General features: G+C 63.8%; 58 protein-coding genes and 4 tRNA genes (2 of these 62 only partly in view). 14 read left to right on the top strand and 48 right to left on the bottom strand.

Annotation, left to right across the window (positions count from 1 at the left end; genetic code table 11):
* Positions 1-244, bottom strand: partial view of a fumarylacetoacetate hydrolase family protein gene (locus LMJ30_RS13455; protein WP_229433018.1) — the 5' end (the start) only. Its footprint begins 449 nt before the window's first position; 244 of the gene's 693 nt are visible here — the first part of the coding sequence; the start codon lies at positions 242-244; its stop codon lies off the left edge, out of view.
* 118 nt (positions 245-362) lie between these two features.
* Here LMJ30_RS13455 and LMJ30_RS13450 point away from each other — a divergent pair, with 118 nt between their 5' ends.
* The 5 genes from LMJ30_RS13450 to LMJ30_RS13430 all read left to right on the top strand — a co-directional run bounded on the left by LMJ30_RS13450 (position 363) and on the right by LMJ30_RS13430 (position 4672).
* A complete protein-coding gene (locus LMJ30_RS13450; RefSeq protein WP_229432831.1) occupies positions 363-947 on the top strand; it encodes a TetR/AcrR family transcriptional regulator in 585 nt (194 codons plus the stop codon).
* A gap of 161 nt (positions 948-1108) precedes the next feature.
* Positions 1109-2536 carry an MFS transporter gene (locus tag LMJ30_RS13445; RefSeq protein WP_229432830.1) on the top strand — a complete coding sequence of 476 codons (1428 nt, stop codon included), beginning with the start codon at positions 1109-1111 and terminating at the stop codon, positions 2534-2536.
* A gap of 35 nt (positions 2537-2571) precedes the next feature.
* Positions 2572-3012, top strand: a complete 441-nt coding sequence (locus LMJ30_RS13440; protein WP_229432829.1) for a carboxymuconolactone decarboxylase family protein — start codon at positions 2572-2574, stop codon at positions 3010-3012.
* Positions 3013-3083: 71 nt separating this feature from the next.
* Positions 3084-4211, top strand: a complete 1128-nt coding sequence (locus LMJ30_RS13435) for an MGDG synthase family glycosyltransferase (RefSeq protein WP_229432828.1) — start codon at positions 3084-3086, stop codon at positions 4209-4211.
* A complete protein-coding gene (locus LMJ30_RS13430) occupies positions 4205-4672 on the top strand; it encodes a hypothetical protein (RefSeq protein ID WP_229432827.1) in 468 nt (155 codons plus the stop codon). The genes LMJ30_RS13435 and LMJ30_RS13430 overlap by 7 nt, the downstream gene beginning before the upstream one ends.
* Here the strand turns inward: LMJ30_RS13430 and LMJ30_RS13425 are convergent.
* Both LMJ30_RS13425 and LMJ30_RS13420 read right to left on the bottom strand, forming a co-directional pair.
* The gene (locus tag LMJ30_RS13425) at positions 4583-5407 is read right to left on the bottom strand and encodes an HAD family hydrolase (RefSeq protein WP_229432826.1); all 825 of its coding nucleotides are present in this window, start codon (positions 5405-5407) and stop codon (positions 4583-4585) included. The two genes, LMJ30_RS13430 and LMJ30_RS13425, sit on opposite strands and share 90 nt — an antisense overlap.
* Before the next feature lie 172 nt (positions 5408-5579).
* Complete coding sequence (locus LMJ30_RS13420) at positions 5580-6548, bottom strand: Bug family tripartite tricarboxylate transporter substrate binding protein (RefSeq protein ID WP_229432825.1); 969 nt, start codon at positions 6546-6548, stop codon at positions 5580-5582.
* A 302-nt stretch (positions 6549-6850) separates the two neighbouring features.
* On the opposite strand from LMJ30_RS13420, the gene LMJ30_RS13415 reads away from it, so the two are divergent.
* Entirely contained in the window at positions 6851-9376 is a 2526-nt protein-coding gene (locus LMJ30_RS13415) for a cation-translocating P-type ATPase (protein WP_229432824.1), read from the top strand.
* Here LMJ30_RS13415 and LMJ30_RS13410 read toward each other — a convergent pair.
* Positions 9373-10932 (bottom strand): hypothetical protein, encoded by a 1560-nt coding sequence (locus tag LMJ30_RS13410; RefSeq protein ID WP_229432823.1) that lies wholly within the window; start codon positions 10930-10932, stop codon positions 9373-9375. The two genes, LMJ30_RS13415 and LMJ30_RS13410, sit on opposite strands and share 4 nt — an antisense overlap.
* 279 nt (positions 10933-11211) lie before the next feature.
* Here LMJ30_RS13410 and LMJ30_RS13405 point away from each other — a divergent pair, with 279 nt between their 5' ends.
* Positions 11212-12366 carry an HAF repeat-containing protein gene (locus LMJ30_RS13405; protein ID WP_229432822.1) on the top strand — a complete coding sequence of 385 codons (1155 nt, stop codon included), beginning with the start codon at positions 11212-11214 and terminating at the stop codon, positions 12364-12366.
* Here LMJ30_RS13405 and LMJ30_RS13400 read toward each other — a convergent pair.
* The gene (locus LMJ30_RS13400; protein WP_229433017.1) at positions 12363-13361 is read right to left on the bottom strand and encodes a zinc-dependent alcohol dehydrogenase family protein; all 999 of its coding nucleotides are present in this window, start codon (positions 13359-13361) and stop codon (positions 12363-12365) included. The two genes, LMJ30_RS13405 and LMJ30_RS13400, sit on opposite strands and share 4 nt — an antisense overlap.
* A gap of 308 nt (positions 13362-13669) precedes the next feature.
* On the opposite strand from LMJ30_RS13400, the gene LMJ30_RS13395 reads away from it, so the two are divergent.
* From LMJ30_RS13395 to LMJ30_RS13385, 3 genes are all read left to right on the top strand, one after another.
* Complete coding sequence (locus LMJ30_RS13395; protein ID WP_229432821.1) at positions 13670-14611, top strand: GGDEF domain-containing protein; 942 nt, start codon at positions 13670-13672, stop codon at positions 14609-14611.
* A gap of 61 nt (positions 14612-14672) precedes the next feature.
* A complete protein-coding gene (locus LMJ30_RS13390) occupies positions 14673-17015 on the top strand; it encodes a heavy metal translocating P-type ATPase (protein ID WP_267869629.1) in 2343 nt (780 codons plus the stop codon).
* Between the two features lie 73 nt (positions 17016-17088).
* On the top strand, positions 17089-17472 hold the full coding sequence (locus LMJ30_RS13385; RefSeq protein ID WP_229432820.1) for a hypothetical protein: 384 nt from the start codon (positions 17089-17091) through the stop codon (positions 17470-17472).
* A gap of 77 nt (positions 17473-17549) precedes the next feature.
* Here the strand turns inward: LMJ30_RS13385 and LMJ30_RS13380 are convergent, their stop codons facing one another.
* From LMJ30_RS13380 to LMJ30_RS13200, 38 genes are all read right to left on the bottom strand, one after another.
* Positions 17550-17828, bottom strand: a complete 279-nt coding sequence (locus tag LMJ30_RS13380; protein WP_229432819.1) for a monovalent cation/H(+) antiporter subunit G — start codon at positions 17826-17828, stop codon at positions 17550-17552.
* Entirely contained in the window at positions 17825-18091 is a 267-nt protein-coding gene (locus LMJ30_RS13375) for an MrpF/PhaF family protein (protein WP_229432818.1), read from the bottom strand. Before LMJ30_RS13375 ends, LMJ30_RS13380 begins: the two co-directional genes overlap by 4 nt.
* Positions 18088-18429 (bottom strand): Na+/H+ antiporter subunit E, encoded by a 342-nt coding sequence (locus tag LMJ30_RS13370; RefSeq protein WP_229432817.1) that lies wholly within the window; start codon positions 18427-18429, stop codon positions 18088-18090. The genes LMJ30_RS13375 and LMJ30_RS13370 overlap by 4 nt, the downstream gene beginning before the upstream one ends.
* Positions 18426-19892 carry a complex I subunit 5 family protein gene (locus tag LMJ30_RS13365; protein WP_229432816.1) on the bottom strand — a complete coding sequence of 489 codons (1467 nt, stop codon included), beginning with the start codon at positions 19890-19892 and terminating at the stop codon, positions 18426-18428. The genes LMJ30_RS13370 and LMJ30_RS13365 overlap by 4 nt, the downstream gene beginning before the upstream one ends.
* The gene (locus LMJ30_RS13360; RefSeq protein ID WP_229432815.1) at positions 19889-20275 is read right to left on the bottom strand and encodes a sodium:proton antiporter; all 387 of its coding nucleotides are present in this window, start codon (positions 20273-20275) and stop codon (positions 19889-19891) included. Before LMJ30_RS13360 ends, LMJ30_RS13365 begins: the two co-directional genes overlap by 4 nt.
* Positions 20272-20697, bottom strand: coding sequence for an MnhB domain-containing protein (locus LMJ30_RS13355; protein WP_229432814.1), 426 nt, complete (start codon positions 20695-20697; stop codon positions 20272-20274). The genes LMJ30_RS13360 and LMJ30_RS13355 overlap by 4 nt, the downstream gene beginning before the upstream one ends.
* A complete protein-coding gene (mbhE, locus tag LMJ30_RS13350) occupies positions 20694-22940 on the bottom strand; it encodes a hydrogen gas-evolving membrane-bound hydrogenase subunit E (RefSeq protein ID WP_229432813.1) in 2247 nt (748 codons plus the stop codon). Before mbhE ends, LMJ30_RS13355 begins: the two co-directional genes overlap by 4 nt.
* 31 nt (positions 22941-22971) lie before the next feature.
* Positions 22972-24054, bottom strand: coding sequence for a calcium/sodium antiporter (locus LMJ30_RS13345; RefSeq protein ID WP_229432812.1), 1083 nt, complete (start codon positions 24052-24054; stop codon positions 22972-22974).
* Between the two features lie 221 nt (positions 24055-24275).
* Positions 24276-24473, bottom strand: coding sequence for a GH32 C-terminal domain-containing protein (locus tag LMJ30_RS21875; protein ID WP_371873018.1), 198 nt, complete (start codon positions 24471-24473; stop codon positions 24276-24278).
* Positions 24470-24847, bottom strand: a complete 378-nt coding sequence (locus LMJ30_RS13340) for a glycoside hydrolase family protein (RefSeq protein WP_371873017.1) — start codon at positions 24845-24847, stop codon at positions 24470-24472. Before LMJ30_RS13340 ends, LMJ30_RS21875 begins: the two co-directional genes overlap by 4 nt.
* 55 nt (positions 24848-24902) lie before the next feature.
* Positions 24903-25742, bottom strand: a complete 840-nt coding sequence (locus LMJ30_RS13335; protein ID WP_229432811.1) for a metallophosphoesterase — start codon at positions 25740-25742, stop codon at positions 24903-24905.
* Positions 25743-25875: 133 nt separating this feature from the next.
* Positions 25876-25949 (bottom strand) — tRNA-Cys (locus LMJ30_RS13330).
* Positions 25950-26020: 71 nt separating this feature from the next.
* Positions 26021-26096: transfer RNA gene (locus tag LMJ30_RS13325), tRNA-Gly, on the bottom strand.
* 49 nt (positions 26097-26145) lie between these two features.
* Positions 26146-26221, bottom strand: a tRNA-Gly gene (locus LMJ30_RS13320).
* Positions 26222-26307: 86 nt separating this feature from the next.
* A tRNA-Gly gene (locus LMJ30_RS13315) sits at positions 26308-26383 on the bottom strand.
* 89 nt (positions 26384-26472) lie between these two features.
* Positions 26473-27051 (bottom strand): CDP-diacylglycerol--glycerol-3-phosphate 3-phosphatidyltransferase, encoded by a 579-nt coding sequence (gene pgsA / locus LMJ30_RS13310; RefSeq protein WP_229432810.1) that lies wholly within the window; start codon positions 27049-27051, stop codon positions 26473-26475.
* A 126-nt stretch (positions 27052-27177) separates the two neighbouring features.
* Positions 27178-29067 carry an excinuclease ABC subunit UvrC gene (gene uvrC, locus LMJ30_RS13305; RefSeq protein WP_229432809.1) on the bottom strand — a complete coding sequence of 630 codons (1890 nt, stop codon included), beginning with the start codon at positions 29065-29067 and terminating at the stop codon, positions 27178-27180.
* A gap of 4 nt (positions 29068-29071) precedes the next feature.
* Positions 29072-29488, bottom strand: a complete 417-nt coding sequence (gene acpS / locus LMJ30_RS13300) for a holo-ACP synthase (RefSeq protein WP_229432808.1) — start codon at positions 29486-29488, stop codon at positions 29072-29074.
* The gene (gene pdxJ / locus LMJ30_RS13295) at positions 29485-30258 is read right to left on the bottom strand and encodes a pyridoxine 5'-phosphate synthase (RefSeq protein ID WP_229432807.1); all 774 of its coding nucleotides are present in this window, start codon (positions 30256-30258) and stop codon (positions 29485-29487) included. The genes acpS and pdxJ overlap by 4 nt, the downstream gene beginning before the upstream one ends.
* 19 nt (positions 30259-30277) lie before the next feature.
* Positions 30278-31063, bottom strand: a complete 786-nt coding sequence (gene recO / locus LMJ30_RS13290) for a DNA repair protein RecO (protein WP_229432806.1) — start codon at positions 31061-31063, stop codon at positions 30278-30280.
* Between the two features lie 23 nt (positions 31064-31086).
* Complete coding sequence (gene era / locus LMJ30_RS13285) at positions 31087-31989, bottom strand: GTPase Era (protein ID WP_229432805.1); 903 nt, start codon at positions 31987-31989, stop codon at positions 31087-31089.
* A complete protein-coding gene (rnc, locus tag LMJ30_RS13280; RefSeq protein ID WP_229432804.1) occupies positions 31986-32825 on the bottom strand; it encodes a ribonuclease III in 840 nt (279 codons plus the stop codon). Before rnc ends, era begins: the two co-directional genes overlap by 4 nt.
* Positions 32826-32850: 25 nt before the next feature.
* The gene (locus tag LMJ30_RS13275) at positions 32851-33279 is read right to left on the bottom strand and encodes a DUF4845 domain-containing protein (protein ID WP_229432803.1); all 429 of its coding nucleotides are present in this window, start codon (positions 33277-33279) and stop codon (positions 32851-32853) included.
* Positions 33263-34177 carry a signal peptidase I gene (lepB, locus tag LMJ30_RS13270; RefSeq protein WP_229432802.1) on the bottom strand — a complete coding sequence of 305 codons (915 nt, stop codon included), beginning with the start codon at positions 34175-34177 and terminating at the stop codon, positions 33263-33265. Before lepB ends, LMJ30_RS13275 begins: the two co-directional genes overlap by 17 nt.
* Entirely contained in the window at positions 34174-35967 is a 1794-nt protein-coding gene (lepA, locus tag LMJ30_RS13265) for a translation elongation factor 4 (protein ID WP_229432801.1), read from the bottom strand. Before lepA ends, lepB begins: the two co-directional genes overlap by 4 nt.
* Before the next feature lie 274 nt (positions 35968-36241).
* The gene (locus LMJ30_RS13260) at positions 36242-36547 is read right to left on the bottom strand and encodes a glutaredoxin family protein (RefSeq protein WP_229432800.1); all 306 of its coding nucleotides are present in this window, start codon (positions 36545-36547) and stop codon (positions 36242-36244) included.
* Positions 36548-36623: 76 nt separating this feature from the next.
* A complete protein-coding gene (locus LMJ30_RS13255) occupies positions 36624-38063 on the bottom strand; it encodes a Do family serine endopeptidase (RefSeq protein WP_229432799.1) in 1440 nt (479 codons plus the stop codon).
* A gap of 96 nt (positions 38064-38159) precedes the next feature.
* Positions 38160-38495, bottom strand: coding sequence for a sigma-E factor negative regulatory protein (locus LMJ30_RS13250; RefSeq protein ID WP_229432798.1), 336 nt, complete (start codon positions 38493-38495; stop codon positions 38160-38162).
* Between the two features lie 66 nt (positions 38496-38561).
* Positions 38562-39164: an RNA polymerase sigma factor RpoE gene (rpoE, locus tag LMJ30_RS13245; protein ID WP_169463482.1), complete on the bottom strand. Its 603-nt coding sequence runs from the start codon at positions 39162-39164 to the stop codon at positions 38562-38564.
* A gap of 68 nt (positions 39165-39232) precedes the next feature.
* The gene (locus tag LMJ30_RS13240; RefSeq protein ID WP_229432797.1) at positions 39233-39724 is read right to left on the bottom strand and encodes a protein YgfX; all 492 of its coding nucleotides are present in this window, start codon (positions 39722-39724) and stop codon (positions 39233-39235) included.
* 130 nt (positions 39725-39854) lie between these two features.
* The gene (gene fabF, locus LMJ30_RS13235) at positions 39855-41102 is read right to left on the bottom strand and encodes a beta-ketoacyl-ACP synthase II (protein WP_229432796.1); all 1248 of its coding nucleotides are present in this window, start codon (positions 41100-41102) and stop codon (positions 39855-39857) included.
* Positions 41103-41127: 25 nt separating this feature from the next.
* Positions 41128-41367: an acyl carrier protein gene (gene acpP / locus LMJ30_RS13230; RefSeq protein WP_020653257.1), complete on the bottom strand. Its 240-nt coding sequence runs from the start codon at positions 41365-41367 to the stop codon at positions 41128-41130.
* Positions 41368-41544: 177 nt separating this feature from the next.
* Positions 41545-42282, bottom strand: coding sequence for a 3-oxoacyl-ACP reductase FabG (gene fabG / locus LMJ30_RS13225; RefSeq protein ID WP_229432795.1), 738 nt, complete (start codon positions 42280-42282; stop codon positions 41545-41547).
* 34 nt (positions 42283-42316) lie between these two features.
* Entirely contained in the window at positions 42317-43261 is a 945-nt protein-coding gene (gene fabD / locus LMJ30_RS13220) for an ACP S-malonyltransferase (protein WP_229432794.1), read from the bottom strand.
* A 25-nt stretch (positions 43262-43286) separates the two neighbouring features.
* Positions 43287-44273: a beta-ketoacyl-ACP synthase III gene (locus LMJ30_RS13215; protein ID WP_307729298.1), complete on the bottom strand. Its 987-nt coding sequence runs from the start codon at positions 44271-44273 to the stop codon at positions 43287-43289.
* Positions 44274-44283: 10 nt separating this feature from the next.
* Positions 44284-45345 (bottom strand): phosphate acyltransferase PlsX, encoded by a 1062-nt coding sequence (gene plsX, locus LMJ30_RS13210; protein WP_229432793.1) that lies wholly within the window; start codon positions 45343-45345, stop codon positions 44284-44286.
* Between the two features lie 194 nt (positions 45346-45539).
* Positions 45540-45722: a 50S ribosomal protein L32 gene (gene rpmF / locus LMJ30_RS13205; protein ID WP_008449924.1), complete on the bottom strand. Its 183-nt coding sequence runs from the start codon at positions 45720-45722 to the stop codon at positions 45540-45542.
* A 177-nt stretch (positions 45723-45899) separates the two neighbouring features.
* A complete protein-coding gene (locus LMJ30_RS13200) occupies positions 45900-46397 on the bottom strand; it encodes a YceD family protein (protein WP_229432792.1) in 498 nt (165 codons plus the stop codon).
* Between the two features lie 158 nt (positions 46398-46555).
* Here LMJ30_RS13200 and LMJ30_RS13195 point away from each other — a divergent pair, with 158 nt between their 5' ends.
* Together LMJ30_RS13195 and LMJ30_RS13190 are read left to right on the top strand one after the other, a co-directional pair.
* Positions 46556-47170, top strand: coding sequence for a Maf family nucleotide pyrophosphatase (locus LMJ30_RS13195; protein WP_229432791.1), 615 nt, complete (start codon positions 46556-46558; stop codon positions 47168-47170).
* Between the two features lie 6 nt (positions 47171-47176).
* Positions 47177-47926, top strand: a complete 750-nt coding sequence (locus tag LMJ30_RS13190) for an SAM-dependent methyltransferase (protein WP_229432790.1) — start codon at positions 47177-47179, stop codon at positions 47924-47926.
* A gap of 35 nt (positions 47927-47961) precedes the next feature.
* Here LMJ30_RS13190 and LMJ30_RS13185 read toward each other — a convergent pair whose 3' ends face one another.
* The 5 genes from LMJ30_RS13185 to LMJ30_RS13165 form a co-directional block, all read right to left on the bottom strand.
* A complete protein-coding gene (locus LMJ30_RS13185; protein ID WP_229432789.1) occupies positions 47962-49236 on the bottom strand; it encodes an EAL and HDOD domain-containing protein in 1275 nt (424 codons plus the stop codon).
* Between the two features lie 138 nt (positions 49237-49374).
* On the bottom strand, positions 49375-50538 hold the full coding sequence (locus LMJ30_RS13180) for a 23S rRNA (adenine(2030)-N(6))-methyltransferase RlmJ (RefSeq protein WP_229432788.1): 1164 nt from the start codon (positions 50536-50538) through the stop codon (positions 49375-49377).
* A gap of 137 nt (positions 50539-50675) precedes the next feature.
* Positions 50676-51974, bottom strand: a complete 1299-nt coding sequence (gene aceA / locus LMJ30_RS13175) for an isocitrate lyase (protein WP_229432787.1) — start codon at positions 51972-51974, stop codon at positions 50676-50678.
* 335 nt (positions 51975-52309) lie between these two features.
* Positions 52310-52807 (bottom strand): ribonuclease E activity regulator RraA, encoded by a 498-nt coding sequence (rraA, locus tag LMJ30_RS13170; RefSeq protein ID WP_229432786.1) that lies wholly within the window; start codon positions 52805-52807, stop codon positions 52310-52312.
* Positions 52808-52841: 34 nt separating this feature from the next.
* The gene (locus tag LMJ30_RS13165; protein WP_229432785.1) at positions 52842-54050 is read right to left on the bottom strand and encodes an MFS transporter; all 1209 of its coding nucleotides are present in this window, start codon (positions 54048-54050) and stop codon (positions 52842-52844) included.
* A 134-nt stretch (positions 54051-54184) separates the two neighbouring features.
* Here LMJ30_RS13165 and LMJ30_RS13160 point away from each other — a divergent pair, with 134 nt between their 5' ends.
* Positions 54185-55000, top strand: coding sequence for an alpha/beta fold hydrolase (locus tag LMJ30_RS13160; RefSeq protein WP_229432784.1), 816 nt, complete (start codon positions 54185-54187; stop codon positions 54998-55000).
* 35 nt (positions 55001-55035) lie between these two features.
* On the top strand, positions 55036-55344 hold the 5' portion of the coding sequence (locus LMJ30_RS13155) for a hypothetical protein (protein ID WP_229432783.1). 60 nt of this gene lie beyond the right edge of the window; the window shows 309 of its 369 coding nt (coding positions 1-309); it begins with the start codon at positions 55036-55038; the stop codon falls past the right edge of the window.

The following is a 55344-nucleotide window of genomic DNA, read 5'->3' as shown; positions in this document are numbered from 1 at the left end:
CGACTTCGTGATGCAAGTCGTTGGTTGCGGGTGGGAACGGAATAACGCCTTGTGCATCGACCACCGCATCGGCGGGCTTCATGAAGAAAAACGGCGGTTCGCGCGTGGGGTCCGCGCCCATCTCGCGGGCGTGGGCGGCGTAGTTGCGGCCGACGCAAAATACGCGCCGCACCGGAAAGCGCGCGCTGGCGCCGGCGACGGCCACCGACGGTGTCGGCGGCGCAGTGATGACGAATTCAGGCATATCGATCCCGTAAAGTTGAGTCAGCATTGTAGCCCGGCCGAATTGGTCTGAGAAATCGCTTGACTCGAAAATATGACGGGCATAATATGACCTCCATCATACGAAACCGGGTGCAGCAATGACCACCGATCCGAAGTCCAGCCGCAGGCAACTGTCGCACGAGCGCATCCTCGATGCCGCGGCGCGCGCGGTGCGCAAGCACGGCTACACCGGGGTAGGCGTGGCCGATGTGATGAAGGAAGCCGGCCTGACCCACGGCGGCTTTTATGCCCATTTCAAGTCGCGCGACGCCCTGCTTGCGGCCGCCGTTGAACATGCGGGTAACGAAAGCGCGAAGTGCCTGGCCAGGCGCATGGCCGCCCTGGCCGAACGCGGCGCCAGTCCGGTACGCGCCCTGGTTGAAGCCTACCTGGGAGATACCCACGTCCAGGCCACGGAACTCGGCTGCCCGGTCGCCGCGCTGGGCACGGAGATGCCGCGCCAGGCCGACGACGTCCGCGAGGTCTCGCGCGAACGTATCACGGCGCTGATCGGCATGGCCCGCGATGCCCTGCCGCCCGGAAGTCCGGAACATCATCCGTTCGCGCTGGCCAGCAGCCTTGTCGGCGCGGTCCAGCTGGCGCGTGCACTCGGCGAGGAAGGCAAGGCAATGCTCCGTGCCACCAGCCAGACCCTGATCGAACAGTACGACCGAAAGGTTTAGCCATGTCTTGGCCGCTGGTTCGCCGCGGCCATTTTTTTCCCCGCAAATATGATGACCGTCATATTTAATGCTTATCCGAAAGGAATCACCATGAAAATCAAGGACAGTGTGGTCTTCATCACCGGGGCCAATAGCGCCTCGCAGGTAGCGGCGGCGGCAGCATGACAACCCCCTCGCTCGCCCCGGTCCCCGCGGCTCCGCTGCACTCGGTCCAGGCATCGCCATGGCCGACGTTCTGGATTGCCTGTATCGCGGTCTTCCTCGTCTCGATCGACAGCACCGTGCTGTTCGCCGCATTCGGCGCCCTGCGGCTGGCCTTCCCCGCCGCCACCCCGGCCGACCTGTCATGGGTACTCAATGCCTACACGGTGGTGTACGCGACGATGCTGATCCCCGCAGGCGGGCTGGCCGATGCGCACGGGCGCAAGCGCGTTTTCCTGGCCGGCGTGACACTGTTCCTGGCCGCTTCCGCAGCGTGCGGGATGGCGGGCAGCGTCGGCGTGCTGATTGCCGCGCGGGTGGTGCAGGCCGTGGGCGCTGCTTTGTTGACGCCTGCGTCGCTGTCGATCATCCTCGATGCCTTCCCGAAGGAGAAGCGCACCGTTGCCGTCAGCTTGTGGGGCGCGGTCGGCGGCCTGGCCGCGGCGATCGGGCCCAGCCTCGGTAGCAGCATCGTCGACTACCTCGGCTGGCCGTGGGCTTTCTACATCAACCTCCCGCTGGGTGCGGTGTCGCTCTGGTTTGGCGCGACACGGCTGCGCGAAGCAAAGACCGGCGCCCGCAAGCACGGCGTCGACATCGCCGGCATGCTGCTGCTGATCGTGGCCGTCGGTGCGGCGGCAATGGCGATCACCCAAGCCGATTCGCCGCACTGGAGCATGGTCGAACTGGCTACGCTCGGCGGCGCCAGCGCCATCGCCTTCGCCGGGTTTATCGCCTGGGCGCGCACCACCGCGGCGCCGCTGGTTGACCTTGCCCTGTTCTCCAACCGCAGCTACAGCGCGGTCAACCTGGCCACGCTGGCATTCGGGGCCGCGTTCGCCATGATGTTCTTTGCATTGTTCGCCTACCTGACCGGCGTGTGGCATTACACCCTGCCGGCGGCTGGCCTGGCTGTCACGCCGGGTCCGTTGATGGTGGTGCCTACCGCCCTCGTCGCGGGACGGATCGCCGCGCGGAGCGGCTACCGGCCAGTGCTCGTGACGGGATCGCTGGTGTTTGCCGCCGCCGGGCTATGGATGCTGCTCATACCGGGCAGCGAGCCGGCATACGCGACGCAATGGTTGCCGGGGCTGATTCTGAGCGGGCTTGGCGTGGGCATGGTGCTGCCCTCGCTTTCAGGGGCCGCGGTAGCCGGCCTGCCGCCGGCGCAGTATGCGGTCGGCAGCGCAGTCAACCAGGCCACGCGCCAGCTCGGTTCCGTGATGGGAGTCGCCGTGACCGTCCTGCTGGTCGGACACGCTGCGTTGACACGCGCCGACTTCCTGCCGCTGTACTGGCTTCACGTGGCGCTTGCGCTGGTGACTGGCGCGCTGTGCCTCAGCGTGCAGACAGTGCGGCCGACTCAGCCAGCGGCAGCGAAGGCATAATTTTCGCCAATTTTATTACTTACCAGGAGCATGCTGTGAACCAACGTATCGATTACTACAAGGCGTCGAAAGAAGCCGTCGCCGCAATGATCAACTTCGAGAAGGCCGTCTCGGCCTTTGGTCTCGAGCAGAGTTTGCTCGAACTCGTCAAACTGCGCGCCTCGCAGATAAACGGCTGCGCGTACTGCGTCGACCTGCACACGGCCGACGCGAAAAAGGCCGGCGAAACCGATCGTCGCCTGCATGCCGTCGTGGTCTGGCGCGAAGCGCCGTTCTTTACGCCGCGCGAACGGGCGGCGCTAGCGTGGACCGAATCATTGACCCTGATCGCCAGCACCCATGCCGGTGACGAGGATTACGCGGCCTTGCGCGAACATTTCAGCGACAAGGAAATGACTGACCTGACGGTGGCGATCATCGCGATCAACGGGTGGAACCGGCTCGCCGTTGGTTTTCGCAAAACGCCCACGGCTTAGCGCTCCGCGATGTCATCGCTCGGTCATACCGCGTGTATAGAATCGGGGCGCTTTCATCTTCCAGGGCGGTAATGGGCACGACCAAACTACTCTTCGTCAGCGCATCGGCCGGCAATGGCCATACCCGTGCCGCCGAGGCGCTCAAACGACACGCCAGCGGGGCGGATATCGCGTCCAGCCACATCGATATCCTGGAGTTCGTGTCTCCCCTGCTGCGCACTCTTTATACCGATGTGTATTCGTCGATGGTAAATCACGCGCCGCCGCTGTGGCGTCATGTGTACCAAACTACCCATCGTGCGAAACCGGATGGCCGCGGCGCTGGACTGCGGCGCTGGGCGGAGCGGATCAACAGCACCCGCTTTCTTCGAGAAATCGACAAGATCGCACCAGACCAGATTGTCTGTACCCATTTCCTGCCAGCCGGCGTTTTGTCGCAGTTGATCGCCAGCGGCGGCTTGCAATGCCCGGTCTGGGTACAGGTGACGGATTTCGATTTGCACCGGGCCTGGGTGCACGATCACATCGCGGGATATTTCGTCCCCAACGATGAGCTCGCGTTTCGGCTGCGCGAGCACGGTGTTGCGGCTGATCGAATCCACATTACCGGCATTCCCATCATGCCCGCGTTTGCAGGCCGGCCTGACCGGAACGCATGCGCGCGCGACTGCGGGATCGCCCCGCACCGGACGACCTTACTGCTGATGGGCGGCGGCGTCGGTTTTGGCAGCGTTACCGACATCGCCGCGCATTTGCTTGGAGCACATCCAAGCCTTCAAATCGTTGCACTGGCCGGCCGCGACAGCGCCACACTGGCTGCACTGAACGAGCTCGCCGCCATCCATCCCGGACGCCTGTCGCCCCAGGGCTACACCGGCACGATTGAGCGGCTGATGGCCTGCGCCGATATCATCGTCACCAAACCGGGCGGGCTTACCACGTCCGAGTCCCTGGCCATGGGGCTTGCGATGGTGGTGATTGCACCGATTCCCGGGCAGGAAGAACACAACGCCAATTTCCTGCTTGAGCGCGGCGCCGCAGTGCAGGCGTTCGACCTATTGGCCCTGGAGTATCGCATTCACACCTTGCTCGCTCATCCGGCAAGGCTGGCGGAAATGCGGGCCAACGCCCAGGCCCTGGGAAAGCCGGCTGCCGCCAGCCGCGTACTCGCAACCATACTGGGACGCGCCACATGCTAAGCCTGACTGACCTGGCGCCACTGCCGGCGACGATCGGCTTCGTCATCGTGCTGGCGTTCTTCTTTGCGAAGGTGGAGATTCACATCGAGGGCGGCGCCGGCTGGGCCGCAAACCTGCCGACCTGGCGAGTGGAAGAGCATTGGCTGCTCAATGTTTTCTGGGGCGGGCGCGCCATGACCGGTTACCACGCCTGGGTCATGTCCTTCATCGTCCTGTTATTCCATTTGCCTGTTTTTCTTACATGGCAGTGGTCATGGCAACTGGAAGCGCGCATCCTGGCGTCGCTGATGGTGTTCTGGATCGTCGAGGATTTTTTATGGTTTATCCTGAATCCTGCGTTCGGATGGCCACGCTTTAAGCCGAAACACATTTCATGGCACAAGCACTGGGTGTGCGGTGCGCCCGTCGATTACTGGGTGTTCATCGTCATCAGCGGACTGCTGTTTAACTACTCGTATTAAGGCAGGCGTGCTGCTCACGTCGTAGCGACCCTCAGCGCGCGCGCGTTCGTCGGCTGTCGAGAGGTCGAGGGCGTGGCAGATCCGTTGGCACAGCTGCGCAGGGGTTCGCGAAATCACCTCGTCCGGCACCGAGAATTTATCGATCAGGCGGTCATGGTCTTCGAATCCATACGAGACCATGAACGGATGCATACCGGTGCTGATCGCCGCGTGAAAATCCTTGTGCTCGTCCCCGCAAGCATAGGCGCGCGCCGGGTTGACCTGGAAGCGATTGCGTATCAGGCGAAATTGCGAGGTTTTTCCTTCACTGAGCGGAACATGGTCGAAAAAATCGAACTGATCCACGTCGATCCCATGGCGGGCGAATAACTGCCGGAGCGTCTCAAGCGGTTCGTTGGTGACGTTCCTGGTGACGAGCCCCACCACGATATCGGGGGCCGCGACCAGCGACCGGATCATTTCCGCGACGCCCGGATACAGGCGCGCCTCAGTCCGGTAAACATCCGTCAGCGAATCGACGATTTTCTTCCGACCTTGCTTGCGCAGGTTTTTCTTGATGATGGATGGGAATTCCTTGACCCCACCAAGATACTTGAACAAATGGTGGCGTTTCTGGAAGCTCTTTTCTTCGCCTAAGGTCATACCGTGCTGGGCGAATGCTGCTTCGATCGCAGGATAGGCGTCGATGGTTGTCCCGTCAGCGTCCAGGATGATCAGTCTCTTCGTTTGGAACATGGCTTTCTCCAGTGCGGGATTTGTCAGCACCCCGTCTCTCACGTTGTGGATTCCATCGTGCGCAGACCTGAATTCAGTTTGCGCACAGTTCCATTCTGAGCAGATTGGATGACAGCTTGATGACAGGGCCCTGGTTCCCTGCACATCCTGGGGGCTGACGGCCGCCGCTTCGCTAGTCCAGCTTGATTCCCTTGGCCTTGATCACCTTGCCCCATTTCTCGCGTTCGCCATTGGCGTACGCGCCCATTTCGCCTGGGCTACCGGGAATGGCCTCCAGGCCCAGGGCCTGGAAGCGGGTCCTGGCGGCGTCACTGTTGATTGCCGCAACCAATGCCTTGTTCAATTTTTCGACTGCCGCGGCCGGCGTCCTGGCGGGTGCGACCATGCCCTGCCATGCATAGGCCTCGAATCCTTTCAACCCTTGCTCATTGAGGGTCGGGATCGTGTCGAAGCCCTGCACCCGGCTCGGGCTCGCTATGCCGATTGCCTTGAGCTTGCCGGCCCGGATATGGGCCCCGCCAACCGCCGTGTCGACAAACATGAACGGAACCTGGCCAGCAATAACGTCCTGCACCGCCGGCGCGGCTCCTTTGTAAGGCGCATGGAGCAATTTGAGCCCGGTCGAGTCAGAAAACAGCTCGGTGGCGAGATGATGCGGGCTGCCGGCGCCCGGCGTGCCGAAAGCGACCGGGTTCGGCTGCGCCTTGGCCCATGCCAGGAACTCCTTGAGGTCCTTTGCCGGCACCTGCGGGTTCACCACCAGAATCATCGGAAAGCGCGCGATCAGCCCCACCGGCACGAAATCCTGCTCGGCGTTGTAACCCGGCTCGCTGTACAGGAACTGGTTGGCGGCGAGGGTTGCCGTGTCCGCTGTCAGGACGACGTGTCCGTCCGCTTTTGCCTTGGCGGCGTACGCGGCGCCGATGTTGGTTCCGGCGCCGGGCTTGTTGTTAATGACAATCGGCTGCCCCAGGGTCTTCGTCATCTCGGACGCAATGACGCGCGCCACCACATCCGAACCGCCGCCTGCGGCGTAGGGTACGACCCACTCGATGGTGCCGGTGGGGAAAGCGCCAGCCAGGGCCGGGATAGTCAACGCAAGCGTGGCGAAACAGCGCCGGGGTATGGTCCAGAAGGTCATGTCAGTCTCCGTTTGAATTGGGTGGGGGCACGGCGTCTCGCCACGGAACCGCTGGCAGTTATTCCAGAACGAGCAGCGCCTGCTGAAGGATATCAAAACCGCCAGGACCGCCATGCACGCGGCCCTGCACGAAGGTGCGGCAACAAGATGATGGGCGCCCTTGTTGCACATGGCGTGGTCACGCCCGATGGGGCGTGCGCATGGCGCAACACCGCGCGCGTGCATAACCCCTTCGTCCGCGTGATTTGCTCTCGTCGGGCCTGTTAATATTGAGTCCTAATCCCTCCGAATCAGGATATCCGGTGAGCGTCCCATTCGATCGTTCTGGCCTGAGCACGGCCGAAGCTTTGCGCCGGCTGGAAACGTACGGTCCTAATACGCTTCCCGGCGATGGCCGACGGACATGGCGCAATATCGCCATGGACGCTGCGCGCGAACCGATGTTCCTGTTGCTGGTCACTGCGGGCACGCTCTACCTTTTCCTCGGCGACCTGCTCGAAGGCGTTTTCCTGTTCGGCATGGTGTTCGTCACCATCGGCATGACCCTCTACCAGGAGGGCAAGACCGAGCGCGCCCTCGATGCCTTGCGCGAACTGGGCAGCCCGCGCGCCCTGGTGCTGCGTGACGGGGCGCCAGTCCATGTCGACAGCCGTACCGTTGTACCGGGAGATATCCTGGTGGCATCCGAGGGCGACCGCGTTTCTGCCGACGGGATCTTGCTAGAAGGTACTGAGGTCGAGGCCGACGAATCGCTGCTGACCGGTGAATCGGTACCTGTCCGCAAGCAGCCGGGAATGCTTCCGGACCCGGCGCCGCGCCCGGGCGGCGATGATACGCCTGCCCTGTATTCGGGCACCTTGCTGGTGCACGGGCACGGGCTGGTGCTCGTCACGGCAACCGGCTCGCTGACTGAAATCGGCCGGATCGGCAGCGCGTTGGCAAAGATCAGCCCTGAACGATCGCCGCTACAGAAGCAGAATGCCCGGCTCGTCCGTATTTTCGCGCTGGCCGGCACCGGCATGAGCGTGTTGCTGGTTGTTTTGTTGGGCCTGCGAAGCGGAAACTGGCTTGAGTCGGTCCTGGCCGGAATTGCGCTGGCGATGTCGATGCTCCCCGAGGAATTCCCGGTGGTGCTGATGGTGTTCCCCGCTTTGGGCGCATGGCGCCTGGCAAAGGCAAACGTGTTGACGCGGCGGCTTGCCTCGATCGAAACGCTGGGCGCCACCTCCGTCCTGTGTGTCGACAAGACCGGTACGCTCACCGAGAACCGGATGCGCGTGCGCGCCCTGTTTGCCGGCGGCGAACTGCACGAGCTTGGCAATGCGCCGCTTGCGCCGTCGTTGCGGGAAGTGGCACAGTATGCCGCCCTGGCCAGTGCCCAGGCCCCGTTCGACCCCATGGAAAAGGCGATCATCGAGCTCGCTCCTCCAGGCAATACCGGCTGGACATTGGCGCGCGAATATCCACTGTCGCCAAAGCTGCGGGCGATGACGCAAGCATGGGCGCCGCCCGGCCAGGCGCACTACATCGTGGCGGCGAAAGGTGCGCCGGAAGCCATCCTGGCGCTGTGCAGGCTGGGAGACGACCAGGCCAAAGCCGTTGGCGCCGCGGCAGACGAGCTGGCGCGCAGCGGACTGCGGGTGCTCGGCATCGCGCGCGCACGGCACGCCCCAACGGTGCTGCCGGACACCCAGGAAGGATTTGCCTTTACGTTTCTTGGCCTGTTGGCACTGGCCGATCCCTTGCGCGAAGAAATTCCTGCGGCGGTCGCCGCCTGCCGCGCCGCTGGCATCAAGGTGGTGATGATTACCGGGGACTATCCCACCACCGCAGCCGCCATCGCGGCACAGGCCGGCATTGATCCGGGACGCATACTGACAGGCAGCGAACTGGACACGCTGGACGATGCCGCCCTCGCCATGCGGGTGCGCGAAGCCGGTGTGTGTGCGCGCATCGCGCCGGACGAAAAACTGCGACTGATTCAGGCCTTCAAGGCGGGCGGATCGATTGTGGGCATGACCGGCGACGGGGTCAACGATGCCCCCGCACTGCGCGCGGCCCACGTTGGCATCGCCATGGGAAGGCGCGGCACCGACGTGGCGCGGGAGGCAGCCTCGCTGGTCCTGCTCGATGACCGTTTCAGTTCGATCGTCGCGGCGATCCGGTCCGGGCGCCAGATTTACCAGAACATGCAGAAATCAATGAGCTACATCCTCGGCGTGCACGTCGCGGTCGCTGGCATGGCATTAATACCGGTGCTGCTTGGCTGGCCGATCCTGTTGTACCCGATGCACATTGTGTTTCTCGAGCTGATGATTGACCCGACCTGCGCGCTGGCGTTCGAAAATGAACCGGCCGAGCCGACGCTGATGGAAACGCCCCCGCGCCCTGTGGAAGCGCCGTTGTTCGGTGGCCGGACAGTCCTGAATGCGTTGATGCTCGGGCTCGGCAGCCTTCTTACCGTGCTTGCCGCCTATGGCGTCGCGCTTCAGTACCTAAGCGAAGACCGTGCCCGTGCATTTGCCTTCGGCAGCCTGGTTGCAGCAAACATTGCCCAGATCTTTGCCAACCGCTCGCACACCCGCAGCCTGCTTCACGGTTTGCGCACGCCGAACCGGGTGGTATGGATGGTGGCGGGAATCGCGCTGTTGATGTTTGTCGTGGTCGTGTACCAGCCGGTGCTTGCCGGCTTGTTCCGCTTCCATCCGCTCGGCGCAGCCGAACTGGCTATCGCCATCGCGATTGGAGCCACGAGCGTGGTGTGGTTTGAACTGCTGAAACCCGTGCTGGGGCGCCGTACGTCCACGCCCGCAAGCCCGGTCCGTTAAGCTTGCGTTGCGGGCGCCTGGCCACGCTGGCGCGCCTTGCGTAACGATGCCGCCATCGCCCAGCACAGCACGAGGCCAGGCAGCAGCATCTGGCCCAGCGCAGGTTCGGGGATGGGCGAGACACCAACCGCGAATGCCCCGCCAGCCAGCCTGAGCGAGCCCGTGCCAGCAAGGTTGCCGGTGAAGGCGTGCACCCCCAGCGGCCTCACCGTGGCGCCCGGCGTGTTCAGGATGACAAAACTGCTGAACTGGGTGCGCTGCCCGGGGAAGCTGGCAATCTCGCCACTGAGCCCTGCGTTCGCCTCGCTCGCGTCAGGGCGGCGGTTAACGTCGTGCGACACCAGTAACTGGGCCACTGCGGAAAACACCACGTGGGTCATGGGCGTAAGGGTAAATTCATAGGCGTACTGGCCAGACGCGGCAAATGCGCCCCGCCACGCAAGCGTGCTTACCTGCAATGCATCAGGAGCGATGTCCACCATCGCCATGCCGGGTTGCCGGGTGATCGCCGCACTGCCGTATCCGGCAAGGTGCTGCGTTTCATCCCAGGGGTTGCCGAGGAAGGTGTCGCGGTTGGCATTGACCGTGCCGCTGACGCTTTCCGACGTAAAGATCAGCGAAGGCACGATGCCGTCGTCGGGTGCGAGATCGAACAACTCGTAGGCAAAGTCGTAGATCGATGCGGAGCCCGACGAGGCGTGCGCCATGCCCGGCAAGGCCGCGCCAGCGATGGCAAGCGCCAGCACGCCGGCCATGCGGCCAAGGCGCGGCAATGCGCCAGAACCGCCTCGCAAGCGGGCGCGGCGCCGTTGCGGTCCGGCCGGGCGTCGCCGGCGTCGCCCCACTGCCGCCAGCACCGTGCAGCCAGCCAGCAACAACCCAAGCATCCCTTGTTCGGGAACGGGCGACACCCCGGCCGTGTAGGCATATCCCCGAAGCGCTATGCTGCCCGAAAGGGGAAGCGCTGCCGAAGCGGTTTCAGCGGCAAGTGGCACCGCGCTGGTTCCGGAATCGGACATGACGCTGGAGGTCTCGAAACTGACCAGTTCCCCCGGCTGGCTGCCGACCTGCCCTGCAAGCGTCACCACGGCAAGGGCAGACTGGATCGTCTCGGCAGTGACGGCGGACTCGGTCAGCGTGCTGAACACGACCCGGGTATAGGGTGTCAGCGTAAAGCTGAAGCTGTCGGCCAGCAAGCTGGTGTAGGCCCCGCCGCCGGTTGAAACAGCCCTGCCGGACATTCCCTCATCCTGCAGCACAACGGTCGCGAGGCCGTTTGCATCGTCCAATGCAGCGCTGCCGGTTCCGCTGACCCCGTCCTCGCGCAGGGGCGGCCAGCCGGCATCGGCAAACCGGTACTGGAATACCGACCCCGAGCGCTCCAGCTGGGCCAGCGCAACGGCCGGGTCGATGCCATCGCCGGGGTCGAGGTCGAACAGCGCGACTTCAAGCCCGCTGAACGTAAGGAACGCGGATGAATCGGCGCGCACATTGCTGGCCACCAACGCGGACAGGAATGCAAGCGCGCAGGCGAAGCAGGACTTGATCGAAGGCATGGGACTCCCGAAGTCGAGCCGCTTGATGAAGAAGCGTGCTTCCACTATGCGCGGTCAACTGCACCATGATTCATCCACGCTCAATCCCGCGTTGGGAACTCTCGCAGTGGGGGGATGTCGCGGCGTTAAAGCGCGTTACGTGGCAGGAGTGCACGACTGATCCAGCGCAAAGGTGGATCGTGACAGGCTTCTAATCTGGACCCGCATACCGGCCAAAGCGCTAATAACTGCCGGCGTCCGCCCACGCGGCGTGCGACAACAAAAACCAAGGAGAAAAAAGTGTGCATTCGCGCCCACCTGGGATCCGCCGCGTTGGCGTTGTCGCTTGCGCTGCCTGCCGCGGCCAGCGCCGCCGACCGTCAGCCGGCACAGCCACTCTTTTTCGTGACAGCGGTCGGCAGCGCCGGCACGATGGCGCAGGCGATCAACAATGCCGGCACTGTGGTCGGCAACATCCTGCCATCGAGTTCGCCCGGCGCCCCGGAGGGATACCGCGCCTTCATCAACAATGGCTTTGGCATGCGCGAGCTTGGCACGCTGGGCGGCGCGGGCAGCTATGTGACAGCCCTCAATGATGCTGGCCAGGTGCTCGGCGTGGCGCAAACCAGCAGCGGCGAAAGCCTGCCCTTCCTGTATTCGGGGGGCTCGATGACCTCGCTGGGTACGCTCGGGGGCATCAGCACCGGCGTCACCGGCATCAATAACAGCGGCTACGTGGTCGGTTACTCCTACCCGCCTGAAGACCCCGATCCGACCATCGATACCGGCCCTCGCGCTGTCCTGTACCCGCCAGGGGGCACGATTCGTACCGTCGGCAACCTCCCTTTCCCCAATCCCTACAGCTCCGCCGCCGATATCAATGAGGATGGCGACATCGTCGGCTACTCCGGTCCGTTCGGGCCGGGCGACGCACCGTATTATCCCTTCCTCTTCGCCGACGGGGTCATGACCAGGCTCGGCGACATCGGCGGCAGCTTCAATGCCGCCACCGCGCTCAACGACTTTGGCCAGGTGGTGGGCTATGTATCCCTTCCAAACGAGTTACACGACCGCCACGCGTTCCTTTATGCCGATGGCGTGCTGACGGACCTCGACGGCCGCAGCTCGCCTTCCTACAGCATCGCCAACGACATCAACAATCTCGGACAAGTGGTGGGCGCCAGCGATGTCTTGGGCGCTTTCATTTACGAGGGAAATCGCATGCAAAGCCTGAATGCGATGATCGATCCGTCCGGCGGGTGGCGCCTGGAGAGCGCCCACAGCATCAATGAAATCGGCCAGATTGCCGCCACGGGCTTCAAAGATGGGCAATATTACGCGCTGCGCCTCGACCCGGTCCCGGAACCGTCGGGTATGGCGATGACACTGGCCGGGCTACTGCTGGCGGGGGTGGTCGCGCGCGGCACAAAGCGGCCGCCGTCTGGCGCTGCTTAAACAGGCCGTGGCGCGGGGACCAGCACTGCGGCGCCATCAAAGCTGCCTGCGCGCAGGGCTGCCAGGGCCTGGTTGGCTTGGTCGAGCGGAAACACCGTGACCTCGGTATCGATCGGGCATTCCTGGGCAAGCCTGAAGAACCCGATGCCGTCGGCGCGGGTGAGATTGGTCACCGATCGCAGGGTCCGTTCGCCCCACAGCGAAGCGTAGGGAAACGATGGAATGTCGCTCATATGGATGCCCGCGCATACCACGCTGCCACCCTTGCGAACCGCCGCCAGCGCGTGCGGCACAAGGGCGCCGTCGGGCGCAAAGATGATCGCGGCATCGAGTGCCTGGGGAGCGCCCTGCCGGCTGTCGCCCGCCCACACTGCCCCAAGTTTCCGGGCGAAACGCTGGGTCCGCAGGTCGCCCGGACGGGTAAAGGCATACACCTCGCGGCCCTGGTGGCGCGCGAGCTGGGTGAGGATATGGGCCGCTGCCCCGAAACCGTAGAGGCCGATGCGCCGGGCGCCGGCTGTCATCGCGTAGGCTCGGTAGCCGATCAGGCCAGCGCACAGGAGCGGCGCGGCATGCACGTCGTCATAGCGGCCGGGCAGCGCAAACGCATAAGAAGCCTCGGCCACCATGTATTCCGCGTAGCCGCCATCGCGGTCGTAACCGGTGAAAGCGGCCGCGTCGCACAGGTTTTCCGCCTGCGCCAGGCAATAGGGACAGGCGCCGCAGGTGGCGCCAAGCCAGGGTACCCCCACCCGCTGGCCCGGCCGCCAGGCAGTTACGCCCGGGCCGCACTGTTCCACCACGCCGACCACCTCATGGCCGAGGATCAGCGGCAGCCGGTGCGGCGCCAGCTCGCCGTCAGCGATGTGCAGGTCGGTGCGGCACACTCCGCACGCGGTAACGCGCAGCAGGAGCTGTCCCTGGCCGGGCTCCGGTACGGCGACGCGCGCAGGGCGCAGCAAAGCATGCGGCTCGTCCAGCAGCATGGCGTCCATCGTTCGAGGCGTGCGCATTGGGATCCCTTGAGACGGCATGGGCTTGTTTTGATTTACGCTCACCATTGTGCATCTTACGCGGCAAACGTGCATCCCAAGGGCTTAACGTACATCACGGCAGCACCAAAAACTCCCTGCGCGGGTAGTTGTCCGTGGTCGAGGTGGCCGCCGCATGTGAAGTCACGCGCTCAGGAAATCTGATTTACAACACTGAAAGAAGCAAGCATCATAGTCAGAAGCGAAGGCCCCCAAGTGCGAATCATGCTACCCGGAACACGCCCCTTCGCATTTAGCTCACCGAGGTCCGAATGCAAGCTCCCAAGAGCCCAGTTGCAGATCCGGCTCAAGTACAGGCCCCCCAGGCCTTGCTGGCGCTCGCGCTGGAGTCCGTCGCCAATGCGATTTTCCTGACTGACCACAAGGGAAAGATTATCTGGGCAAACGAGGCATTTGCGCGCCTGAGCGGCTATTCCCTGGCCGATGTGTTTCTGCGCACGCCAGCCATCTTAAAGTCGGGAAAACAAAGTGACGATTTCTATGCCCAACTGTGGCGGACAATCAAGTCCGGAAAGGTGTGGCAAGGCGATGTCATTGACCGCCGCAAGGATGGTTCGCTGTTTGCCGTGGACGAGACCATTACGCCGCTGTTCGACGAGCAAGGGCAAATAACGCACTTCATCGCGATCCAGCACGACATCACCGGCCGGAAGCAGGAAAATGAGCAAGCGCGCCACCTGGCTTACCACGACGCGCTGACCGCCCTGCCCAATCGCGCCCGCTTCTTCGACCTGCTCGAGACAGCGCTCCTGAATGCCAGCTGCGACAAACACATGCTGGCTACGATGTTTGTCGACCTTGATCGTTTCAAGCCGGTCAATGACACCCTGGGCCACCACATCGGCGACCAGTTGCTGGTGGCAGTGGCCGAACGCATCCGCGTCGCGCTGCGGCACGCCGACACGGTCGCCCGTATCGGCGGGGATGAGTTCGTCGTGCTGATCGATCAGCTGGAGAACACGGACATCGCCTCCAGGCTGGCGCAAAAGCTGGTCGACACGCTGGCGCAACCATTTGTGCTGGAGGGACGAACAATCAAGGTGAGCGCGAGCGTCGGGGTTTCCATTTACCCGTCGGACGGCGCCGATTCGCGCGCCTTGCTGATGCATGCCGACCAGGCCATGTACGCTGCCAAATCCGGCGGCGGAAACCAGTTTCAGCTGTACTGCGCCAGAAGCGCGCAAGACCGCTGAGCGCGTGCGGCGATTCGATGGTTGGTCTTACCGGTAGCAGGAGATCACTGAGGATAAGCGAATGAAAGCCGATCACCAGCATCATGTTTCCCCAGACAACGGCGTATTAACGGCGGACGATTCGGCGAAGCAATGGACCGATCCGGTTTGCGGCATGCGCGTTGCGGCGCAACCGGACAGGCAGGTCACGCATGCGGGCCAGGACTATCATTTCTGCAGCCGTCGTTGCATGGACAAGTTCCTGGCAGATCCGGCACGCTACCTCAAGCCCGCGGGCAGCCAGCCGCCGCCGGTGGAGGAACCGCCTGCCGGCACGATCTATACCTGCCCGATGCACCCGGAAATCCGCCAGCCACGGCCAGGCAACTGTCCGATCTGCGGCATGACGCTCGAGCCGCTCATTCCCGAACTCGAGGAGGAAGAAAACCCCGAACTCAAGGACTTCCGACGCCGTTTCTGGTGGACGCTGCCGTTGACGGTCATCGTTACGGCCCTGGCGATGCTGGCGCACCGCTTCTATCACGGCGGCATTCCTTACCAGAACTGGATCGAGCTGGGGCTGAGCGCGCCGGTGATCCTGTGGGCCGGCTGGCCATTCTTTTCCAGGGGCGTGCAATCGGTCGTCAACCGCAGTCCCAACATGTGGACCCTGATCGGGCTGGGCGTTGCCGCCGCTTTCCTCTACAGCGTCGCCGCCACAGTCGTCCCTCAACTGTTCCCTGCGACTTTCAGGCAGGATGGCCGGGTAGGCGTCTATTACGAAGCGGCAGCGGTGATTGTTTCGCTGACCTTGCTGGGGCAGATCCTGGAATTGCGGGCGCGCTCGCAGACTTCCGCCGCCATCAAATCCCTGCTCGGACTGGCGCCAAAAACGGCGCGCCGCATCAACCAGGATGGCAGCGAAGAAGATATCCCGCTGACCCACGTGCACCCCGGCGACATGCTGCGCATCCGGCCGGGTGAAAAAGTACCGGTCGACGGCGTCGCCCTGGAGGGCGACAGCGCGGTGGACGAGTCGATGCTGACCGGCGAGCCCATGCCCATCACCAAGCGGCCCGGCGACAAGGTCATCGGCGCCACGCTCAATACCAGCGGCAGCCTCGTCATGCGCGCGGAAGTCGTCGGCTCGCACACCATGCTGGCGCAGATCGTGCAAATGGTCGCGCAGGCCCAGCGCTCGCGCGCGCCCATGCAGCGCCTGGCGGACGTGGTGGCTGGCTACTTCGTCGTCGCCGTCGCGATCATCGCTTTGCTCACCTTTGTGACCTGGGGCCTTATCGGGCCAGCGCCGAGCTGGATATTTGGTTTCGTCAACGCGGTCGCGGTCCTGATCATTGCTTGCCCGTGTGCGCTGGGCCTGGCCACGCCGATGTCGATCATGGCCGCCACCGGGCGCGCCGCCACCCAGGGCGTGCTGTTCCGCGACGCCGCCGCGATCGAAGGGTTCAAGAAGGTCGATACCCTGATTGTCGACAAGACCGGAACATTGACCGAAGGTAAGCCGGCCTTCGACCGCGCCATCGCCGCGCCCGGATTGACCGAAACGGAGGTGCTGCTGGCCGCAGCCAGCATCGACCAGGGCAGCGAGCACCCGCTGGCCCACGCCATCGTTGCCGAGGCGCGCAAGCGCGGCCTGGTGCTGAACAAGCCGGACTCGTTCGAATCGTCCAGCGGCATCGGGGTGCGCGGGGTGGTGGCAGGACAACGCCTCGCGCTGGGCAACACCAAGCTCATGGATGAGGAAAAAGTCGACTGGCATGTCCTTTCCGCCGCTGCGGAAAGCTTGCGCGGCGAAGGCGCGTCGGTCATGTACCTGGCTGCGGACGGGCAACTGCTTGGGCTGGTGGCGGTCTCCGACCCGGTCAAGTCGACCACCCCGGAAGCGCTCGATCTGCTCAAGCATACCGGCCTGACGGTCATCATGGCGACCGGCGACGGCCTGACGACTGCCAGGTCGGTCGCTGGCAGGTTGGGCATCGACGAAGTGTATGGCGAGGTCAAGCCGCAGGACAAGCTTGTCCTCGTCGAACGCCTGCAAGCCGAGGGCAAGGTCGTGGCCATGGCGGGCGACGGCATCAATGACGCCCCTGCCCTGGCCAAGGCCAATGTCGGGATCGCCATGGGCACAGGCACGGATGTGGCGATGAACAGCGCCCATGTCACTCTGGTCAAGGGCGACCTGCGGGGAATCGCGCGGGCGCGCGAAATCTCTGTCGCCAGCGTGCGCAACATGCGCCAGAACCTGGCCTTTGCGTTTGTGTACAACGCGCTCGGCATCCCGCTGGCCGCCGGCTTGCTTTATCCATTCACCGGCCAGTTGTTGTCGCCGATCATTGCTGCGCTGGCGATGAGCCTGAGTTCAGTTTCGGTGATTACCAACGCGCTGCGACTGCGGCACCAGTGATAAAGGGCGCGCATTTAGGGCGCCATGCGTCTCGGAGTTGTTCAATACCAACGTTCAATAAAGGAGTTCTATCATGCGTCACACAAGCCATTCACTTCCCCGCTCCCTGGCCGCGCTTGCCGCGGCAATTGCACTGGGCGCCTGCGCGACGCCCGACGCCGGCACGGACCATGCCGCGCATCATCCAGACCAGCGGGCCGGCAGCCCGGCGGCAGGCGCGACGATGGCTCCGGGCCCTGGTGGCGCCATGATGGGCAGTGGAATGATGGGTGGCGCCCAGTCTGGCGGGGCCATGCGCGCGGGGCAGATGGACAAGGACGCGATGTGCGCGATGTACCGGGAGATGCACGGCGCCACAGCGCAGCAGCGCCAGTCCATGATGGAACAGCACATGAAGGGCATGTCTCACGAGATGCGCCAACAACACATGGAGATGATGCGGCAGCACTGTAAATGACGCTAAATCTTTGCGCAGCATCGGGGCGGTCGTGAACAATTGCGCCGGCCGCCTTGATGCGGGTGCACCATCAGTCCTTAATCGTCCGCCCTCGGCGCTGCGGCGCGCGCCAGCGCGTGCGACGCAATCGGCACCGTGGCGGCGAGCACCGCCACCAGGGCGCCGATCCTGATCCACCATGCTGGCGAAGGCTGCAGCAGGGCGAGTCCGGCAAGCATGAGGCCGAGCGCCAGCGTCGCCGCCTTGGTCGCCGCATGCTGCCGCGACAGGGCATCGGGAAGCCTGAGCAACCCTAGCGCGGCCACCGCGAGCAATGCCGCGCCGAGGATCATCAGCGCCCATCCCAGCGCGTTCATGGCCCATCCTCTTCCGGCATCCCGGCGCGCAGCGCGAACGCCCAGCAGACGGTGGCAAGGAAGGCCACCAGCGCGAAGCCGAGCGCAACGTCCAGGAAGGCCGTATGGCCACTGCGCGCGGCAGCCACCACGCAGGCCGCCAGGGCGCAAACGCTGAGGAGATCCACGGCCACGATCCGGTTCGCCGTCCCCGGCAGTCGCCGCAAGGCCTCCAGGACCAGCAGTAGCGCCGCCCCAAGAAACACCTCGACCAGTATTGTCATGACACGTCCTCCTTGGCGAACAGGGTCCGCACGGCGCCTTCGAACAGCAAGCGTATTTCCTCCAGCACCGCGTCGCCGTGGCCTGCGTCGAGCAGGTGCAGGCGCATCGAGCCGTTCGCGGCGTCGACATCGACCGCCGTGGTCCCTGGCGTGATGCAGATGAGGCATGCCAGCACGGTGGTCGCCGCAGGTCCCATCGGTTGGAACCTGTACTCGACGAAACCGGGCGCGAAGCTGCGCGACGGGCGCAAGATACGCCAGGATATCTGCCAGCCCGAACGCCCTATGGCGACGAACACACGCCACAGGATCACCACGCCGGCGACGAAGCGTTTCATGGTGCAAGCCCGGACGGTGGCGCGGCCATCGTGGCGGCGGCCTGGTGCAGGAAATCGATAAGCGGGCCCGGCATCACGCCGAGGGCCAGCGCCAGCAGCGCGAGCATGCCGCAGGCGGCCCACGCGCCTGGCGCCAGTGGCCCTTGCGGGACGGCAGCAGGCGCGGGGTGCGGTTTCCAGAACGCCTCGATCCAGATCTTGGCCATCGACAGCAACGTCAGGGCGCTGGTGCACAAGGCCAGCGCCATCCACAGATAGCGTTCCTGGGCGGCGCCTTCGCGCAGGATCAGCAGCTTGGCCCAGAAGCCCGACAGCGGCGGAAACCCGACCAGCGCGGCCGCGCTCAGCGCGAACAGGACGGCCAGCCCCGGATCAGTGCGCGCCAGGGCGCCGATCCGGCGCAGGTCGTGGTGTCCTCCCCTGCTGGCGATCATGCCCGCGATCAGGTACAAATTGGCCTTCACCAGGATATGGTGGATGCTGAAGAACAGCGCCGCGGCGATGCCGGCGGCCCCGCCAAGCGCCACTGCCAGCAGGATATACCCCATCTGGCTCACGCTGTGGAAGGCCAGGATACGGCGCACGTCATAATGGTACACGGCGCCCATCACGCCCGCGACCAGGGTGGCGACCGCGATCCAGCCCAGGGCCTGGGCATAGGTTGGCGCTGCGGCCGGGAAAACCTCGTAGAGCACGCGCAGCAGCGCGTAGGCCCCGACCTTGGTGGTCAGGGCCGTAAACAGCGCCAGCAGCGGCGCCGGCAGTACCGGATAGGCGGCCGGCAGCCAGAACAGGAAGGGAAAGGCGCCAGCCTTGATGAGCAGGGCAACGAGCAGCATCGCGCCCAGCAGCAATGCCAGCGGATCGTCGCCGCGACCGGCCAGCGCCAGCCCCAGCGCCTCGTAGTTGAGCTGGCCGGTCAGGCCGTACAGGCCTGCCACCGCGGCCAGCAAAAGGACCGTGCCAAACAGGTTGAGGACCAGGTATTTCAGGCCGGCCTCCAGGTGTTCAGGCCTGCGTCCAGCGACGATGAGGCCGAGGGCCGCGATCAGCATCACTTCGAACCAGACGTAGAAGTTGAACAAGTCGGCGGTGGCGTAAGCGCCCCCTGCCCCGGCCAGCAGGCCATGCACCAGCGGCGCGCCGAACGGCGTCGCCAGCGCTCCCCGGCCCGGGTAGGCCAGCACTGCCACGGCCAGCACGGCATTTACTGCCAGCATCAGGGCGGCGGCGCGGTCGATGCGGAAGGCGATCGCGAACGGCGCGTCCCATTCGCCGAAGCGCGCCGTCACCACCATGCCGCCGATGGCGCCTTGCAGCAGCGCCGCGCAGCACAGCAGCAGCAGGAGTGCGCCGGCCGCGCTGGCCGCACGCTGGCGGCGCGGCCAGCGCGCCAGCGCGACCGTCAGCGCGGCGGTGAGCAGCGGCACCAGCACCGGCGCGGCGGCGAGCGCACCATTCATGGCAGCTCCCCAGGGTCGCCGTCCGGGCGCGGCGGCGGTTCCGCCTGCTCCAGCGCATCGGCATCGGCACGGCCGTCATGGGCGGCCAGCGCCAGCGCCAGCGCGATGCTGAAACAGGCAAAGGCGAACCCGATCACGATCGCCGTCAGGACCAGGGCTTGCGGCAAGGGGTTGGCCACCGCCGCCAGCGGCGCCGCGGCGCCCGGCGCGATGAGCGGCGGCGCCGCCTGGCCGAGGCGGCCCGCCGCGAAGACGAACAGGTTGACCGCGGAACCGAGCAACGCCAGCCCCACCGCGATCGACACCAGGTCGCGCGAGCTCGCCAGATACAGGCCGGCCGCCGCCACCACCGCCACGCTTGCCGCCATCGCCCACTCGATCATCGCACGGTCTCCAGCAGGCGCAGGCAGAATCCGCCCAGCGCACCCCACACGCACAGCGCCACGCCAAGGTCGAAAATCAGCACGGTGGAAATCTTGAGCGCCAGGCCGCCTACCGCGAGCTCACCCCACAAGTGGGTGAGGAAGGCCTGTCCAAGAAGCAGCGCCGGCAGGCCGCTGGCGGCCGCCAGGGCCAGACCGAGGGCGCTCAGGCCCAGCGGACCGAAAGGCAGCCGTGCGCGCGCGGCCGCCACCCCGAACACCAGCGCATGGGCCGCCGTTGCCGCCACCGCCACCAGCGCGGCGACGAAGCCGCCGCCGGGCGCATTATGCCCGCGCAGCAGCAGCCACAGGGATGCGGCCAGCATGACCCAGTAGAAAAAGGCCACGGTGGTCTCCAGCACGACCGAGCGCTCTGCATTCATGGCTTTTTTCTCCTGGCCGGCAGGCGGCGCGCCAGCGGCCACGCGGCCAGGGCCGCGAGCATGACCACCGCGATCTCGCCGAGCGTGTCAAGGGAGCGAAAATCGACGATGATGACGTTGACCACGTTGCGTCCATGCCCTTGCGGCACGCTTTGCGCCAGGAAGTAATCGGCCATGGCGCCGTCGAGCGGGCGCCCGGACAGCGCCAGCAGCACGGCGCCAAGCAGCACGCCGAAGGCCAGCGCCACGGCGGCCCGCCACGCGCCGACGCGCCGGGCGACGGTGCCCGGCCCCTGGCGGTAGCGGCGCAATGCGACCGCGGCCACCACCACGAAGACGCTCTCGACGGCGAGCTGGGTCAGGGCCAGGTCGGGCGCGCCCCGGAACAGGAATACCACGGCACTACCGACGCCGACGGCGCCGGCGCCGAGCAGCCGCCCGAGCGTGCCGCGGGCGCGCAGCGCCAGCACGGCGCCGAGGATGGCGGCGGCGCATCCCACCAGCACCCCGGCGCCGTCGATGCTGATCGCGGCCGGCGCCGGGAAGCCCAGGCCGAATGCCCACGGCGCGCACAGCAGCACCGTGGCGGCGACCGTGGTGCCCAGGTAGCGGCTCAGGCGCCGCCCCTGCAGGCCGCGCGCCACAGCGCCGGCGCCGTGTTTCAGCCCGCGCAGCGCGGCGCCGTAGGCGGCGGCGGGGCCGGCGCGGTCGAGGAAGCGCAGCCGGTCGAGTAAGCGGTACAGGCGGTTCCAACCCGCGTACACCAGCGCCCCGACCGCCCAGACGACGGCAAAGCTTTCAAGGCGCAGCAGCCAGTCCGTTTGCAGGGATGCATCGGCTGGCGCCAGCCCCGGGGCGATCATCCGCGCCGCGTCCGCCACCAGCGGTTCGGCCAGCGCAGGGAACAAGCCAAGCGCGATGCCGAGCCCGGCCAGCGCCAGCGGCGGCAGCGCGAGCCGCCACCCGCCCTCGTGCGGGTTGTGGCCGGCGGGATGGGCCGGGCGGCCAAAGAAGATACGCACCACCGCCACGCTGGCAACCGCCACGCCGACCGTGCTCACCAGCAGGCTGGCGCCTTCCACCACCCACAGCACCTCGCTCACTTCCTTGGCGGCCTTGATGCTGTCCTTGGCGACAAAGCCGACCGTGGCCGGCAGCCCCGCCATTGACAGGCCCGCCAACAGGGCCGCCAGCGCGGTGGCCGGCATGCCATGGCGCAGCCCGCTTAGCCGGTCGATCAAGCGCGTCCCGGTGGCATGGTCGACGTTGCCCGCCACGAAGAAGAGCGGTGCCTTGTACAGCGCATGGGCCAGCACGAAGGCGGCGAAGGCCAACGCGCCCAGTTCGTTGGGCAGGCCGATAAGCACGGTCAGCGTGCCCAGCGCGGAGACGGTGGACCATGCCAGGATGCGTTTCAGGTCGCGTTCGCGGGGCGCCTGCACCGCGCCCCACAAGGCGGTGATGGTGCCGATCGACAGCAGCGTCGCTTCCCACCAGGGAACCGCGCCCATTGCCTCGTCGAAACGCGCCATGACGTACACCCCGAGGTTGACCATGGTGGCCGAATGCAAATAGGCCGAGACCGGGGTCGGCGCGGCCATCGCGCCCGGCAGCCAGAAGTGGAAAGGAAACTGGGCCGACTTGGTCATGGCGCCAACCAGCACCAGCGCCACGCCCGCCTGGAAGCGGGCATCGTCCAGCACGGCCGGATCGAGGTGCGCCAGGTCGCTCAGCCGCAGCCCGGGCGCAGCCAGCAGGATCAGGACGATCCCGGCAAGAAGGGCCAGCCCGCCGGCGCCGGTGACCAGCAGCGCCTGGCGCGCGCTGTCGCGGCTGTCCTGGCTGTCGTGTTCGAAGCCCACCAGCAGGAAGGACAGCACACTGGTCGCCTCCCAGAACAGCAACAGCAGCAGCAGGTCATCGGCCAGGATGGCGCCCGCCATGGCCAGGGTGAATGCGATCAGCAGGCACATCAATTGGCCGAGGCGGGCATGGCCGCGCAGGTAGCCGGGGGTATAGGCAAGCACGGCCGCGCCGACGCCGCACACGAGCAGCAGGAACAGGCGTGCCAGGCCATCGGCGGTGAAGCCCAGGCGGACGCCGAGGGGGGCCACCCAGGGAACAGACCAGCTTGCCGGTTCGCCCGGCAGGCCAGCCACCGCCGGCAGCAACGCCAACGGGATCAGCCAGGCCCCGCGAATCCAGATCGCCTGCGATGCCGCCGGGAGCACTGCCTGCACCATGTCGTTCCCCTATCGCGATAAAGGGCCAAATTCAAGCGCGGCGCAGGTTCCGCCACTCGCGCCAGGCAACCACCGCCACCGTCACGGCGACCAAGGGCAGCACCGCCGTCGCCATGATGGCGCTATACGGCTGCAATGCGTCGTGCTGCTGGGCCGCGAGCACCACATACGCCGTATAGGCAAGGTACAGTCCCAGGAACAGGGCCCCTTCCCAGCGGGCAATCAGGTTCCCCGTGAAAAAGATGGGCATGCAGGCGAGCGCCACTGCGATCATGACCGGCAAGTCAAAAGCGAGCACCGCGGGAGCAACGCTTATCCCCGCCGGGCTGACCAATGACGACAGGCCCAGCACGCCGAGGATGTTGAAGACATTGCTCCCCACCACATTGCCGACCGCGATATCGCGCTTGCCGCGCAACGCCGCGACGACCGAGGTGGCCACCTCCGGCAGCGAGGTGCCGGCCGCGACGATGGTCAAGCCAATGACCAGCTCGCTGATGCCAAGGTACTGCGCAAAGCTCACCGCCGCGTCCACCAGCCAGGTGGCGCCCAGCACCAGTGCGCCGAGCCCGGCGGCGATGAGCAGCAGCTGCGCCAGCGGGCCGCTCGTCCAGCCCGGCGCGGCGGCAGGCACGCCATCGGGCAGCCCGGCATCGCCGCCCTGGTTCTGACGCCGCGACTGGTAGACCAGGAAGGCGGTGTATGCGATCAGCAGTCCCAGCAGCAGCGCGCCGTCGGCGCGGCCGACCCGCCCGTCCAGTGCCAGCACGAGCAACAGCAGCGAGACACCGATCATGACTGGCACTTCCTGGCGCACCAGCTGGCGCGCCACCAGCAGCGGCACAATCAGGGCGGACACGCCGAGGATGAGCAGGACATTGAAGATGTTGCTTCCCACAACATTACCGAGTGCGAGGTCAGCGCGGCCGGCGAAGGAAGACTGGACGCTGACGGCCAGTTCCGGTGAACTGGTGCCGAAGGCAACCACAGTGAGACCAACCACGAGGGGAGAAATGCCGACCGAGAGTGCCAGGAGGGAGGCGCCGCGCACCAAAGCCTGCGCGCCGACGACGAGCAGCACCAGGCCGAGCAAGAACAAGAGGACTTCCATCATTGCGTCTCCTTCTCACTGAGGCGCCGGCGATGCTCGGTGCATGCGGGGCCCCGAAGCGCTTGACGGCGGTATTGAACAGATATTCGCACAAATCGCGCGGAGTTTGTTCAGAATGATCGTCGCGGATTTCTACGTGTTGCAGTGGTGTAGCGGTGCGGATGGCGTCCCGGGCGTCGGGCCGTTCGGTTCACAAAGACGGATGACGCCGCGAAGTCGCGGACTTATGGATTGCCCCCCACCCGCCGGATCGGTTTCATTGCCCATATATTGAAGTCCGCGACCAGCGCCTGCCCGCCCTCGCTGAAGATGGCGATGCCATTTGAGCCAGGGCCGGGGAACACCTGGCCGGTCAGCACAACTTCGCCGTCGTCGGCAAACCCCCCCGGGTTCCAGGACGGCTGCGCTGAACAGGCGTTCAGCGCGCAAGCGCCTGAACTCGGACACGTCGCTGCACCAGCCGGATGTTCCCGTCCTGCGTTTTCAGGGTCAGTTCACGCGGCACCGACTGCGCGCTGCGCCAGGCGGAGGTGGGCACCTGCTGGCCATACAGCCAGTTGTTCATCCACCCGACCAGCACGCGGCGGCCGTCCGGCACGCCGCTGTAGGTCACGCCCGCATAGAAGTCGGCGCCATGATCGAGCCAGCGGGTTTCGCCGTCGGCCGGGAAGGCCTCGCCGTCGAAGTCGCCGACGAAGTACAGCATGCCCGAGCCGCCGGCAGGACCGCCGGGATTGACGCTCATGAGCAGGACCCATTTGCTTCGCGCCGGATCGCCATCGACTGGCAGCTCGATCAGGTCCGGGCATGGTAGACCGGAAAGTTGGGCAGGTCAACAACTTATATGGCGTTTACGAAGGGATCTCGATGACGAGTTTTTCCCGGAACGCCGCTTGCTCGCCTTTACTCAGATAACCAAGGGGATTGGCGACTACGCGACATGCCCATGGCTGACCATCTTTATTGCCCTCGATGGTGTAGTCGTTCACGCAATGGAGGTGGCCGTGCATCCAGACCTGCGCGAGTGGGAAAAGGTCGTCCAGGGAATTGCAGAAGCCTGAAGTGCCTGGGGTAAGCCCGTACCGCGGATCGGCACTCAGCAAACTGGGAGCGAAGTGCGTCACCACTACAGTCGTGCCGTTGAATGGCACGGATAGCGCACTGCGAAGCCAGTCCCGGCATTCGAGCGACATCTCACGGATACCGTCCGCTAGAACGGGTTTGCCTAGCTTAAGAGTCGTATTTTTGCTTAGATAGTAGTTTGCTGCACGGTAGGCCTTGGTCCGCATTTGCATTTGCTTGGTCATATCGTCCGAGCTATTTACAAGTGCATCGAAATCAGACCACAGCGTCGTACCTACAAACCGAACACCCCCGAGCGTCACGACCTCGCGTTCCAGCCAAGTGATGCCGAGACGCTCACAAGTCTCGCGAAGACGCGTGTAGGTGTCATCGAATTCAAGGCAATCGAATTCATGATTGCCTGGGACGTAGAGAACGGTTGAACAGTTGGAGTCCGCCCGCAAAGGTGAAAATCGCTCCAGGCCAAAGTCGTCGGTAAGCAGGCGAGAGCCCGGCTGATAAGAGCCGATGTCACCTGCCAGCACCACGACGTCGACGTCCGGATGGAATTGCGGCCGGAAGTCCGGGTAACGTTCCAGGTGAAGATCGGAAAAAAGCTGTATGCGCATGGCAGCGCAGTATATAGGACATACTCCAGCTTTCTCTGCGACAAAGGGTGCATCCAAATAAAAAAAGCCAATCTCCGACTGGAAATTGGCTTTTTAGATTCCGCTCAATTCACTGGTATTGAGCATGATGTTCTGGAGGCGAGGACGGGAATCGAACCCGTCTAAACGGCTTTGCAGGCCGCTGCATAACCTCTTTGCTACCTCGCCAGAAACTTTACTGCACAGCTTTTAGGGGCTGTAAGAAAAAACGCGGCCTGGCCGCGTAGTTTCAGGAATTCTGGAGCGGGAGAAGAGTCTCGAACTCTCGACCTCAACCTTGGCAAGGTTGCGCTCTACCAACTGAGCTACTCCCGCATTGGAGCTTACTTTTTTACTACCACTACTACTGCTGCTACCAGATAACTGGAGCGGGAGAAGAGTCTCGAACTCTCGACCTCAACCTTGGCAAGGTTGCGCTCTACCAACTGAGCTACTCCCGCATTTGCAAGACAACGATTATCGCAGAAACGGGCCAGCTTTCCAAGGATAACGTGCATCTTTTGCTACGACGACTGCTCCGAAATTCTGGAGCGGGAGAAGAGTCTCGAACTCTCGACCTCAACCTTGGCAAGGTTGCGCTCTACCAACTGAGCTACTCCCGCGTCGTCACAACAGGCAGGCATTATAGATGATCTAAACGGCTTGTCAAGGTTGCTTGAGCAAACTTGTATTCGAACCATCCGCCCTGCCCTTACAAAGCGCCGCGCTCCTTGATGAGGGGCCACGCAAGGCGCATGTAGTAGAACATCGACCACACTGTCAGGATCGCCGCGACGAACATCAGGTACTCGCCCACGGACTGCGTGTCGATCACCCCGAACAGGCGGTCATGGAACAGCAGCAGCGGGATCGCGGTCATCTGCGCGGCGGTCTTGATCTTGCCGAGCGAGCTGACAGCCACCGAGCGCGACGCACCGATTTGCGCCATCCATTCGCGCAGCGCGGAGATGGCGATTTCGCGGCCGATGATGATGAAGGCGATGAAGTGGTCGACCCGGTCGAGGTTCACCAGCACCAGGAGCGCGCCGGCGACCATCAGCTTGTCGGCCACAGGGTCGAGGAAGGCGCCGAAGGCCGAGGTCTGGTTCCAGCGCCGGGCGAGGAAGCCGTCGAACCAGTCGGTGACGGCGGCAACGATGAAGACAAGGGTCGCCGCCAGGTCCTGGTCCGAGCGCGGCAGCCAGTGAAGTGGGAGGTAATACACGCCTACAACCAGGGGAATGAGCGCTACACGCAACCAGGTGAGGAGAATCGGGATGTTAAAAGGCATAAAGGCGCACGGGCTGGTTAGCGTTTGAAATACTTGCGCCGCTAGTCTACCTTGGTCTTGATGTTTTAACCAGTTAGCTCATGCATACGGGACGGGCGTACTTACCGGACGCCCTCGTTCCCGCCGCTAGTGCAGCTGCTTGTAGATTTGTTCAGCCAGCTGGTTCGAGATGCCTTCCACCGACATCAGGTCTTCCACACTCGCGTCGATGACGCCACGCAGGCCGCCAAAGCGCGCCAGCAGGCGTTGGCGGCGTTTGGCGCCGATACCCTCGATCTCTTCCAGACGCGACGTCTGGCGCGTTTTGGCGCGTTTGGCGCGCATGCCGGTGATGGCGAAGCGGTGCGCCTCGTCGCGGATCAGCGCCACCAGCATCAGCGCCGCCGATTCCTTGCCCAGCTCCTGCGGCGCGCGGCCGTCGGCGAAGATCAGGGTCTCAAGCCCGACCCGGCGCCCTTCCCCTTTCGCGACGCCGACGATCAGGCTGATGTCGAGCCCCAGCTCGGAGAACACCTGGCGAGCCATCTCGACCTGCCCCTTGCCACCGTCGACCAGTACGACATCGGGCATGACGCCGTCGCCGTTGGCCACTTTCTCGTAGCGGCGCTGCAGCACCTGGCGCATCGCCGCGTAGTCGTCGCCCGGCGTGATGCCGTTGATGTTATAGCGGCGGTACTCGCCATTCTGCATCGCGTGGTGATGGAACACCACGCACGATGCCTGCGTCGCTTCGCCCTGCGTGTGGCTGATGTCGAAGCATTCGACGCGCAGCGTGTCGAGGTCTTCGGCGTCGAGCGACAGCGCGTCGGCCAGCGCGCGCGTGCGCGATTGCTGCGAACCCTGCTCCGACAGCAGCCGCGCCAGCGCGATCTCCGCGCCCTTCTGCGCCAGCTCCAGCCACTGGCGGCGCTGCCCCTGCGGCTGGAAGATCAGGTTGATGCGGTGCCCGCATTGCTCGGTCAGCGCGACCATCAGGGCCGGCTGGTCGAACTCGATATTCAGGATCAGCGTCCCCGGAATGAAGCTTTCGCTGTAGTGCTGCGCCAGGAAGGCCGCCAGCACCTCGACTTCCATCGGCGACTCGGCAACCACCGCGGCATCGATCACGTGCGCAGGGAAATAGGCGCGGTCGCCCAGGTGGCGCCCGCCGCGCACCATGGCCAGGTTGACGCAGGCGCGCCCGCCCTGCACCACCACGGCGATGATGTCGACGTCGGCGTCGCCGGTGGTTTCCATGCTTTGCGCGTGCAGCACGCGCGACAGCGACTGGATCTGGTTGCGTACCGTGGCGGCCTGCTCGAACTTCAGGTCCATCGCAAAGGCTTGCATCTTCGCTTCGAGGTCGGCCAGCACTTCCGACTGCCGGCCGCGCAGGAACTTGGCGGCGTTGTCGACATCGATGCGGTAGTCCGCCACGCTGATCGCTTCCACGCACGGCCCGCTGCAGCGGCCGATCTGGTGCAGCAGGCATGGGCGGGTGCGGTTCGAATACACGCTGTCCTCGCAGGTGCGCAGCATGAACACCTTCTGCAGCACCTGCATCGATTCCTTGACTGCCCACGCGCTCGGGAAAGGCCCGAAGTACTGGCTCTTCTTGTCCACCGCCCCGCGGTAGTAGGCCATGCGCGGCACTTCCTGCCCGCTGATCTTCAGGTAGGGATACGACTTATCGTCGCGGAACAGGATGTTGTAGCGCGGCTTGAGCGTCTTGATCAGGTTATTCTCAAGGATCAGCGCTTCGGCTTCGCTGCTCGTCACCGTCGTCTCCAGGCGCGCGATACGCTCGACCATCATCGCGATGCGCGGGCTGGCGAGGTTCTTCTGGAAGTAGCTCGACACGCGCTTTTTCAGGTCGCGCGCCTTCCCGACGTACAGCACGGCGTCGTTGGCGTCGAAGTAGCGGTATACGCCCGGCAGGTTGGGCAGCTTGGCTACCGTGGCCAGCACCAGTTCGCGCGCACCGGGAACGGGCGGCGGCAGCGGGTCGGGTGTGGCGTCGGGGATTGCTTCAGTCATTCGCTTACTCGATGCTGTTAGTCGCTGCCGGCTCTTGCGTCACGATGACGAAGGCGACGCCGTAATCGGCTTCGTCGCTGATCGTCACCTGCGCACTGAGCCTGTGCTCGCGCATGAATTGTTCCAGTTTGCCGCTGCAGACAATCACCGGCTTGCCGCCGGGAGCATTGAGCATCTGCGCCGAGCGCCACGTCATCGGCATGCGCATGCCAAGGCCGATCGCTTTCGAAAACGCTTCCTTGGCTGAAAAGCGCGTGGCCAGGAAGCGCAGGCCGCGCAGTTCGTGCTTGGCGCGACGCGCGTGGAATTTGACCAGCTCCTCCGGGCCCAGGATCTTTTCGGCGAAACGGTCGCCGTTGCGCGCGAGGGCTGCCTCGATGCGCGAGATCTGGACGATGTCGGTGCCGATCCCGTAGATCATTTTGCCTGCGCCAGCGATACGCCCAGGCGCGCGGCGACCATGATCGCCTTCATCTCGCGCACGGCGTTTTCCCAGCCCGCGAACACCGAGTGGGCGACAATCGCGTGGCCGATATTGAGTTCGCCGATATCGGCGATCGCGGCGATCGCCTGCACGTTGGTGTAGTGCAGGCCGTGGCCGGCGTTGACCTTCAGGCCATGCTCGACGCCGACGCGCGCGCCGGCCTTGATGCGCTCCAGTTCAAACGCCAGCTCGGCGCCATGCGCCTCGGCATAGCGGCCCGTATGCAGTTCGATCACAGGTGCGCCCACTGCCGCCGCCGCCGCGATCTGCTGCGCGTCGGCGTCGATGAACAGGCTGACGCGGATGCCCTCGGCCTGCAGCTGTTTCACCGCCGCCTCCACTTCCTTGTAGTAGCGGATCACATCGAGGCCGCCTTCGGTGGTCACTTCCTCGCGCCGCTCGGGCACCAGGCAGACATCCTGCGGGCTGATGCTGCAGGCGAAGTCGATCATCTCCTGCGTGACCGCCGCTTCCAGGTTCATGCGCGTCATCAGCTGCGGACGGATCGCGACCACGTCGGCGTCCTTGATGTGGCGGCGGTCTTCGCGCAGGTGCAGCGTGATCACGTCCGCGCCGGCCTGCTCTGCCAGCAGCGCGGCGCGCACTGGGTCCGGGTAGACAGTGCCGCGCGCGTTGCGCAGGGTCGCCACGTGGTCGATATTGACGCCCAGGTCGATGACAGGGCCGGTAGGTTGCAGGAAGCTCATGGCGTTTTTTCTTTATTAACTATAGCTGCAGCAGGTCGATCAGGATCTGGCGGGTGTTCAGCGGCGCGCCGCCCAGCTGGTGCGCCAGCAAAAAGCGCATCAGCTGCTTGCTTTGCATTTGCGTGGCAGGATCGAGGTAATCGTCATTCTCCATATCGATCAGCGTCTTGCCGCTGACGACAGGCCAGGTGTCCGATACGCGGGCCACGCGCGGGCCGCGTTCCGGGTCGACCACGTAGTCGGCGCCTGCCTCCACCGGCCCGCGCGTGCTGGTGCAGCGGGTCAGGTCGGCGGCGACGCCAGTCTCTTTAAGTAAGGCCCGTTCGAATTTTCGCAAGACCGTCTGCGCAGGTTCGTTGTGGGCCAGCTGGTTGAGCGTGGAGACGTACTGGTCGAACAATACCGGATGCGGGTCGTCGCGCGCGAGCAGCTTGACCAGCAGTTCATTGAGGTAGAAGCCGCACAGCAGCGCGGTCTTCTCTAACGGGAGCATGCCGCCCACCCACTCGGCGTCGATCAGCGTGCGCAGTTCGGATTTTCCGCTCCACGAGGTGGACAGCGGCTGGAAGGTCTGCAGCGCGCCGCGCAGCTTGGAGTGCGGCCGCTTGGCGCCCTTGGCCACAAGGCCGATACGCCCGAAGTCGCGCGTGAACATGTCGACAATGAGGCTGGTTTCCTTGTACGGATAGCTGTGCAGAACAAAGCCTGGCTGGCCAAGGATGCGATGGTCCGCGACCCGCGCACGGCTGCGCTTGGGCGCTGGCGCAGGCGCGGTGACAATCAGGTCGGCGTCGAGGGTCGGCATGCCTGCTTGTTGGCCTCTTGCGCTTACTCGTAGCCGTAGGCGCGCAGGCCTGCTTCGTTATCCGCCCAGCCGGACCTGACCTTGACCCAGATTTCGAGGTACACAGGACCGCCGAACAGCTTTTCCATGTCGAGGCGCGCTTGCGTCGAGACTTCCTTCAGGCGCGCGCCCTTGTTACCGATGACCATCGACTTGTGGGTGTCGCGTTCCACCAGGATGGCCGCGAAGATGCGGCGCAGGTCGCCCTCCTGCTCGAATTTCTCGATCAGGACGGTGCTGGTATAAGGCAGTTCGTCGCCGACAAGGCGGAACAGCTTTTCGCGCACGATTTCGGAGGCGAGGAATTTCTCGCTGCGGTCTGTGATGTCGTCCGGGCCGAACACCGGCTGGTTTTCAGGCAGGTGGCGCTTGATTTCGTTTTGCAGCGCGTCGAGCTGGAAGCGCAGCTTGGCCGACACCGGCACGATGGCGGCGAAGTTGTACTTCGATGCGACGTCCTGCGCGAACGGCATCAGCGCGGCCTTGTCCTTGACCCGGTCAGCCTTGTTGATCACCAAAATCACCGGGACGTTCGGCGGCAGCAGTTCGATCACTTGCTGGTCGGCCGGGCCGAAGGTGCCCGCTTCGATCAGGTACAAAATGACGTCGGCCGAAATCAAGGTGTTCGTCACCGTCTTGTTCAGCGTGTTGTTCAGCGCGTTCGAGTGGCGCGTCTGGAAGCCGGGCGTGTCGACGTAGATGAACTGCGCGTCGTCCAGCGTCTGGATGCCGGTGATGCGGTGGCGCGTGGTCTGCGCCTTGCGCGAGGTGATCGACACCTTGGCGCCGACCAGCTGGTTCATCAGGGTCGATTTGCCGACGTTCGGGCGGCCGACGATGGCGATATAGCCACAACGGAAGTTGTCTGGGGTAGTTGTGGTGTTCATGCTGACTTCGTTTCTGGATGCGTTTGTTTCGGAGCCTTGCCATCGGCAGCGGCCTTGACCGGCGTGGCGGCCGGTGCTTCGCTGCTCTGGATGGTGGCGATGCCGGCCAGCTTGAGCTGGGCCGTGCGTGGTTTGGACTTGCGCGCGCCGGCCGGGGCCTTGGCCAGCGCCTGCTCGGCCGCGTCGAGCGCGAGGCGGGCCGCGGCCTGCTCGCCGGCGCGGCGGCTGCCGCCACGGCCGTAGACCTGGATGCCGAGCTTGGGCACCAGGCATTCGATTTCGAATTCCTGGCTGTGCGCAGCGCCGTGGGTGGCGACGACGTTATACGTCGGCAGCGAGATTTTTTTACTCTGCAAAAATTCCTGCAGCAGGGTCTTGGCGTCCTTGCCCAAGGTGCGCGGGTCGACCGTGTCGAGGATCGGGATGTAGAAGGCGCGGATGACGTCGCGTGCGGCGTTGAAGCCGGCGTCGAGGAAAATTGCGCCAAGCAGCGCTTCAAGGGTGTCGGCCAGGATCGACGGACGGCGGAAACCACCCGACTTCAGTTCGCCTTCGCCCAGGCGCAGGAACTGCGACAGTTCGAGCTTCTGGGCGATTTCGTAGAGCGACTGCTGCTTGACGAGGTTGGCGCGCAGGCGCGACAGATCGCCTTCGTCGAGCGCGTTGAAGCGCTCGTAGAGCACCGAGGCGACCACGCAGTTGAGGATCGAATCGCCGAGGAACTCGAGGCGCTCGTTATGCAAACTGCTATGGCTACGGTGCGTCAAGGCTTGCTGCAACAGGCCAGCATCCTGGAACGTGTAACCTAAGCGCGTCTGCAATAACTGTAAATTCATTGTCGATAATCTTGGTTGGGCAGCCTTATTCGGTGGCCGGTTTCTGGGCGACCGCCCCGTTTTTATCCGTAGTGCCGGCAAAATCAATCAGCAAACTGACATTGGCGACCAGCGGAATGCGCTTCTCGTATTCAAAGCTGATTTCGGTTTCGCCGGTTTCCTTGCTGATCACCAGGTCGCGTCCCTTTACCGCTTCGACATTATTAATGTCGGCATTCTTGTCGAACGAAATCTGCATCTCGCGCACGGTGCCGCCTGCATCCTTGGCGACCTGGATCGCCTCCTTCACAGCACTATACTCCGCATATGCCGGCACTGTTTTCAGGGCGACGATTGCCAGGAAGCCCAGAATCGCCAACACGAAGATCAGGCCGGTCAGCGAGACCCCGCGCTGGTATTTGCCAAAAACATAAGAAGCCATGTGCTTTTCCTTCAGACTAGTGTATCCCGCCAATGCGTTTCGGGTTACTGAAGTTCATCCAGACGAAGAACGCCTTGCCGACAATGTTCTTGTCAGGAACAAAACCCCAGTAACGGCTGTCGAGACTGTGGTCCCGATTATCACCCATCATAAAGTAATTGCCCTCAGGAACGGTACAGGTAAATTTTTCGTAGGAAAAATCACACGCTTCGCGTTTCGGGAAATTTTCGACGATGCCAACTTCGATGCCAGGCTTGTTGTCCGAATTGAGGATGCGGTGCGGCACGCCGGAGAGGTTTTCCACCAGTTGCTTGTGGTAGACCGGGCTTTCGTCGTCCAGGTAATCATCCAGCTGGGTGTAGGCAACCGGCTTGCCGTTGACGCTCAGGCGCTTGTTTTCATAGACGATGGTGTCGCCCGGCACGCCAATGACCCGCTTGATGTAGTCCTGGCTCATGTCGTTCGGATACTTGAACACCATCACGTCGCCGCGCTCGGGGTTGTTGACGTCGATAACCTTCTTGTTCAGCACCGGCAGCCTGATACCGTAGGTGAATTTATTCACCAGGATCAGGTCGCCGACCAGCAGGGTCGGCACCATCGAGCTCGACGGGATCTTGAATGGCTCGTAGAGGAAGGAGCGCAGGAAGAACACCAGTGCGATCACCGGGAAGAAGCTGCCCGAGTACTCGATCCAGGTCGGCTGGCGCAGCAGCGCCGTCTCGATCGCCTGGCGGCTGGTGTTGTCGACCTTGAGGCCTTCGGCGGTCAGCTTGGCGTTGCGCGCGTCGAAGGCCGACAGCGCCTTGTCGGCGGCGATGCGGCGCTGCTTGGAAAAGTAGAAGATATCGAGGAACCAGATAATGCCCGTGAGCACCATCAACACGAACAGGATCAATGCAAAATTACCCAAGATCATTTGCAGGTTCATTTATCGTCCACTTGTAAAATTGCCAGGAATGCTTCTTGCGGGATCTCTACCGAGCCCACTTGCTTCATGCGCTTCTTACCGGCCTTCTGCTTCTCGAGCAGTTTCTTCTTACGGCTGATATCGCCGCCGTAGCACTTGGCCAGCACGTTCTTGCGCAGCGCCTTGACGTTCTCGCGCGAGATCACGTTGACGCCGATGGCGGCCTGGATGGCCACGTCGAACATCTGGCGCGGGATCAGTTCGCGCATCTTGGCGGCTACCTGGCGGCCGCGGTAAGGCGCGTTGGCGCGGTGGACGATAATCGCCAGCGCGTCGACCTTCTCGCCGTTGATCAGCATGTCGACCTTCACCACGTCCGACGCGCGGTTTTCCTTGAACTCATAGTCCATCGAGGCATAGCCGCGCGAGGTCGACTTCAGCTTGTCGAAGAAGTCCAGCACGATCTCGGCCATCGGCATTTCATAGACCAGCTTGACCTGGCGGCCGTGGTAGCTCATGTCCATCTGCACGCCGCGCTTGCCGATGCACAGGGTGATCACCGAGCCCACGTATTCTTGCGGCATGTACAGGTTGACGGTCACGATAGGCTCGCGTACTTCCATGATGCGGGTCGGTTCCGGCATCTTGGACGGGTTGTCGACCTTGATCACGCTGCCGTCGCGCATCACCACTTCGTACACCACGGTCGGCGCCGTGGTGATCAGGTCCATGTCGAATTCGCGCTCCAGGCGCTCCTGCACGATTTCCATGTGCAGCAGGCCCAGGAAGCCGCAGCGGAAGCCGAAGCCCAGCGCCTGCGATACTTCCGGCTCGTACATCAGGGCGGCGTCGTTCAGCTTCAGCTTTTCCAGCGAGTCGCGCAGCGCGTCGTACTGGTTCGCTTCCACCGGGAACAGGCCGGCGAATACCTGCGGCTGGACTTCCTTGAAGCCTGGCAGCGGTTCCGGCGCCGGACGCGACACGTGGGTGACGGTATCGCCCACTTTTGCCGCCTTCAGTTCCTTGATGCCGGCGATCACGAAGCCTACCTGCCCTGCCGAGATCTCCGGCAGCGACACCGAGCGCGGGGAAAATACGCCGACGCTCTCGACCAGCTGGGGCGAACCGGTCGCCATCAGCAGGATTTTTTCTTTCGGTTTCAAGGTGCCGTTCATCACGCGCACCAGCATCACCACGCCGACGTAGTTGTCGAACCACGAGTCGACGATCAGCGCCTGCAGCGGCGCGGTCGGGTCGCCCTTCGGCGGCGGCACCTTGGCGATCAGCGCTTCCAGCACGTCTTCCACGCCGAGGCCGCTCTTGGCCGAGCACTTGACGGCGTCCGCCGCCTCGATGCCGATCACGTCTTCGATCTCGGCAATCGCGTTGGCCGGATCGGCGTGCGGCAGGTCAATCTTGTTCAGCACCGGCACCACTTCCACGCCCAGGTCGAGCGCGGTGTAGCAGTTGGCCACGGTCTGGGCTTCCACGCCCTGGGAGGCGTCGACCACCAGCAGCGCGCCTTCGCAGGCCGACAGCGAGCGCGACACTTCATAGCTGAAGTCGACGTGGCCCGGGGTGTCGATCAGGTTCAGGTTGTACACCACGCCATCGCGCGCCTTGTAGTGCAGCGCCGCCGTCTGGGCCTTGATGGTAATGCCGCGCTCGCGCTCCAGGTCCATCGAATCGAGCACCTGCGCTTCCATGTCGCGGTCGGACAGGCCGCCGCAGATCTGGATGATGCGGTCGGCGAGGGTCGACTTGCCGTGGTCGATGTGGGCGATGATGGAGAAGTTACGTATGTTGTTCATTAACAAAACTCAAAACCAGTAGGAAGGACGGGGGGCCGAAGCCGGGGCGCTTTGCATGCGCTGCGCCATACAAAAAAAGCGCTCCGAGGGGGGCAATGGCAATCCCCAGGCGAGCGCCTTATCGATCGGGTGGCTGGCGTGTTGGGCCAGCAGCTTATCCGACCACCCGCATTTTACCGGATTTCGGGGTAGAAAGCCCGGTTAATAGAGGGAAGCACCGGGCCAGCAGGCGGATTAAGGGCGAATTTTTACATTAATGCAACAACCGGAACCGTCATTGCATATCTGTAGGGCGGAAGAGCGAAGCGTCATCCGCCGGGTTGCCCTTGGCCTGCACCGAGGCGACATATGCCCTCACCGCATCCGCATCAAGGAAATAGTGGCACAGCTCGGGCTGCGACAAGTCGCCATACAGCACCGGCACCAGCTCATCAAAGCGCGCCACCAGCGCCTCATCCGCATCGACGTCGACCACGTCGACCTCGAACCGGGTCGCCTCGTCCTGCATGGCATTGAGCGCATCGAGCATGTCATCGCACAAATGGCAGTAAGTGCGCGAGTAAAGGGTAAATTTAATCATGGATGAAAGACAGGCGGCAGCGCCTGCGGGCCACCGATCAGGTGGCCCCGCCCGCGCTGCCGGGTTGGACTGGCGCTTACTGGCGCGGCTTGATCACTTCGTAGCGCGTCGTGTTTTCACGCCGCACCAGCAGGGCGACGCTCTTTTTCGGATCGAGCCTGGCGATGATGGCATTGAACTGGCGGGCATCCTTGACGTCCACGTTGTTCACCTGGAGGATCAGGTCGCCCGCACGCAGGCCCGCCGCAGCGGCGGCGCCGGTACTGGCGTCGACCTTCACCCCGCCTTCCACGCGCAAGGTCTTGCGCTGGGCCTCGGTCAGGTCGGATACGGCAAGGCCAAGGGCGTTCGGCAACGCATCGCCGCGCGGGCTCTTCTGCGCCGGCGTGCCCGGACGGTCTTCTTCCAGCTCCGCGATATTGACCACGATGTCCTGCTGCTGTCCCTTGCGCCAGACCGTCACGACGGCGCGGCTGCCGATCGCGCTGGCGCCCACCAGCCGCGGCAGGTCCGCGCTGCGCTCGATCGGCTGGCCGTTGTAGCGCAGGATGATGTCGCCCACCTTGATGCCGGCCTTGTCAGCAGGACCGCCCGGCTCGACCAGGGACACCTCGACGCCACGGGCCTTGCCCAGGCCCAGCGATTCAGCGACCTCCTTGCTGACTTCGCCGATCTGCACGCCCATCCGGCCGCGCGTGACCTTGCCGGTTTTCCTGAGCTGGTCGGCAACGCGCATCGCTTCGTCGATCGGCACGGCGAACGAGATGCCGTTATAGCCGCCCGACAGCGTGGCGATCTGCGAGTTGATGCCGATGACTTCGCCGCGCATGTTGATCAGCGGGCCGCCCGAATTGCCGGGGTTGACGGCGACGTCGCTCTGGATCAGCGGCAGGTAGTCGCCGGTGTCGCGCGCCTTGGCCGAGATGATGCCGGCGGTAACCGAGTTTTCCAGGTTGAACGGCGAGCCGATCGCGATCACCCACTCGCCCACGCGCAGCTTGCTGGAGTCGCCCACCACCAGGCTCGGCAGGCGGGTGGCGTCGACCTTCAGCACCGCCACGTCGGAGCGCTTGTCGGCGCCAAGGACCTTGGCGCTGAATTCGCGCCGGTCGGTCAGGGTCACCAGCACTTCGTCGGCGCCTTCGACCACGTGGGCGTTGGTCAGCACCAGGCCGTCGTTGGAAATGATGAAGCCGGAGCCGACGCCGCGCTGGACTTCTTCCTGCCCCGGTGCGCCGCGCCCGCGCGGCACGCCGGGTACGCCGAAGAAGCGGCGCAGGAATTCCTGCATCTCTTCGTCCGGGCCACCCTGCCCCGCCTTGACCTTTTCGGTGGTGCGGATATTGACGACCGCCGGGCCGACCCTGTCGATCAGGTTGGTAAAGTCAGGCAGGCCGGTTACCAGCGGCGCGTTGGCTTGCCCAGCCAGCACGGCGGGAGGCGTGAAGAACAGTCCCGCGCCTGCAATCAGCGCGGCGGACAACAGCTTGCTACCAGCGGAAAATGTAGTGGTCATGGAAAGGAAATGGTCAGGGCCGATATTGTCGCCATGTTAAGCCAAATCCGGCGGCTTGTCGCGGCGGCGACTGGCGGCGTGGCCGCGGCCCTGAACTTACGACGCGTTGACGATCGCCGGCTTGGCCGGCTGCTCCGCGGTCGATCCATCCGCCGCACGCGCAGGGCTTGCCGCCCCGGCTGCAACGGGCGCCGCGCGCCGGGTGTGCGCCGGCTCGGCCGCCAGCTTCTCGGCCAGCCGTTCCGCGAACCCGGCCGACAGCGCCGGCGTCGCTTGCGCGCGCAGTTCGTCGCCGATGCGGAAATAGGTGTTCCAGGCGTGCTGGCCGTCCGCCCCCTGGAGCGCCGCGAACGCCAGCTCGAGGTCGGCGGCTGGAAGCTCCCCGTCAGACAGGGCCGAGATGTGCTCGCGGATTTTTTTGTGGGTATCCATCAGTAGTTCCATCACAGTAGGTGTGTGATCCATGTTCCATACCGAGTATTACGATCATCGCTACACCTAGTGTCGCTTGTCAACCGGAAAATCGAGTAGAGGCCTCAACTTTTCCGCGATGACCTCGCGCGCCCGGAAGATCCGGCTTCGCACCGTGCCGATCGGACATGCCATGACTTCGGATATTTCTTCGTAGCTCAAACCCTCAATTTCGCGAAGGATGATCGCGGTCCGCAGTTCCAGCGGCAGCGCTTCCATCGCGGCATTGACCGTGTGGGCGATCTGCTTGCTGGCCAACAAGGACTCAGGAGTATTGATGTCCCGCAAGCTGTCCGCATCGTCAAACGCTTCGGCGCGCTCCGCGTCTGCCTCCGTGGAGGTAGGGGCTCGCCTGCCCTGTGTGACGAGAAAATTCTTTGCCGTGTTAATTCCGATCCGGTACAGCCAGGTATAAAATGCGGAATCACCGCGGAAGTGCCGCAAGGCACGGTAGGCCTTGATAAAAGTTTCCTGTACTACGTCCTCAGCCTCCGCAGGGTCATGAACAAGGCGCGACACCAACCGCATCAGCCTGCGCTGATACTTACCGACCAGTAGGTCAAACGCCTGCCGGTCACCAGCCTGGACGCGCTCAACCAGCAGTTGATCACCCTCGCGTTCTGTCGTCACTGACCATGTCCTCTTGGCTGCGGCATGGGCGCGTCCCTATGCATAAGAGTTGGCCCGTTGCAATAAGTTCAAAGTATTTTATGGGGTCCGAAAAAAACCTGGTCCGGCGCTTCCTGCCCGCCAATTGCACGTATCGCCACCGCGATTGCGCGGAACTCCTCCGCGCTGACGCTGTCTGCAAGTATCGCCACTACCGCTACCGTTCCATCCTCGCCGCGCACCAGCAGCATCAATAAGCCAGGCCATACAGCAGAGCCCGGCAGTAGCTTGCACGGCATGTTTTGCATGCCCGCCCTCGACAGTTTCTGTTGTACCGTTACACGCATCTCCCCGACTCCAGATATATCAATCCGGCGCTTGTTTCCCACTGTGGCGAGCCCGGCCATGGCGCCCACCGCCGCCACCAGGCAAGCGGCGGCCATGAGCCACGGGACGCGAAAGGCGCCGGGCGCGGCCGACAGCATGGCCACGGCCACGGCAAGGTTGGCCGCGGCATACGTGGCGAGCGCCCCGCGCAACAAGCGCGACGGCTTGACGACGGCGGTAATCGCGATGGACATGGTGTTTGGTGGTCGTGCGCGCGCCGGACCTGCAAAGTGCCGGGCGAAAAGAAAAACGCCGGCAAGATGCCGGCGCTTACTATTGCGCCAACCCGTATGACACGGATCAGCGCATTAGGTTCAGTCTAAATCAGATCTTGCCGAGGACCAGGGTGCCGTTGGTACCACCGAAGCCAAACGAGTTCTTCACCGCGATGTCGATCTTCATTTCACGCGCCGTGTTGGCGCAGAAGTCCAGGTCGCAAGCCGGGTCCTGGTTGAAGATGTTGATCGTCGGTGGCGACACCTGGTGGTGCACCGCCAGCGCCGTGAACACCGCTTCGAGGCCGCCGGCGCCGCCCAGCAAGTGGCCGGTCATCGACTTGGTCGAATTGACTACCAGCTTCTTCGCGTGGTCGCCAAAGGTCTTCTTGATACCCTGCACTTCGGCCACGTCGCCCAGCGGCGTCGAGGTGCCGTGCGCGTTGACGTAGTTGACCTGGTCGAGGTTGATTTCCGCATTCTTCAGTGCCGAGACCATGCAACGGCTGGCGCCGCTACCGTCTTCAACAGGCGAAGTCATGTGGTAAGCATCCGCGCTCATGCCAAAGCCCAGCAGCTCCGCATAAATGCGGGCGCCGCGCGCCTTGGCGTGCTCGTACTCTTCCAGCACCATCACGCCGGCGCCTTCGCCCAGCACGAAACCATCGCGGTCGCGGTCCCATGGACGCGATGCGGTCGACGGATCGTCGTTGCGCGACGACAGTGCGCGGGCCGAGGCGAAACCGCCCAGGCCGAGCGGCGAAATGGTGGCTTCGGCGCCGCCGGCGATCATCACGTCGGCATCGCCGTATTCGATCAGGCGGCCGGCCGCGCCGATGCTGTGCAGGCCGGTGGTGCAGGCCGTTACGATCGACAGGTTCGGGCCGCGCAGGCCGTACTTGATCGACAGGTTGCCAGAGATCATGTTGATGATCGAGGCAGGCACGAAGAACGGCGAAATGCGGCGCGGGCCGCGCTTGTCGTAGTCTTCCTTGGTCTCTTCGATCAGCGGCAAGCCGCCGATGCCCGAGCCGACAATGACGCCGATGCGGTCGGCATTTTCTTCGGTGACCACCAGGCCAGAGTCTTGCAGCGCCTGCATGCCGGCAGCCATGCCGTAATGGATAAACGTATCCATATGGCGGGCTTCCTTGCCGGGCATGTACTCCTCGACATTGAAGCCCTTGACTTCGCCAGCGAAGTGAGTCGAGAACGACGACGCGTCAAACTTGGTGATATTGGCGATGCCCGACTTGCCCGCCAGGGCAGCGCTCCACGCATCGGCAATGGTGTTGCCGATAGGTGAAACGCAGCCCAGGCCGGTAATAACGACACGACGGTTTCGTGAACGGCTCAAGCGATTCTCCCAAAAACTGTAAAGCTTAGGCCTTGACGTGCGCCGTAGCGTAGTCGATTGCTTGCTTCACGGTCGTGATCTTTTCTGCCTGCTCGTCAGGGATTTCCATTTCGAATTCATCTTCCAGCGCCATCACCAGCTCTACGGTGTCGAGCGAATCAGCACCGAGGTCATCGACGAACGACGATTCGATCTTGATGTCCGCTTCGGCAACACCCAGTTGCTCAGCGACGATTTTTTTAACGCGTTGTTCGATATCCGACATGTTTTGGCTCCATTGTGTGTGTTTCGGAAAGTGCGCGCATTTTAGCAGGTTTGCGCGCTTAAAAACTAATTTCGGCGTATGACGCGAATTCAACCGAAAGTGCTGCTAAATGATGAGATCTCGCCGCCATCCGTGCACGGGTTGCCCCATGGAAACCGGATCGCGACGGGCTTTCCATCAATTCATGTACATGCCGCCGTTCACGTGCAGCTCGGTGCCGGTGATGTAAGCGGCTTGCGGCCCGGCCAGGAAGGCAACGGCGTGGGCGATATCTTCCGGTGCGCCGAGGCGCGCCAGCGGGATCTGGGTCAGCAGCGAGGCGTGCTGCTCTTCCGACAGCGACTTGGTCATGTCGGTATCGATGAAGCCCGGAGCCACGCAGTTGACGGTGATGTTGCGGCTGCCGATCTCGCGCGCCAGCGCGCGGGTCATGCCGGCCACGCCGGCCTTGGCCGCCGCATAGTTCATCTGGCCCGGGTTGCCCGACGCACCCACCACCGACGTGATGTTGATGATGCGGCCCTGCTTGGCCTTCATCATGCCGCGCAGAACCAGGCGCGACATGCGGCCCACCGCGGTCAGGTTGGTTGCGATGACGCTGTCCCACTCCTCGTCCTTCATGCGCATGGCCAGCTGGTCTTGCGTGATGCCGGCGTTGTTGACCAGGATCGACAGGCTGCCGAACGACTTTTGCACGTCCTCGACCACGGCGCTGCACGCCGCGGCGTCGGTCACGTTCAGTACCGCGCCCTTGCCGCCGAATTCGGCGAGGTAGTCGGAAATTGCCGCGGCGCCGGATTCGGAAGTGGCGGTGCCGACGACCTTGGCGCCCTGGCGGGCCAGTTCGAGCGCGATGGCCTTGCCGATGCCGCGCGATGCGCCGGTAACGAGGGCGACTTGGTTCTGCAGGTTCATTGTTGTCCTTTTATTCGGTGGTTCTGTAGGCAGCTTAGGCGCTCATCGATGCAAGCACGCGCTCGAGGGCGGCCTGGTCAACCAGCGCATCGCCGGCCAGGTTGGCGTCGATACGCTTGGCCATGCCGACCAGCACTTTGCTTGGCGCGCATTCGATCACCTGGGTGACGCCGCAGGCTGCCATCTTTTGCATCGTCTCGACCCAGCGCACCGGGCTGGCGGCCTGGCGCACCAGCGCATCCTTGATGCGCGCAGGATCGGTTTCGATGGCCACGTCGACGTTATTGACCAGGTCGATCTGCGGCGCGTTGAAGGTAATGTTTTCCATGTAGTCGCGCAGGCGGTCCGAAGCCGGCTTGAGCAGCGACGAGTGGAACGGCGCCGACACCGCGAGCTTCATGGCGCGCTTGGCGCCGGCGGCCTTGGCCAGCTCGCAGGCGCGCTCGACGGCAGCGTTGTGGCCGGCGATGACGATCTGGGTCGGCTCGTTGAAGTTGACCGGCTCGACCACCAGCGACGGATCGGCCGCGGCAGCTTCAGCGCACACGGCGCGCACGCCGTCGGCCGTCAGGCCGAGGATGACGGCCATGCCGCCCTGCCCGACCGGCACTGCCTCTTGCATGGCCTGGGCGCGGAAGCGCACCAGCGGCACCGCATCCTTGAAGGCGATCACGCCGGCCGCGACCAGCGCCGAGTATTCGCCAAGGCTGTGCCCGGCAACAAGCGACGGCTTGGCGCCGCCGGCGGCGATCCACGCGCGGTAGACGGCGACCGCGGCCGTCAGCATCACCGGCTGGGTGTTGGTGGTCAGGTCGAGGTCTTCCTTGGGGCCTTCGGCGATCAGCTTGCCCAGGTCGAAACCGAGCGCTTCCGATGCTTCGGCAACGGTCTGGTCAACGATGGCATTGCCGGCGAAACCGCCCAGCATGCCGACGGCCTGCGAACCCTGGCCGGTGAATACGAATGCAAATTTACTCATGAACTGGTGTTCTCCGTTCTTGTGCTTACATCTTGAAGAGGACAGCGCCCCAGGTGAAACCGCCGCCTACCGCTTCGAGCATGACGTTATCGCCTGGCTTCACGCGGCCATCGCGCACGGCCGTGTCGAGCGCCAGCGGCACCGAGGCAGCCGAGGTATTGCCGTGCTGGTCGACGGTAACGACCATCTTTTCCAGCGGCAGGTCGAGCTTCTTGGCGGTGCTTTTCATGATGCGGATATTGGCCTGGTGCGGAATCAGCCAGTCGATCTGCGACGCCGTCATGCCGGCATCTTCCAGCACCTCGTTGGCGACCTGTTCCAGCACCGTCACGGCAAGCTTGAACACGGCCTGGCCATCCATGTACAGGAAAGCGCTGCCTTCGACGGCCCCGCCGGCCAGGCTGCCCGGAATGCTGAGGATGTCGGCGTGGCGGCCGTCGGCGTGCATCTTGGTCGACAGAACGCCAGGCTCGGTGGAGGCGCTCATCACGATGGCGCCGGCGCCGTCGCCGAACAGCACGCAGGTGGTGCGGTCTTCGAAATTGAGGATGCGCGAGAAGACTTCGGCGCCGATCACCAGCACGTTCTTGTGCACGCCCGCCTTGATGAAGGCGTCGGCGGTCGAGACCGCGTAGACGAAGCCGCTGCAGACGGCCTGGACGTCGAAGGCGGCGCTGTTGTTGTGCATGCCGAGCTTGCGCTGGACGATGCAGGCGGTGCTCGGGAAGCTGCCGTGGAAGTCAGGCGTCGAGCTGGCCACGATGACCAGGTCGATTTCTTCGGGCTGCTTGCCAGCCATGTCCAGCGCCTTTTTAGCTGCCTCGACGGCGAGGTCGGAGGACATCTGCCCGGCCGCCGCGTAGTGACGCGCCGAAATACCGCTGCGCGAGACGATCCACTCGTCCGAGGTTTCGATGCCCTGGGCCGCCAGTTGCGCAGCCAGTTCATCATTGCTTACACGCTGTGCTGGCAGATAGCTGCCGGTGCCGATAATTTTGCTGTACAAAGTCATTCGAACCGTCCTACTGTGTAGTTGAGCCTGTCAAATCTTGGTCAGGCGTGCGGGGCATCAGCTCGGCGATCAGGGTCGAGAGCTGCTCTTGCACATTATATTTTGCCGCATCGAATGAGCGTTTGATCGCCCACTCGAATGAGTAAGAATCCGCACCGCCGTGGCTCTTGAAGACGAGGCCGCGCAAACCGAGCAGGCTGGCGCCGTTGTAGCGTGACGGGTTGAAGCGATTGCCGATGTTTTTCAGCGCGCCGCGTGCGACCAGTGCGCCCAGCATCGTCAGCGGACTGCGCTTGAATTCGCTGGTCATCACATCCTTGACGAAACGGCCGAGGCCCTCGACCGCCTTCAGGGTGACATTGCCGACAAAACCGTCGCAGACGATGATGTCGGTGGTGCCCTTGAAGATGTCGTTGCCTTCGACGTTGCCATGGAAGTTCAGGATGCCGCGCTCGTGGTCCTCGCGCAGCAGCTTGGCGGTCGACTTGACCACCTCGTTACCCTTGATCTCTTCGGTGCCGACATTCAGCAAGCCGATGGTCGGGCGTGCGATGCCTTCCATGGCCGACACCAGCACCGAACCCATGATGGCGAACTGGTGCAGGTGGTGCGGTTCGCAATCGACGTTCGCGCCCAGGTCGAGCATGTAGGTCGGGCCGTTTTTCTGGTTCGGGAGGATCGAGCAGATGGCCGGGCGGTCGACGCCAGCCATGGTCTTGAGCACGTAGCGCGACACGGCCATCAGGGCGCCGGTGTTGCCGGCCGAGACGCAGGCCGCAGCCTTGCCGTCCTTGACCATCTCGATGGCCACCCGCATCGACGAATCCTTCTTGCGGCGCAACGCCACTTCGACCGGATCGTCCATCTCCACCAGTTCGGATGCATGCTGCACCGACAGGCGCGGGTGGGTGTCCGCATGGTGTTTCTTGAGTTCCGCGCGCAATACATCCTCCAGGCCGACGAGGATCAGCTCTGCCTGGGGTTCGCTTTTGACGAAGGAAATTGCCGCGGGAATAGTAACTGAGGGGCCGTGATCGCCGCCCATGCAGTCAATGGATATTTTAATTGTCATTTGTTGGGTTACCGCGATTCAACTACAACGGGCGGCAAGACGCGATCTGAAAACAGGCAGGCGCCAGCCAGATGCAGCGGAATTCAAAATGACGGTGTGCAAAAACTGATTGCAGCCGGAGACAAAGAAAAAGCGGCGCAACGCACGATAGATACGCAGCACCGCCTTCATCTTACTAGAAGACAAAACGTCGATTACTCGTCGTTTTTGGTCTTCAGTACTTTACGGCCACGGTAGAAGCCGTTCGGGCTGATGTGGTGACGCAGGTGCGTTTCACCGGTGGTTGGCTCGATACCCAACTGCGGCGCAACCAGGAAATCGTGCGAACGGTGCATGCCGCGCTTCGATGGGGACTTCTTATTCTGCTGAACTGCCATGATGACTCCTAATACATAAGTTCTAAAATTCTAACACATTCGACTTGCAAATACATGCTAATCGAGTATCCCAGCGGCAAATGTTACTTCACCGACATGTTTAACGCTGTCTCACATTTCACTACACACTGCCATACTCGACTGCTACACGCGTTTGACACGTTTGTTACCTACTGCTTATTCTTTACTCAGAGTTTTCAGCCCCGCAAATGGCGATGGCTTCTCGGCCTTGAGGGTGTCCAGCAGACTCGTGTCCGGGCACACCTCGTGTTTTGGCGCCTGCGGCAGGGCCAGCAAGGCTTCGTCTTCCAGCAGGTCGCGGATATCGCAGGTACGGCTGCCGACGATGACGTCAATGCTCTCGTCGTCGATCACTTCCTCGATCTCGTCGGCACTTGCGTCGTCCGTGCCCAACATCAGCACAGTCGACGAATCGATCTCGTACGAGAATGGCGTCAGGCAGCGCTGGCAGATCAGCTGGACCGTGCCGGAGACCGACAGGGTCATTTGCGGATAACCATGCTTGCTGGTTGCACCATCGATGGACCAGGCGATCTCGCCCGACTGGTCGGCACATTCCTTGTTTAACCGGCTCATTTCGGCGACTGGCGTGACGCCGTCGCGATGGCCGTTGCTTCGACAAAATTCAAAGGCGTCGATGACAAAAGCGCTCATTGCAGAAAATTTCCCCGGAAAACCTGCGATAATAACAGGCTTCTCGCCGCAGAGTCAAAGACTTAGCGCATTTTTTGCAGGCGCAGGGCGAGACCTGTGGCTGGCCGGACAATCGTGTGGTTGCCGGGCCGGCGCCCACCCTTTTTCGGCTGAACCGCATGATACCAACTTCCGCCCCACCGCGCCTGATTCTTGCATCCGGATCCGCCTACCGCCGCGAGCTGCTCGGCCGCCTGCGCCTGCCGTTCGAGGTGATGGCGCCCGACATCGACGAGTCGCCGCTGGCCGGCGAGACGCCGGAAGCGACCGCGCTGCGGCTGGCCTGCGCCAAGGCGCGCGCCATCGCCGAGCGGGCGCCAGGCAGCATCGTGATTGGTTCGGACCAGGTCGCCACCTTGAACGGCGAGCAGATCGGCAAACCCGGCACCCATGAAGCCGCCCTCGCCCAGCTGCAAAAAATGCGCGGCCGCCGGGTGGTGTTCCATACCGCGCTGTGCGTGTGGGATGGCCGTGCGACCGCCCTGACCGGCCCTGCGCAGGTCGAGAACGTCCAGGTGTTCGTCACCTTCCGCGACCTGCCCGACGCCGAACTCGACGCCTACCTGCGCATCGAGCAACCCTACGACTGCGCCGGCAGCGCCAAGAACGAAGGACTGGGCATCGCCCTGCTCTCCGAGGTCAGCAGCACTGACCCGACCGCCCTCACCGGCCTGCCGCTGATTGCCCTGACCGGCATGCTGCGCAAGGCCGGCATTCAATTCTTTACCCATTAAGCATTCATGCCCGGCACTCTTTACCTGATCCCGAATACCCTTGGCCCCACCGAGGCCGCCCCTCATGCCTTGTCGCATGTGATTCCCGAGCATGTGCAGGCCGTGACGGCCAGCCTCGACTACTTCGTGGCCGAGAACGCCAAGACCGCGCGCGCCTTCCTGAAACTGGTCGCGATCGACCACCCGCTGGCAAAGACCCTGCAGGAAATCGAGATTGCGGAACTGAACGTCAACACCCCGGCCGCGGCCCTGGCTGGATTGCTGGCGCCCCTGCTGGCGGGGCGCGATGCCGGCCTGGTGTCGGAAGCTGGGGTGCCGGCAGTCGCCGACCCGGGGGCCGACCTGGTGCGGCTTGCGCACCAGCATGGAATTACCGTGCGGCCGCTGGTCGGGCCGTCGTCCTTGCTGCTGGCCGTGATGGCGAGCGGGCTCAATGGCCAGAGCTTTGCGTTCAATGGCTATCTGCCGACCGATGCGGCGCTGCGCACGAAGCGGCTGAAAGAGCTGGAGCAGCGGTCCCGGAACGAGAAGCAGACCCAGCTGTTTATCGAGACCCCTTACCGGAATGGCGCGATGCTGGAGGCATTGGTCGCCAGTTGCCAGCCGGGCACCTTGATTTGCGTGGCGACGGACTTGAGCTTGCCGACCGAATCCGTGCGGACCATGGCGGCCAACAAGTGGAAAGCGGCGCTTGCGGCAGGCAAGGCGCCAGATTTCCACAAAAAACCGACGGTGTTTTTGTTGTTGGGGCAGTAGCGTTCAAAACGGCGGATGCGCTTCGCTTATCCGCCCTACGCGGCTCTGGTTTTCGGCATTTCGGTGTCGTGCGCCAGCTCGTTGACCCACTCGAAGGCGCGCAGTTCGATCTCGCGCACTTGCCGCACGCTGATACCGAGTTTCTTCAGCGCCTTCGTCAGCGCCTGGCCCTCGGAGGGATTTTCCAGCAGTTCGACGACCCGCAGCATCTCGCCCAGCTCGCCTTCCCGCGCCAGCAGCGCCGCACGGACGTCGTCCGGCACCTCGACCGTTTCCAGCACGTCCTGCATCGACATCGAGAACAAGGCATCCATCAGCGACATGATGCCGACCGTGAAGCCAGTGTCGGCGTGCGCGCGCATGCCGGGATGGAGCTGCTGGGCCATCAGCTCCATCAGCTTGCCGCGCGTCGTGGCCATTTGCAGCAGCGGTGAATTCAGCTCGACCTGGCCGCCCGGCTTCGAGTACAGCAGGATCTGCAGCCAGCGCTGCAGGCGGTCGCGGCCCAGCTTGTTGATCGCTTCGCCCAGCGAGTCGATGTGCCCGGCGGAACCGGCTGCGGGGGTATTCACCAGCCGCAGCAAATTGAGCCCGACCGAGGCGTCGCGCTTGACCGCCATTTCAATTTCGCCGTCGTCCGCATCGGAATTGATCAGGTCGAGCAGGCGCAGGATGACCAGTTCGGTAGGGGCAATTTTCTTGCCGCTCATGATCGTTGGCCGGGCGAAGTAAAAGCCCTGGAAATAATCGAAGCCCAGCGCCAGGCAGGCCTCGAACTCCTCCACCGTTTCAACCTTTTCGGCCAGCAGTTTCTTCTTGCGGCCGCTGAATTTGCGCACCAGCGCAGGCAGCCTGGCGCGGTCGACGCCTTTGAGGTCGATCTTGATCACCTCGGCGAGGTCGAACAGCTTGCTGACGTCATCCGAGTCCGCAATCACGTCATCGAGCGCAAATTTGAAGCCAAGTTCGCGCAACTCCTCGACCCGCGCGATCAGCTCGGGCGTTGCCCTGACGGTTTCGAGGATCTCCAGGATGACGCCGTCGTGCGGCAGGAAGCGAACGAAGTCGCTCATGAGAACGACTTCGTCGACGTTCAGGAAGGCCAGCCGCCCGCCCAGCACGACTTCCATGCCTAGCTGGGAAGCATGGGAAATGACGGCGGCGGTGGCCGACGCCTGGTCGGTGACGTTGGCTTCGCACGCGCCTGCCGTGCGAAACAGCAATTCGTAAGCAACCAGGCATTGGTCGCGTCCAAGGATAGGCTGGCGCGCTAAAAAGAAATCGTCGGAAATGGTGGCGTCGTTAGCCATGAAAACTCCCAAATGCGACTGGACGCCCGGACGGCAACCAGCCGTGGCCGCCCCGTGAAGGGAAGCCACAGCTTGAATATACTATAAATATTACATTCTTAACATTTGGATATTGAATCGTACGGCCGGGTTAGCGGGTCAAGGCCGTTTCGGGCCACGTCCGCCACCCGGACGGCCGCCGGGGGTGGCGGCGGTCGGACGCGAGCTGCGCACCGGTGCGCCGCCCGGACGCTGGCTGCCTGGCTTGGCAGGCGCGCGCGGTCCGGTGGCGGCAGCGCCCGGCGTTCCCGCCGGGGCCTGGCCTGGCAGGCGCAGGCTGCCCGTGCCGGAGGTGGGGCTGGCGCGGCGCGCGTTACCGACCGGCATGCGGACCGCGCCGTTGGCGCCGACGCGGGCCGTTGCGGTACCGGTCACCTGGGCGCCGCGTTCGATGGTAAAGGTTGCGCCGGCATCCTTGCCCAGCACCTTGACCAGGTAAGGCATCACTTCGCGCAGGGTCGGCTCGAGCGTGTATGGCGGATTCAGGATGAACATGCCGCTGCTGTGCAGCGGGCCGAAGCCATCCGGCCCCGGCGTGGTGACGGTCAGGGTCACGTTGATCCATTCCTTGCACGGAAGGCGCTTGAGCTTGTCGGCGAACTGGCGCGATTCCATGCGCTGCAGTACCGGGTACCAGACCGCGAACACGCCGCTCGGGAAGCGCGCCAGCGAGTCGGCCAGCATGTCGCGCACCTTGCGGTAGTCCTGCTTGTCCTCGTAAGGCGGATCGATCAGCACCAGCGCGCGGCGCGACGGCGGCGGCAGCAGGGTTTTGATGCCGTGGAAGCCATCGCCACGCTCGATCAGCACGCGCTTGCCGCGTCCTGACGGGCGCTCGCCCTGGGCGGCGGCATGCTCCTCAACCTTGCGGAAATTGTCCGCGAGGATCTTGCTGTCGGCGGGATGCAGCTCGAACAGGCGCAGGCGGTCTTGCTCGCGCATCATCTTGTCCGCGCAGTAAGGCGAGCCCGGGTAGTAGCGCATCTTGCCGCTCGGGTTCAGGCCCTTGACGAGGTTGACGTAGGCCGCCAGCGACTTCGGCAGGTCCTTGCGTTCCCACAACGGGCCGATGCCGGTTTCGTATTCGGCGTTTTTCGACGCGTAGCCGCTGTCGAGCGCGTACACGCCCGCACCGGAATGGGTGTCGATGTAGGTATAGGCCGTGTCCTTCTGGTTCATGTACTCGTGCAACTGAATCTGCACGAAGTGCTTCAGGACGTCAGCGTGGTTACCCGCATGAAAGGCGTGGCGGTAGCTCAACATAGCTTGGAAATTCCATTCAAAAAGGTGTTCTGGTCCGCCATTATCCCCCAAGAACGTAAAAAGGCCGCAGTTTAATGCCGGCTTGCGGCATTCAACTGCGGCCATCCCGGGACGGACCCGGCAGTCGCTAGCGGGCCTTAAGCGACTTTCTTTTCGTCGAAGAACTGTTCATCTTCGGTCGAACCGTGCAGTGCCGTGGTCGAGCTCTGGTTCTGCTGGATGGTCTGGGTGACCGCGTCGAAGTAGCCGGTGCCGACTTCGCGCTGGTGCTTGACCGCGGTGAAGCCCTTGTCGGCGGCAGCGAATTCGGCTTCCTGCAGTTCGACGAAGGCCGACATCTGGCGGCGGGCGTAGCCGTGGGCCAGGTTGAACATGCCGTAGTTCAGCGCATGGAAGCCAGCCAGGGTGATGAACTGGAACTTGTAGCCCATGGCGCCCAGCTCTTTCTGGAACTTGGCGATGGTGGCGTCGTCCAGGTTTTTCTTCCAGTTGAACGATGGCGAGCAGTTGTATGCCAGCATCTTGCCTGGGAACTTGGCGTGAACCGCTTCAGCGAACTGCTTGGCGAACGCCAGGTCCGGCTTGCCGGTTTCGCACCACACCAGGTCGGCGAACGGGGCGTAAGCCAGCGCGCGCGAGATGGCCTGTTCGATACCTGGCTTGACGCGGTAGAAGCCTTCCACGGTGCGCTCGCCGGTGCAGAACGGCGCATCGTTGGGGTCCACGTCGGAGGTCAGCAGGTCGGCGGCTTCGGCATCGGTGCGGGCGATCACCAGGGTTGGCGTGCCCATCACGTCGGCGGCCAGGCGCGCCGCGGTCAGCTTTTCGACGGCTTCACGGCTAGGCACCAGCACCTTGCCGCCCATGTGGCCGCACTTCTTGACGGAGGCCAGCTGGTCTTCGAAGTGCACGCCGGCAGCGCCCGCTTCAATCATCGACTTCATCAGTTCGTAGGCGTTGAGCACGCCGCCGAAACCAGCTTCCGCGTCAGCGACGATCGGTGCGAAGTAATCGATGTCGTCCTTGCCTTCGGACCACTGGATCTGGTCGGCGCGGGCAAAGGTGTTGTTGATGCGCTTGACGACCAGCGGCACCGAATTGGCTGGGTACAGCGACTGGTCCGGGTACATTTCGCCAGCCACGTTGGCGTCGCCCGCCACCTGCCAGCCCGACAGGTAGATGGCCTTCAGGCCGGCCTTGACTTGCTGCATGGCCTGGTTGCCGGTCATCGCGCCGAGGGCGTTGACGAATGGCTCGTTGTTGACGAGGTCCCACAGTTTTTCAGCGCCGCGCTTGGCCAGCGTATGCTCGATCTGCAGCGATCCACGCAGCCGCACCACGTCGGCCGCCGTGTAGTTGCGGACAACGCCTTTCCAGCGCGGGTTGGTATCCCAGTCTTGTTGAAGGGCTGCTGCTTGCTGTTCACGAGTTGCCATGTTGTTCTCCCAATTAAAGCTAAGTTATGAAGCGAAATCCGTTAGACAAATCATAGCGCTGCTTGTGCACGGCACAACCACTCTTATATAAGACATATAAGCTAATTTTAGTCTTTTAAATTCAATCGCTTAGCTTTAGCTTTTCAGGATGCGAAACGTAATTTCTTAGAATGGAAGAGATTGACTGCGGAAATTTGTGCAGCGTTCCGCGATGTGAAACGCTCATCTCGCCCAATGAAAAACCCGCCCCGGACAGCATGCCTCGGAGCAGGAATCGGACGTTGAGATCAGGCAATAAGACGGCTGCGCAGTGCGCGTAGCCGATCGGCAGAATCTCAAATGATTTTCTGCTGGGCAACCAGTACGCCGTCCGCATCGGCATAGATCCAGTCGCCGGGCGTGACGGGCACGCCGGCAATCATGACGCGCACATTGCGCTCGCCCGCGCCGCGCTTGGCGCTCTTCTGCGGATGCGTCGCCAGCGCGCGCACGCCGACGCTGCAGGCATCGATTTCTTCCGAGTCGCGCACGCAGCCATCGACGATGATGCCGGCCCAGTTGTTGTCCTGGGCCAGCAGCGCAAGTTGTCCGCCGACGAGCGCGCGGCGCATGCTGCCGCCGCCATCGACAACCAGCACGTTGCCGTTGCCCGGAGTTTCCAGGGTCGCGCGTACCAGCGCGTTGTCTTCAAACACCTTCAGCGTGATTACCCGCCCGGAAAACCTGGTGTTCTTGCCGAAGTGGCGAAATACCGGCGGCAAGACTGCCAGCCGCCCGTCTTCCAGCAGTTGTGGATGGTCATCGCAGATGTCTGCGGTAGCAAAATGGGTCATGAGAAGGCCGGGAAAGGTTGATATTTATGCCATTCTAAGCGTTTTGCAGCGCCGGCGCGCGGCTGCGACCGCCTACGCCCACCGCCGTCGCGATCGCCAGTAGCTGGAACAGCGCGATGCAGATGAACACCCATGATGAATGACCGCCATCCATCAGCGCGCCGAACAGCAAGGGGCCAACGGCCAGGCCGCTGTCCAGGCCGGAATACACGACGCCGAACACCCGGCCGGTGGCATTCTTCGGCGCGGCGGCGCGGATGAGCAGGTCGCGCGATGGCCCGGCGACGCCGGCAGCCAGGCCGATCAGGCCCATCATGATCGTCGTCGACCAGCCTGGCACGGCGCCGGAAGCGAGCACCAGCGCCAGCGCTGCCGCCAGCGTGAACGCGCCGGCAATGGTGCGGTCGTGATTCTGCGTCTTCGAGGCCAGGACCCCCCCCAGCACCATGCCGCCGGCCGACGCCAGCATGTAGGCCGAGTAAGCGGCCATGGCGGAGGCCAGCGACACCTGGTACAGCGCGACCAGGCTGGTCGATGAAAAACTCTGGATGCCGCCCAGCGCCACAGCGGTAAGGAAGAAGAAGCCGAAACTCATCCACACGGCAGGCAGCCGCAAGAAGCCGAACGCGCTCCCCTCCACGCTCGCGTGCGCTTTTGGCGGAACAGGATCGGCGTACAGCGCCGCGCGGTTCAGGAACAACAGCAACAAGGTCGCAAACGGAATCACGGACGCCGCAAGCAGCGCGGTACGCCAGCTGGAGAAGGTGGCCACGATGGCGAGGAACACCGGCGCGGCCGCCCATCCGAGGTTGCCGCTGATGCCGTGCACCGAGAAAGCATGGGCAATGCGGGCCTTCGACACCCGCTGGTTCAGCAAGGTGTAATCCGATGGATGGAACACGGAATTGCCCAGGCCGGCCAGCATCGAGCCAGCCAGCAACATCGCGTAGTGATTCGCGCTGGCAAGCACCAGCGCTGCGACGCCCAGCAGCGCCATGCCGCCGAACAGCACGCGGCGCGCGCCGACCCGGTCGACCACGAAACCGGCGAGCGCCTGGCCGACGCCGGAGACGACGAAGAACACGGTCATCAGCAGGCCAAGCTCGGCATAGCTGAGGTTGAACGCGGGCTTCAGCCAGGGAAACAGGCTGGCAAGGATCAGGTGATAGAAGTGGGACACGCCGTGCGCCAGGCCGACAAGGCCGATGACGCGCGCGTCGGCGCGCAGGGAAACTGCTTGCATTGGCAGGCTCGGGAGGAAGGTCGAGCAGCTAGTGTAGCCGCCTTCGCCGCCCCTTGCCGATGGCCGCCCTTTTCGATCGCGGGATCGCTCCAGGCTTGTTACCATATCGTCTTTGCAGATCGAGCAGGCAACAGATGCACACAGGCGAAGCCGACTTGAACATCCAGGCACGCGGCCATGGCAATCCGCTGGTGTGGGCGCACGGCCTGATGTCGAGCATCGCCACGGAAGATGCCCTTGGCTGGTTCGGCTGGGATCGGCTACCCGGCACGGTCCGGCTGGTCCGCTACGACGCGCGCGGCCATGGCCAGAGCGGCGCGGTGCACGGGGCCGCGGCATTCCGTTGGCAAAACCTTGGCGCCGACATGCTGGCCGTTGGCGATGCTGCTGGCGCTTCCCGCTTCATCGCGGGCGGCATGTCGATGGGCTGCGCAAGCGCCATCCACGCCGCCGTGCAGGCGCCGGAACGCATTGCCGGACTGGTCCTCGCGATGCCGCCGATGATCTGGGAACACCGCGCGGCGCAACGCGAAATGTACCAGCGCATCGCCAATCGCGGCGTCGAAGCCGACGGCCGCGCGCTGGCCCGGCTGATGAGCCGCGACCTCGCGCGCACCCTCCCCAGGTGGCTGACGGACACATCGCCCGGCATTGCCGCAAGCCTGGCAACCGGCGTGCGCGCAATCGACCGCCGCATCATTCCCGACCTGTTCCACGGCGCGGCAATGTCCGACTTGCCGCCCCGGCCCGCACTCGATGCGCTTGCCCACATCCCCGCCCTGATCCTCGCATGGCGTGGCGACAGTACCCACCCACTCGCCTCGGCGCTGGAATTGCACCGGCTGCTGCCCAGGTCCACGCTCCATGTTGCCGCGAGCCATGAGGAGTTCCTTCAGTTTCCTCTCCGCATAGGCGCCTTCGCTGCAAGCCTTGGCATGCCAGACTTATAATTGTTTTTTGTATCGAAGGCACGAGAGGCAGTCAGATGGACATGCAGCAGTTATGGATTGAGTCGGTAGGCGGGATTATCGTCGCCAGGATGCGCGGCGAGCTGTCCGACCCCATGATGGTCGAAGCCCACCAGCGGGTGCTGGCGCTGGCGACCGAGACCGGCCAGACCAAGGTCATCTATAACGCCCTGGAACTCCTCGCGCCCAGCATCGACCTGGTGGTGAGGCAGCAGGAACTGGTGGAATCCGAACTCGCGTCGATGACCTTGCGCCGCGCGCTGGTCGTTCCAAACACCCGCCTCGCCTACCTCGCGCGCCTGGCGTTTGGCGACGGTGAACACCGC

The organism is Massilia agrisoli (assembly GCF_020831365.1).
Taxonomy (GTDB): domain Bacteria; phylum Pseudomonadota; class Gammaproteobacteria; order Burkholderiales; family Burkholderiaceae_D; genus Telluria_A; species Telluria_A agrisoli.
The sequence above is the reverse complement of the archived record's forward strand: the minus strand, read 5'-3'. Positions and strand labels throughout refer to the sequence as shown.

What these genes read in the sequence shown, in the direction of transcription:
- LMJ30_RS13425 (WP_229432826.1), bottom strand. Translation starts at nt 5,407, where the DNA reads ATGTTCCAAACGAAGAGACTGATCATCCTGGACGCTGACGGGACAACC.
- acpP (WP_020653257.1), bottom strand. Translation starts at nt 41,367, where the DNA reads ATGTCGGATATCGAACAACGCGTTAAAAAAATCGTCGCTGAGCAACTG.
- LMJ30_RS13410 (WP_229432823.1), bottom strand. Translation starts at nt 10,932, where the DNA reads ATGCCTTCGATCAAGTCCTGCTTCGCCTGCGCGCTTGCATTCCTGTCC.
- LMJ30_RS13430 (WP_229432827.1), top strand. Translation starts at nt 4,205, where the DNA reads ATGCTAAGCCTGACTGACCTGGCGCCACTGCCGGCGACGATCGGCTTC.
- rraA (WP_229432786.1), bottom strand. Translation starts at nt 52,807, where the DNA reads ATGACCCATTTTGCTACCGCAGACATCTGCGATGACCATCCACAACTG.
- rpmF (WP_008449924.1), bottom strand. Translation starts at nt 45,722, where the DNA reads ATGGCAGTTCAGCAGAATAAGAAGTCCCCATCGAAGCGCGGCATGCAC.
- LMJ30_RS13370 (WP_229432817.1), bottom strand. Translation starts at nt 18,429, where the DNA reads ATGAAACGCTTCGTCGCCGGCGTGGTGATCCTGTGGCGTGTGTTCGTC.
- LMJ30_RS13435 (WP_229432828.1), top strand. Translation starts at nt 3,084, where the DNA reads ATGGGCACGACCAAACTACTCTTCGTCAGCGCATCGGCCGGCAATGGC.
- LMJ30_RS13445 (WP_229432830.1), top strand. Translation starts at nt 1,109, where the DNA reads ATGACAACCCCCTCGCTCGCCCCGGTCCCCGCGGCTCCGCTGCACTCG.
- recO (WP_229432806.1), bottom strand. Translation starts at nt 31,063, where the DNA reads ATGCCGACCCTCGACGCCGACCTGATTGTCACCGCGCCTGCGCCAGCG.
- LMJ30_RS13355 (WP_229432814.1), bottom strand. Translation starts at nt 20,697, where the DNA reads ATGAATGCAGAGCGCTCGGTCGTGCTGGAGACCACCGTGGCCTTTTTC.
- LMJ30_RS13335 (WP_229432811.1), bottom strand. Translation starts at nt 25,742, where the DNA reads ATGCGCATACAGCTTTTTTCCGATCTTCACCTGGAACGTTACCCGGAC.
- LMJ30_RS13385 (WP_229432820.1), top strand. Translation starts at nt 17,089, where the DNA reads ATGCGTCACACAAGCCATTCACTTCCCCGCTCCCTGGCCGCGCTTGCC.
- LMJ30_RS13380 (WP_229432819.1), bottom strand. Translation starts at nt 17,828, where the DNA reads ATGAACGCGCTGGGATGGGCGCTGATGATCCTCGGCGCGGCATTGCTC.
- rnc (WP_229432804.1), bottom strand. Translation starts at nt 32,825, where the DNA reads ATGAATTTACAGTTATTGCAGACGCGCTTAGGTTACACGTTCCAGGAT.
- LMJ30_RS13180 (WP_229432788.1), bottom strand. Translation starts at nt 50,538, where the DNA reads ATGTTGAGCTACCGCCACGCCTTTCATGCGGGTAACCACGCTGACGTC.
- pgsA (WP_229432810.1), bottom strand. Translation starts at nt 27,051, where the DNA reads ATGCCTTTTAACATCCCGATTCTCCTCACCTGGTTGCGTGTAGCGCTC.
- LMJ30_RS13190 (WP_229432790.1), top strand. Translation starts at nt 47,177, where the DNA reads ATGCCCGGCACTCTTTACCTGATCCCGAATACCCTTGGCCCCACCGAG.
- LMJ30_RS13375 (WP_229432818.1), bottom strand. Translation starts at nt 18,091, where the DNA reads ATGACAATACTGGTCGAGGTGTTTCTTGGGGCGGCGCTACTGCTGGTC.
- era (WP_229432805.1), bottom strand. Translation starts at nt 31,989, where the DNA reads ATGAACACCACAACTACCCCAGACAACTTCCGTTGTGGCTATATCGCC.
- pdxJ (WP_229432807.1), bottom strand. Translation starts at nt 30,258, where the DNA reads ATGAGCTTCCTGCAACCTACCGGCCCTGTCATCGACCTGGGCGTCAAT.
- fabD (WP_229432794.1), bottom strand. Translation starts at nt 43,261, where the DNA reads ATGAGTAAATTTGCATTCGTATTCACCGGCCAGGGTTCGCAGGCCGTC.
- LMJ30_RS13215 (WP_307729298.1), bottom strand. Translation starts at nt 44,273, where the DNA reads ATGACTTTGTACAGCAAAATTATCGGCACCGGCAGCTATCTGCCAGCA.
- LMJ30_RS13160 (WP_229432784.1), top strand. Translation starts at nt 54,185, where the DNA reads ATGCACACAGGCGAAGCCGACTTGAACATCCAGGCACGCGGCCATGGC.
- mbhE (WP_229432813.1), bottom strand. Translation starts at nt 22,940, where the DNA reads ATGGTGCAGGCAGTGCTCCCGGCGGCATCGCAGGCGATCTGGATTCGC.
- LMJ30_RS13400 (WP_229433017.1), bottom strand. Translation starts at nt 13,361, where the DNA reads ATGGACGCCATGCTGCTGGACGAGCCGCATGCTTTGCTGCGCCCTGCG.
- lepB (WP_229432802.1), bottom strand. Translation starts at nt 34,177, where the DNA reads ATGAACCTGCAAATGATCTTGGGTAATTTTGCATTGATCCTGTTCGTG.
- LMJ30_RS13165 (WP_229432785.1), bottom strand. Translation starts at nt 54,050, where the DNA reads ATGCAAGCAGTTTCCCTGCGCGCCGACGCGCGCGTCATCGGCCTTGTC.
- LMJ30_RS13365 (WP_229432816.1), bottom strand. Translation starts at nt 19,892, where the DNA reads ATGAATGGTGCGCTCGCCGCCGCGCCGGTGCTGGTGCCGCTGCTCACC.
- LMJ30_RS13185 (WP_229432789.1), bottom strand. Translation starts at nt 49,236, where the DNA reads ATGGCTAACGACGCCACCATTTCCGACGATTTCTTTTTAGCGCGCCAG.
- LMJ30_RS13450 (WP_229432831.1), top strand. Translation starts at nt 363, where the DNA reads ATGACCACCGATCCGAAGTCCAGCCGCAGGCAACTGTCGCACGAGCGC.
- fabG (WP_229432795.1), bottom strand. Translation starts at nt 42,282, where the DNA reads ATGAACCTGCAGAACCAAGTCGCCCTCGTTACCGGCGCATCGCGCGGC.
- uvrC (WP_229432809.1), bottom strand. Translation starts at nt 29,067, where the DNA reads ATGACTGAAGCAATCCCCGACGCCACACCCGACCCGCTGCCGCCGCCC.
- aceA (WP_229432787.1), bottom strand. Translation starts at nt 51,974, where the DNA reads ATGGCAACTCGTGAACAGCAAGCAGCAGCCCTTCAACAAGACTGGGAT.
- LMJ30_RS13195 (WP_229432791.1), top strand. Translation starts at nt 46,556, where the DNA reads ATGATACCAACTTCCGCCCCACCGCGCCTGATTCTTGCATCCGGATCC.
- plsX (WP_229432793.1), bottom strand. Translation starts at nt 45,345, where the DNA reads ATGACAATTAAAATATCCATTGACTGCATGGGCGGCGATCACGGCCCC.
- LMJ30_RS13240 (WP_229432797.1), bottom strand. Translation starts at nt 39,724, where the DNA reads ATGTCCATCGCGATTACCGCCGTCGTCAAGCCGTCGCGCTTGTTGCGC.
- LMJ30_RS13255 (WP_229432799.1), bottom strand. Translation starts at nt 38,063, where the DNA reads ATGACCACTACATTTTCCGCTGGTAGCAAGCTGTTGTCCGCCGCGCTG.
- LMJ30_RS13420 (WP_229432825.1), bottom strand. Translation starts at nt 6,548, where the DNA reads ATGACCTTCTGGACCATACCCCGGCGCTGTTTCGCCACGCTTGCGTTG.
- acpS (WP_229432808.1), bottom strand. Translation starts at nt 29,488, where the DNA reads ATGATCTACGGGATCGGCACCGACATCGTCCAGATCTCGCGCATCGAG.
- LMJ30_RS13200 (WP_229432792.1), bottom strand. Translation starts at nt 46,397, where the DNA reads ATGAGCGCTTTTGTCATCGACGCCTTTGAATTTTGTCGAAGCAACGGC.
- LMJ30_RS13360 (WP_229432815.1), bottom strand. Translation starts at nt 20,275, where the DNA reads ATGATCGAGTGGGCGATGGCGGCAAGCGTGGCGGTGGTGGCGGCGGCC.
- LMJ30_RS13250 (WP_229432798.1), bottom strand. Translation starts at nt 38,495, where the DNA reads ATGGATACCCACAAAAAAATCCGCGAGCACATCTCGGCCCTGTCTGAC.
- LMJ30_RS13260 (WP_229432800.1), bottom strand. Translation starts at nt 36,547, where the DNA reads ATGATTAAATTTACCCTTTACTCGCGCACTTACTGCCATTTGTGCGAT.
- LMJ30_RS13390 (WP_267869629.1), top strand. Translation starts at nt 14,673, where the DNA reads ATGAAAGCCGATCACCAGCATCATGTTTCCCCAGACAACGGCGTATTA.
- LMJ30_RS13395 (WP_229432821.1), top strand. Translation starts at nt 13,670, where the DNA reads ATGCAAGCTCCCAAGAGCCCAGTTGCAGATCCGGCTCAAGTACAGGCC.
- LMJ30_RS13345 (WP_229432812.1), bottom strand. Translation starts at nt 24,054, where the DNA reads ATGATGGAAGTCCTCTTGTTCTTGCTCGGCCTGGTGCTGCTCGTCGTC.
- lepA (WP_229432801.1), bottom strand. Translation starts at nt 35,967, where the DNA reads ATGAACAACATACGTAACTTCTCCATCATCGCCCACATCGACCACGGC.